Source organism: Pseudomonas sp. NFX224 (assembly GCF_048565165.1).
Lineage (GTDB): Bacteria > Pseudomonadota > Gammaproteobacteria > Pseudomonadales > Pseudomonadaceae > Aquipseudomonas.
On sequence record NZ_CP183416.1, the window covers coordinates 3,999,014 to 4,053,952 of the forward strand.

Here is a 54,939-nt window from a genome sequence, read left to right on the forward strand (position 1 = left end):
GAACGCCAGTTCAAATAGATCCTTGAGGCCGAGCTGGTTGTGGTTCGCCGCTACCAGGCGCGCCAGGTATTCCTTGGCCTCTTCGTTCTTGTTGTCCTGCTCGGCACTTTGGCTCAGGTCGAACACCGACAGGGTTTCGCCTTCTTCGTATTGACCGGCGCTGTGGATGATCTGGTCGATGTGCTTGAGCGCTTCCTTATTCGGCGCGAGCACGATGCGGAAGCTTTGCAGGTTGGAGACCTGACGCTTGTTGATCTCGCGGTTGAACAGCGCCAACTGGTGTTCGAGGCTGTCATAGTCGCTACGGATGTTGCGCAGGGTCCGGGCAATGTCGGTCACGGCTGCACGACGAGCCTTGCCCAGTGTCAGTGCTTCATCGGTACGGTGCGCGTAGGCGTTGATCAGCAGCGACAGGCGGCGCTCCATGTCGTCTTCGCTGTCGAACTTGGCCACACCCTTGAGGCGGACCTGCGCATACAGCGCCTCGATCTGGCCATCGGCGCGCAGCAAGCCCTGCCAGCTGTCCTGATAGTCGTTGAGCAGCGGCAGCAGGTTGTCCATCGAGTCGTCGATCGGGTCCATGAACGGCGTGCCGAATGGCAAGTCTGCCGGCAACAACTGCCGACGGCGCAAGGCATCGTCGAGGGTGCGTTGCTTGGCTTCCATGTCGCCGATCTGGCGGCCGACCAGTTGCAGCTTGGCCGACAGTTGTTGGACGCGTTCGGTGAAGGCATCGCTGGAGCGCTTAAGCTCATCCTGCGCGGCTTCCATCTGCGCCAGTTGTTCCAGTTTGTCGCCTTCTTCGGCGCTCAAGGTTTGCGCACGACGGAAGTCTTCCAGGGCTTTCTGTGCGTCCAGCACTTGCTGGTACAGCGCTTCGGTCTGGGTCTTGCTCGCGGCGCGGTCGGCGGCCACGGCTTGCTGGGTTTTCAGCTGCTTGAGTTCTTTGTCCAGACGCTCTTTCTGGTCGCGCAACGCGGCGCGGTCAGCCAGGGCTTGCAGAGCTGGCGGTTCGATGTGCGAGATGTCGATCGACAGGCCCGGCACTTCGAAACGTTCGCCTTTGAAACCATCGAGAATCAGCTCAACGGATTTCACCCAGTCGCCGTTTTCGTCGAGGGTGATGCCATGTTCGCCCAATGGCAGGCTGAACAGTGCGCTGTTGAACAGACGCATCAGGCGCTCGACGTCTTGCTGCGAGAACTCTTCGCGCAGACGGGCGTAACTGTTGTTGTCGGCATTGTCGAGTTGCTGCTTGACCGACTTCAGGCGTTTTTCCAGATCGCGCAGGCGTTCTTCCAGATCCTCGGCGCTGAACTGACGGGACTGTGCCAGCGCACCGGCCAATTCGTCGTGCGCATCCTTGGCGGCGAGCAGTTGCTGTTCCAGCACCTTGACGTCATCGACCAGGGCAAAGCGATGCTTGAGCACCGACAGTTCGCCGAGCCAGCGCTGGATGCCGGTGATTTCCCGCTCCAGACGCATCAGTTCCTGAGTGCCGCCGCGCTGATCGTTTTGCAGGGCGTCTTGTTCGTTGCGGTAGTGCTCGGCCTGAATAGTCAGCTCTTCCTTGCGCGCACTGGCGTAGTCCGACCACGTGCCCAGCAGCGAGTCGAGCAGCGGCGAAACCCGGTGCAGCTTGCCGCGCAGGATGTCGCGTTGTTTCACGCCGTTGGCCAAGGCTTCGACCAACGGGCCGGCGGCGACCAGCGAGTTGTAGTCCTGCTCCATGCGTCGTACATCACGGAACGCTTCTTCGCACGCGGCGATGTAATCAACGCTACCGGAACGCAAGCTGTGTTCGAACGCATCGAGGAACAATTGCTTGAGTTTGGCCGCCGTGATTTCGCGCATGTGCAGCAGGTTGATGAACAGCGCACGGAAGGTCTTCAGGCTCTGTTCACTGGTGGAGCGCAGCGGGATCAGCGTCAGGTCCAGCGGAATCGAGGTGTGACCACCGACCAGCAAGCGGCGCAGTTCGTCCGGCTTGAGTTCGTAGGCTTTCAGGCCTTCGCGCTCAAGGTTGGTGAACAGCTCTTTCTGGCGCAGGCAGGTGTCGTTCTTCTGGTAATGGGCCAGGTCCAGTTTGCCGGCATAGGCAAAGAACTGGTGACCGAAACCGCCGCCCGGGCCGCGCCCGACCACGCCGATCACATGCGGACCGTGGGGCAGGTTCACCTCCACCAATATGTAGCTGGTGTCCGAGGCGAAGTAGAAGCGCCGGGATTGTTCCAGGCTGTACTTGCCGAAACTCATGTCCGACATGCGTGCCAGGATCGGGAACTGCAAAGCGTTGATCGAGGCGGATTTACCGAGGTTGTTCGCGCCGTAGACCGACAGCGGTTCTTCCAGCGGGAACAGGCCAAGGCTGTAGCCGGCGGTGTTCAGAAGGGCAAAGCGGCGGATGCCGTAACGTTCCTTGCTCATGCGTCGAGCTCCTGTTCTTCGGCGATGGCGCGAGCCAGGGCGTCTTCTTCGCTTTCACCGTCGAATTCACTAAGGTCGAGCGGGTCGTCGGTCTGCAGCAGTTTTTCGTCGCTGTCTTCGTCGATCAGCACCGGCACTGGCAGCGGCAATACGCTGTGCAGGCTGGCGGCCAGATCACGGTCCTGCTGAACCGACAGGCAGACGTCGAGGAATCGGTGCATTGGCGGCAGGAAACGGTAGACGCCGTTTTCTTCACTGGCGAAACCGAGTTGGGTCATGCGGCGCATGATCTTTTCTTCGAGTTCATCCTGGGTCTGCACTTCGGCCTGGATGAACAGGTCGCGGTATTTCTCCAGCAACGACGGCAATTCATCCCGGCCAAGGCTGCCACCGTCGAGCACGGCGATCGGATCGCGCCCCTGATCGGCCAGGTGCTCGACGAGGATGAAGGTGAACAGGGCCAGACGCTGGGCAGTCTTGTTCACCGCTGCAGCCGCGAGGTCCGGCACGAAGTAGTAGAAGCCACGGGTGTCGCAGACCAGCTCAAAGCCCAGGGCCTTGAACAGCGTGCGGTACTGGTCCTGAAAGTTCGACAACTGAGCGTACAGCTCCGGATCGCGGCGGCTGACGTGGTAACCCTTGAACAGCTCGCGAAAGATCGGCGCCAGCTGGGACAGTTCGGATAGATCAAGATGCATGTGGGGTGCTCGCAGAATCCTCGACGGCGTCGCCGGCCGAGAGCAGGGCGAAGGAGCGCAGGCTGACCTGATGCTCGTGTGTGAAGTAGTCGCGACGTTCCAGGCGTTCGCGCTTGAAGCGCTTTTCCCGGGACAGGCGCGAGAACCAGTACAGCAATTCGTCAGTAGCGCCGTCCGGTTCCTGCTCCAGCAGCCAGGTCATCAGGTCCGGCATCGGCAGGGCATCTTCGCAACGTTCGAGCATTTCCCGAACCGTGCGAGGCGCGCGCGGGGCATCGCCACCCTTGTGGGTCTTGTGAGCCTTGGGGAATCGCGCCGGTTTCGGCTCGAAACGTGCCAGCGCATAAACGTAGGCTTCGACCTGACTGGCGCTGCCGAGGAACGTGCTTTGCGGGCGCGTGAACATCGGCATGGCCGCTTGCGGCACGGCGTCGATGCCCTTGCGGCGAATCATCGACAGGGCCAGCGCGGCGCCACGGGTCACGGCGTTGTGCCGGCGCGCTTCTTCACGCAGCGGCAGCAGCAGTTCGCGGGCGTGGCGCAGGGTCAACTGGGCGCTGGTCTGCATTTCGAGGATGCGCGCGTGGGTGCGCAGCAGCATGTCGTCATCGACCAGATGGCCAAGTCGCTGCTGCTCGCTGAGCATCTTCAGCAGGACGGTTTCGACCTTGCGCACGCCTTGTTCGAAGGCGCCGTCGGCGTTCACCAGATCAATCATCGGCTCGACGTATTCATCCCAGGTCGCCAGTACTTCAGCGTAGCGCTGACGCAGCGGAATCTGCCGGTCGCTGGTTTTCGCCCGTTCGGCGACGGCCACCAGCGCCTGTTCGTCGTTATCGAGTTTTTTCAGCACGTCCCGCACGCGCATGTCGAGCAGGCGCAGCTGGCGGGCGAGGTCATTGCCGTCGCGGATATCGAAGGCGTCCTGGATATAGCCGGCCAAGCGCTCAAGGTGGCGCAAGTAGGCTTCGATTTCCAGGCACAGGCCCAGACGGTGTTCACGGCGCAGATAGGCGAGGAAGTCGTGAATCTGCGCATTGAGCTCGAAACGGTTCGGGCTTTTCGCCACGGGAACCAGAATGTCGAGGCGAATCCACACGTCCAGCAGGCTGGTGATGTCCTGCGGCGTACTGTCGAGTTGCTGGGCGGCCAACTGTGAACGCAATTCGTTGAGGCTCAGGGTGCCTTGGTCGAAGTGCTCGCACAGTGGCTCCAGAAGTGCCCAGTGTTCAGCGAGGGCGCGCAAGACGCGCTTGGGTTCGATCATCGGAATGGCCGGCTGGTTGGCGATTAAAAGCCGCGATTGTACTGCATTGGACGCAATGCGATTCACTCTCGGGACGGACTGTTGGTTTTCTATCGATCAACTGCGGGCGATCTTGAGCGAAGGGCGGTAGAATCAGCGCACTATTAGTTATCCACAAGTGGCCGACCTTTGCTTATCGAGTCCCGTCGTCGCGCTTATTTGAACGCCATGCAGGTGGTCAACTGGCTGCCGCGCACCGAACTGCCCTTTGCTGCGCCGTCGCGGCCCGAGTTGCTGGAGATGCCCGAGCCGGTTGTCGTCGCGCCGGTCGCACCTGTTGCAGTGGCTGAAACGCCTGTGGCACCGGTAGTCAAACCCGCCGAGCGGTTGAAAATCGAAGTGCCACGGCCATCTTCGACCAGCACTCGCACCGTAGCGAAAGCGGTCGAGGAGGCCGAAGAGGCACCGATCGTCGCCAAAGCTGCGCCGATACCGCCGCCGCGTTTCGCCCTGCAATTGCTGCGCGCCGGGCGTTGCCTGCTGCTGGTGGAGTTACCCACAGGCGACACCTTCCAGACCCGTGATCCCGCTTATCTGTTGCTCAAGGACATGCTGCGCGCCGCCGGTCTGCCGGACAGCCCGCAGATTATCGGCGAGCCGGTGCGCTGGCCGCTGCTGGTGCGCGGCAACATGGACCAAGGGCCGGAAGCGGCCAGGGATTTCGTCCAGGGTTTTCTTTCGGCGAGGCTCGAAGACGCGCCGTGCGTCTGCCTCTGGCTGATTGGCTTGCCGGCGGTGCGTTTTGCCGGTGAGGCGGATGCCGAGTCCTACAACCGTGAACTGCAGGTCGAAGGCCTGGGTTCGGTCTGGGCCTTGCCGGGCCTGGAATTATTAATGGAAGAGCCACAGCGTAAGGCTGATGTCTGGCAAGCCATGCGTCGGCTGATGGCGCGCTGGAAAGAATCAAATGAGTGACGCTGTATCGTTCCGCTCGATGACCGAGGCGGACCTGGAAACTGTTCTCAAAATTGAGTACGCCGCCTACAGCCATCCGTGGACCCGCGGGATTTTTCTCGATGGGCTGGGCAAGTACCAGATCTGGCTGATGTTTGAAGGGCAGCAGCAGGTCGGCCATGGTGTGGTGCAGATCATCCTCGATGAAGCGCATTTGCTGAACATCACCGTCAAACCGGAAAACCAGGGCCGTGGCCTGGGGCTGACCTTGCTTGAGCATCTGATGTCGATTGCCTACAAGGCCGACGCCCGGGAGTGTTTCCTCGAAGTGCGCGATAGCAACACCGCAGCGTTTAAGTTGTATGAACGCTATGGGTTTAACGAAATTGGCCGGCGCCGGGATTACTACCCGGCGGTCGGTGGGCGCGAAGACGCGGTGGTGATGGCCTGTACTTTGGTGGATTGAAGCATCATTCATTGTGGCGAGGGAGCTTGCTCCCGCTGGGTCGCGAAGCGGCCCCCGAGAGCATTGGGGGAAGTGTTTTGCGACTGCTTCGCAGCCGAACGGGAGCAAGCTCCCTCGCCACAGGATCAATGTTTTTTGTCGAGAGGATCGCGCCGCGCCAACTCCGCCTCATCCAGACCATTGCCACCGCCAATGTCCTCTTCATCGACAATGCTCAAGTCCCAATCCGCGTGATTGTCGGCGCCGAAGTCATGCGCATCCAGGGCGCCGTCCTCACGGATCAGGGTTTCAGGACTCATGTCGTCATCGGTGGATTCGTGGTCACCGGTCGACGCACCCGTCATGCCGGCTTCGCGCACACGGTGGCGAGGCATCAGTTGCTCGCGCTCCTTGTCCGGCAGTTCGTCACCGATTTTGGCGCTGGGTTCTTCTTCATCGAAATCCAGCTCACGCATCGAGCCCATGCGGTCTTCGTTGTCATCGACGGGTTCCGGTTGTACCGCATCGTAAGGACGTCGTGAATCATTCATGGCAATTCCTCATACTGTAGGCCTTACTACGGTGGACCCATGGGACTACCGAGAATTCCACCGGCATGGAGCGCCATGAACCAGGCATCAGGAGAGCAACTGCATTTCGCGCGTGACCCCGACGGGCGGTTGTCTGTCAAAGCTGCGCATCATTCTTGAGGCTTCAAAGCATGAACGAATTACAAGATCTGATTGATAACAACGAGCGTTGGGCCGCTGCGATCAAGGAGGAAGATCCTGATTTCTTCGCCAAACTGGCTCGCCAGCAGACCCCCGAGTTCCTGTGGATCGGCTGTTCCGATGCGCGAGTGCCGGCCAACGAGATCGTCGGCATGTTGCCGGGCGATCTGTTCGTCCACCGTAACGTGGCCAACGTGGTGCTGCACACCGACCTTAACTGCCTGTCGGTGATTCAGTACGCCGTTGACGTACTCAAGGTCAAACACATCCTGGTCACCGGCCACTATGGCTGCGGCGGCGTGCGCGCCTCGATGCAGGATCGCCAGTTCGGCTTGATCGACGGCTGGCTGCGTTCGATTCGCGATCTTTATTACGAAAAGCGTGAAGAGCTGGCCAAGTTGCCGACCGAAGAAGAGCAGGTCGACCGCCTCTGCGAGCTCAACGTGATCCAGCAAGTGGCCAATGTCGGCCACACCAGCATCGTGCAAAACGCCTGGCATCGTGGGCAGAGCCTGTCGATCCATGGCTGCATCTACGGGATCAAGGACGGTCGCTGGAAAAGCCTGAATGCCACGATCAGTGGTTTCGAACAGTTGCCACCGCAGTACCGCCTGCGTCCCTTCGAGCCGCTGTAAAACCCTTCAGCTGAGGAGTTGCCGACGCCACTGTTGCAAAAACAGCTGGCCGTCGGCGTTCGGCGCCTCATCGTAGCCGGTGATCCAGACCCGACAGTTATGCGCGCCGCAGCGACAGGCAAACTGGCGCAGCAGTTTGTCCTCGGTGGCGGCGTAGTCCATCGTCAGCCTGTCGCCTTTGTGAATGTCCTTCAACGCCCATAACCACAGCTCACTCATGTCCAGATAGACATTCGGGTCGCAAGCGTGTTGCAGCAGCCCACAGAAACGCGGGTCGTAGACATGCACGCCGGGCGCCAGTTGCCGGGTGTGCCGGCAGCGATACGGCAGCAAATGTCCCGATATACGGCAGATTCGACTGATGCGAGGGAATTCGCGCAGCGCGACGGCGGCCACCGGTTTGCCTGCATCCTGCAGGATCTCGAAGTCGGTCAGGGAAGGAAATCCGAGCCGAAGGGGCAGCTCGGCAAAGGGATAAACGCCCGCGGATGGCGGCGCGAGGGACTTATGCAGTGCATTGGCTTTCATAACGATCCTTGTTTGCTCGGTGCTGCGACTTCCGTCCGCCGACGATCCTGTCAGCGCTGCAGCACGTGGGGTCAGCCCAAGCCTCTCGCAGATACAACGGGCGGTCTACTGTCATAACTGACAGAGTGGACCGCCGTTCATCGTTTTACAGTGCCGGAGCGGGTTTTGCAGCGGCGGGTGCTGGCGCCTTGAGTTGTTTGAGCTGGGTCTGGATCACCGCTGTCGAGCATTTGCCCGCGGCTTGTTGGGGCGTCAGGTTACGGATCGAGGTGTAGAACAGCTCGCAGGTTTTGTCTTTCTGCGCGACTTGCCAGGTTTGCGTGCAGGTTTTCAGCTCGACATCCGGATTAGTGTCCGTTTCGCGGCCCATCGCAGCCTGCCAGCACGATGCACTCAAATCCTGGCCCATGACTTTCAGGCCCGCCGCATCGGCCTTGGCCTGGGCATCACTGCCGGTATAGTTCGTCGGGTCGGCGGCATACCAGATGTAACTCGGGTGATTGGCGCCCAGCACGGGGACTTTCACGCCTTCGTTCGGGCTGATGTAGACCAGGCTCAACACATTCACTGTCGGCCCGTATTGCTCTTTGACCCAGTTACGCACCGGGGTGCCGAAAGCGACCATCGGCAGGGCTTCGCCGCTGGCGCTCAGGCTGACCTGCTTGACCATCGTGGTCTGGTAGTCCTTGAAGTAGCCATAGACGCCTTCGAGGTCCTTGCCGGCGTTGGACGGTGCGGCAATCGGGGCAATATCGATAATCGTCTGATAGCCCGGCGTCTGTTCGGCAGGGACGCCGTTGACCGTCAGCAATGTGGCCCAGCGATCCGTGGTGGCAGACTTCAGGTAATCCTGAGCCTGGGTCAACGAATAGTCAGGCGGGAAGTGCAGCAGTTCGACGCTTCTGCGATTCTCCAGCGCCATGCCCAGCGGCAGGAACAGATACCAGCTGTAGGCCCACTTGCCGTCGGCATTGAGTTTGCTCGCGCCGTTGTAGGCCAGGTCACCGGCGTCGAGCAGTGCGGCCAAAGGTTTTTCATAGGTCTTGGGTACGCCAATGATTTCGGCGAAGAGTTGGTTGTTATCGGTTTTGACCAGCACCTTCGCATCGCTGTAGCCATCGCGTTGCACGCTCTGAGTCAGGTAATGCTCGACGGTTTGCTCAAGCGTCCAGTTGCGAAAGCAGATGACGTTGCAGTTGTTGGGATAGGCGAAGAGGCGGGTAACGCGTTCGATATTGCCCAGCTTCAGATTGATATCCGCGTGGGCAGTGGTACTCAGAGCGAGGGCGGCGAGGGTGAGTCCTGCGAGTTTTAGCATGCTCAGATCCTTTTCAGCGTGTATGTCACCCCATACTGAAACAGACCGGCCAGAACAAAAAGAGGGGCCGAAAGAAATATCGGCCCCTTTTGTTGTTACGGCATGACCGGCGGCGTATAGGCCAGCGTCGTCCCCAGCGCCCACAGCAACACCAGCACCAGCGGCGTGTGCACCAGCAGTTGCACGAACGAGAAGCCGATCAAGTCCCGCGCCTTCAACCCCAGCACACCCAGCAGCGGCAGCATGTAGAACGGGTTGATCAGGTTGGGCAGGGCTTCAGCGGCGTTGTAGATCTGCACGGCCCAGCCCAGGTGGTAGTTCAGGTCGTTGGCCACTTGCATCACATACGGCGCTTCGATGATCCACTTGCCGCCGCCGGACGGGATGAAGAACCCGAGAATCGCCGAGTAAACGCCCATCAGCAGCGCATAGGTGTCATGGGACGCAATGCTGACGAAGAACGTCGAGATGTGGTGAGCCAGGGTTTGCGCGTCGGCGCCTTTGACGGTGGTCATCAACGCAGCGATCGAGCCGTAAAGCGGGAACTGGATCAGCACGCCGGTGGTGGTCGGCACCGCACGGGACACGGCATCGAGGAAGCTGCGCGGGCGCCAGTGCAGCAGGGCGCCGAGCATGATGAACAGGAAGTTGTAGGTGTTCAGGCCAGAAATCGCACTGATCGCCGGTTTGGTCGAAAACTCATGGAACAACCACCCAGCCGCCAGCAATACCAGCAGGATGGTCAGTAGGGGGCTGTGTTCCAGCCATTCGCCGGGACGGGTGCGTGGTGACAGCGGTGGCAGGTTAAAGGCCGGATCGACGCCGCAGGCCTTGGCATCACGCGCCGAGTTCGGCCCTGGTGCGGTGGCGTAGGCAATGATCAGCGAAATGATGATCAGCGCCAACAACATCACGCCGGACTGCCATAGAAAGATGGTCTGGGTGAAAGGAATCACCCCGGTGATCGACAGAATCGACGGCGGGAGGCTGGCCGGGTTGGCCTGCAATTGGGCCGCGGACGACGACAGGCCCAGGGCCCATACCGCGCCAAGCCCGAGGTACGCCGCAGCGCCAGCGGCGCGGTAATCCATTTTCAGATCGGTCCGACGGGCGAGGGCGCGCACCAGCAAACCGCCGAAAACCAGCGACAAGCCCCAGTTCAGCAGCGACGCGACCATGGAAATCAGCGCCACCCAGGCCACGGCGGAGCGGCCGTTTTTCGGGATCTTCGCCAGACGATCAATCAACTTCACCGCTGGAGGTGAGCTGGCGACTACATAACCACCGATCACCACGAACGCCATCTGCATGGTGAAAGGGATCAAGCTCCAGAAACCATCACCGAAGGCCATGGCGGCGTCAGTGGGTTTGGCGCCCATGGCCATGGTCGCCACGGCCACGATAATCACCGCAAGGGCGGCGAACACCCAGGAGTCGGGAAACCAGCGTTCGGCAAAGCTTGAGCAGCGCAGGGCAAAGCGGGCGGAGCGGCTATCTTCGATATCAGCGGCCACGGGAGTACCTCGGATTTTTATGTTTGTTGTGGTCTTCGGGGCGGCGGGGGCCCGTCTGGACAGACGCCAACATTAATTCAATCACCGGTTTTTTGCGGGGCTGTTTTGTGGCTATGGGACTTTGGTCTAACGGGTTGTCCGCCGACGCGTTTGCGTAGACCATGGGCGCCTTGGTTTTTGCCTGTGCCAGAGTTCTTTTCATGACTGCCAATACCGATTCGCGCCCGACGCCATTCAGCCGCTCGGACTACAAAACCCTGGGGCTCGCCGCCCTCGGCGGAGCGCTGGAAATCTACGATTTCATCATCTTCGTGTTTTTCGCGCTGACCTTGAGCCAACTGTTCTTCCCGCCGGAAATGCCCGAGTGGCTGCGCTTGCTGCAAAGCTTCGGCATCTTCGTCACCGGTTACCTGGCGCGGCCACTGGGCGGCATCCTGATGGCGCATTTCGCCGACCGATTGGGGCGTAAACGAGTGTTCAGCCTGAGCATCCTGATGATGGCGCTGCCGTGCCTGCTGATCGGACTCATGCCGACCTACGCGCAGATCGGCTATTTCGCACCGCTATTACTGTTGCTTCTGCGAGTTCTGCAAGGCGCGGCGGTCGGCGGTGAAGTGCCGAGTGCCTGGGTATTCGTGGCCGAGCACGCGCCGGCCGGCCATCGCGGTTATGCCTTGGGTTTTTTGCAAGCGGGACTGACCTTCGGCTATCTGCTGGGCGCCTTGACGGCGACGTTCCTGGCGCAGGCCTTCACCCCGGCGGAAATCCTTGATTACGCCTGGCGTTATCCGTTCTTGCTGGGTGGTGTATTCGGTGTGATCGGCGTCTGGCTGCGTCGCTGGCTCAGCGAAACCCCGGTGTTCATGGCCATGCAGGCCCAGCGCGAGGAAGCCGTCGAACTGCCGTTGCGCGCGGTCCTGCGTGAACATCGACTGGCGATGCTGCCAGCAATGATCCTCACCTGTGTGCTGACGTCGGCAGTGGTGGTGTTCGTGGTCATCACCCCGACCATGATGCAGAAAACCTTCGGCATGACCGCCAGCCACACGTTCGCCCTCAGCGCATTGGGCATCGTATTTCTGAACATTGGCTGCGTGCTTGCCGGGCTGCTGGTCGACCGCATCGGTGCCTGGCGTACTGTCATGCTCTATAGCCTGCTGCTGCCGCTGGGCATTGGCGTGCTCTATGCCTGTTTGATCAGCGGCGGTCACTGGATCGGTCTGGCCTATGCGGTGGCCGGGCTTACCTGCGGCGTTGTGGGTGCGGTGCCGTCGGTGATGGTCAGCCTGTTCCCGGCGCGGATTCGCGTTTCCGGTATTTCCTTTACCTACAACATTGCCTACGCCGCCTGGGCGAGTATCACACCGTTGCTGTTGATCGGTCTGATGCCGTGGAGCCCGTGGATCTGCGTGATTTTTTGTGCGGTGATGGGCGCGGTGGGCGTGGGCAGCGCGGCGTACTTCGGCGCGCGGATGCCGAGAGTGGTCAGTTGTTCGGCCGCTGGTGCCCTGTCAGTGAAAGGGGCGCCTGGCACGGTGTAACTATTTTTGTAGGACAAAGCTGAAACGCTCTTCAGAAAAGAACCAAAAGGCCGATGGATAGGCTGCATATCGCTTTCTATCCCAGTCCATCGGTGCGTCCCCATGTTCAATAAACGCTTGAAGCAGGAGCTGTCGGCTCTTCGCGAAGAACTCTCCAGCCTTCAGCAAGTGAAGGAAAGTCTGGAAAGCGAGATGCTGGTGCTGACCCTTGATGCGAATGGACGGGTTGAATCGGTCAACCAGAACTTCCTCGGCGAGATGCACTACAAGAGCAATGAGCTGGTCGGCCGGAGCATCGACGAGATTGTCCCGGCTCACGTGAAAAACGATGAATTCCAGCGACGTTTCAATACGGCGCTGACCCGCGGCGAGCACTTCGCCGGCACCGTGCGTTTGTTGCGCGGAACCGGTCAGGAAGCGTGGTTGCGCTCCATCGTTCAACCGGTGCGTTCGGCCGACGGGCGGATCAGGCATTTCTCGATCTACTCCAGCGACCTGACCCGCACTATCGAGGCCTCCCGCGAACATGAAAACCTGATCGGCGCGTTGGTGCGTTCGACGGCGGTGATCGAGTTCGACCTCAATGGCAATGTGCTGACAGCCAATGATCGTTTTCTTTCCGGCATGGGTTACAGCCTGGCGCAGATCAAAGGCAAGCATCACCGCACGTTCTGCCTGCCGGAAGACTACAACAGCGCCGAATACCAGAACTTCTGGCGCCGCCTGAATGCGGGGGAGTATGTGGCCGATCGTTTCAGGCGCATCGACAGTCATGGTCGTACAGTTTGGCTGGAGGCGTCCTACAACCCGGTGGTCGATGCCAACAACAAGCTCTACAAAGTGGTGAAGTTCGCCACGGTGATTACCGATCAGGTCAATCAGGAACAAGCCGTCGCCGAAGCGGCCAACATCGCTTACAGCACGTCCCAGCAAACCGACCAAAGTGCCCAGCGTGGCAATGCCGTGGTGACCCAGGCCGTGGATGTGATGCGCGACCTCGCCAAGCACATGCAAACCGCCGGCGACGGTATCGAAGCGCTGAACGAGCAGTCGCTGGTGATTGGCACCATCGTCAAGACCATCAGCGGCATTGCCGAACAAACCAACCTGCTGGCGCTCAACGCCGCCATCGAAGCGGCCCGTGCCGGTGAACAGGGGCGAGGGTTTGCGGTGGTAGCGGACGAGGTTCGGCAACTGGCCTCGCGCACCAGCCAGGCTACCGATGAGATCGTGCTCGTAGTGCGTCAGAACCAGGACATGGCCCGCAACGCCGTGGCTCTGATGACCGACGGCAAGATTCAGGCGGAGCAGGGGCTGGCGCTGGCGGCGGAAGCAGGGACGGTGATCGTCGAGATCCAGGACGGTGCGCAGAAAGTGGTGAACGCAGTGGGGCAGTTTGCCAATCAGTTGTCGTCATAAGATTTGCGCGTTGTGACGTAAAACGAAAAGATCGCTTCGGCGATCTTTTCATTTCAGTGACTTTTATCTCGCTACAATCGACTCCTTTTCCCCCCAAGGAGCAAACATCCATGAGCGCTTCCCATCGCCGCCCGGTCCCTTTGCCCAAGGCTTATCGTTTGCTCAATCACGGGCCGACCGTGCTGGTCAGCGCCGCCCATGACGGCGAGCGCAACATCATGGCGGCGGCCTGGGCCATGCCCCTGGATTTCGAACCGCCGAAAATCGCCGTGGTCCTCGACAAGTCCACCTGGACCCGCCAATTGCTCGAAGCCTCGGGCACTTTCGTACTGAACGTGCCGTGCGCCGCGCAGGCCGATATCGTGCAGACCGTCGGTTCAACATCCGGCCTGGAACTGACCCGGGAACAGGGTCGTGACAAATTCCAGGTCTATGGCTTGCCAACCTTCGCGGCCGAGATGATCGACGCTCCAATGCTCGAAGGCTGCGTCGCCTGGCTGGAGTGCCGACTGATGCCGGAGCCGGGCAATCATCAACAATACGACCTGTTCCTCGCCGAAGTGATTGCCGCCCAGGCTGACGAACGCGTGTTCAGTGACGGGCGCTGGCACTTCGAAGGGCAAGAGGCATTGCGCACCTTGCACCATGTGGCTGGCGGGCATTTCTTGAAGATTGGTGATCCGGTAGACGGCAAGACCCTGGCGTTGTAAACACGCGGTGGTTACACCCAGACGTCATTCTGGGCGGTACGTTCGCCACCTTCGCTTCCGGTGTTGAATACGCCCTTGGGTTCGATCAGCAGGAGCCTCACCTCCTGCTCGGCGAATGGTTTGTGCTCGACCCCTTTGGGCACCACATACATTTCGCCGGTATTTACCAGCACGTGCCCGTCGCGAAAATCTATGCGCAACCGGCCTTCGAGGACGATGAAGGTTTCGTCGGTGTCGAGGTGGTCGTGCCAGATGAAATCCCCCAGCAACTTCACAACCTTGAACTGGTAGTCGTTCATTTCGGCGATGACCCTGGGTGACCAGTGCTCATCGATCCGGGTGATTTTTTCAGCGAAATTCAGGCTTTTGTAAGCGTTCATGGCGTGGCTCCTGTGGTTGCTTTTGAGTCCACGATAGCCAGCCTGTCGGTGCAGTTCTTGTACGATTGTGCATCGCTCAAGGGCGCTGTATTTTCATCCACCGTGCCGGCGACAGGCCGTAGGTCTTGCTGAAATGTCGGGTCATGTGGCTCTGGTCGGTGAAGCCCGCGATCAGCGCCGCACTGACCAGCGACTGTCCCTGAATGAGCAGTGAGCGGACCATGTCGAGACGGCGCATGGTCAGATATCGGTAAGGACTGGTGCCGAACAGCAGGCGAAAGTCCCGTGACAGGCTCCAGCGATCCCGTCCGCTGTGCTGCTCCAGTTCTTCCAGGGTCACGGTCCGATCCTGTGCGCTGTGCATGAATTCGCGCGCACGCTCTGCTGCCACGTAGTCGAAGCTGGAGCGCTTGACCGTCATGCCTCCAGCCCTGTTCAGGGCCTGTGCCAGATCGAACAGGGCGTCCTGCTCTTCCAGCGGTTCAAGGGGGCAATCGAGACTGCGTAGCAGAGTGGCCGTGGCGGCAAACAAGCGAGGGTCGCTGGATAGCCCGTTCTGGATGAATGGAAGGGGTTGGCCGCCAAGCATCTGCTGGATCAGCGCAGGTTCGATGTACATCATCCGGTACTTGAAACCGGCCTCGGTGCCAGCCTCGCCGTCGTGGACTTCGTCCGGATGCAGCACTATCGTCCCGCCGGGTAAGCTGTGACGCCAGCCACCGCGATACTGAAAACTCTGCACGCCTGCCAGCGTGTGACCGATGGCGTAAGTGTCGTGGCGGTGCAGGTCGTAGCCATGGCCCGCAAAAAACGCTTCGAAACGCTGCAGGCCACCCACATCCGGTGCGCGGTGGAACCAGTCATTGTGAGGCAGATGCCTGACCATGATTATCGTTGCCTTGAACTCGATACCGATTACGTTAACCCAGTGACCGATCCACTGTCTTCTCGGTTCGAGCAAGTAGAAAACCCACGGCAAATGCTGCACTGTGTTGCCCATCTTCCACATCGACTCAGGGTGACGGGGGCGTACAACCGCTCGCGCAAATGGCTGGACCGCTTTGCAGGGCGTTGCTACCTGCTGCTCGGTGCGCATCTGGTGGCCAATCGTTGAGGTGATTTGAATGAGCAAACTGCGTGTAGGGATTATTTTTGGTGGGCGTTCGGCCGAGCATGAAGTGTCGCTGCAATCGGCGAAAAACATCGTCGATGCGCTGGACCGTTCTCGTTTCGAACCGGTGCTGATCGGTATCGATAAACAAGGCCACTGGCACCTCAACGACCCGTCGAACTTCCTGCTGAACCAGGAAAATCCGGCGCTGATTGCACTCAATCAATCCAACCGCGAATTGGCGGTCGTGCCGGGCAAGGCCAGTCAGCAACTGGTGGAAACGTCTAGCCAGGAATTGCTGGGCCACGTCGATGTGATCTTCCCGATCGTCCACGGCACCCTCGGTGAAGACGGTTGCTTGCAAGGCCTGCTGCGCATGGCGGATTTGCCGTTCGTCGGCTCCGATGTGCTCGGTTCAGCTGTGTGCATGGACAAGGACATCAGCAAGCGTCTGCTGCGTGATGCCGGGCTGGCGGTCACACCGTTCGTGACCCTGACGCGCAATACCGCGGCGCGTACCGGGTTTGGCGACGTGGTGGGCAAACTTGGCTTGCCGCTGTTCGTCAAACCGGCGAATCAGGGCTCTTCCGTGGGCGTGAGCAAAGTGACCGATGAAGCCGGGTATGTGGCAGCGGTGGAGCTGGCCTTGGGCTTTGATGAGAAAGTGCTGATCGAGTCGGCGGTCAGCGGTCGCGAGATCGAATGTGCGGTGCTTGGCAACGACGATGCTATCGCCAGCGGTTGCGGCGAGATCGTGGTGCGCAGCGGGTTTTATTCCTACGACAGCAAGTACATCGATGACACGGCCGCGCAAGTGGTGGTCCCGGCCGATATCAGCGTCGAGGCCCGCGAGCGTATCCGGGCCATGGCAGTCGAGGCTTTTCATGTGCTGGGGTGTTCCGGGCTGGCGCGGGTCGACGTGTTCCTGACAGACAATGGTGAAGTGCTGATCAACGAAATCAACTCACTGCCCGGGTTCACCCGCATCAGCATGTACCCGAAACTGTGGCAGGCCGCAGGCATGACCTACAGTGAACTGGTCACGCGGCTGATCGAGCTGGCCGTGGAAAAACATCAGGCTCGACGGACGCTGAAAATCAGTCGTTGAGCGCGCTCAAGGCATCGCCCATCATTTTGGGTGTACCGGCCTGATTTCGATTCGACCGCAAAAAAGGGCTTACCTTCCGGTAGGCCCTTTTCGTATCTGCATGAACTTCAATCCCCCAGCGCTTCCCCCTCCCGCCGAGGATCGGCCCCGCCCGCCAGCGACGCATTCCCTTGCGCATCCTTGACCCGAATGATCGCCTGGGTGCCGCTGGTCATGTCGATCTCGCTCACACTGTGGCCTTTGTCCTTCAGCGCCTGGATCAGTGCCGGGCTGAACTGTCCGCGCTCCAGTTCGGTCGGGCCGTTGCGGCTGCCGAAGTTGGGCAGGTTGATGGCCGCTTGCGGATCGAGGTTCCAGTCGAGCAGGCCAATGGTGGATTTGGCCACGTATTCGATGATTTGCGAGCCGCCGGGAGAGCCGATGCTGGCGATGAATTCGCCGCTCTGGCGGTCGAAGATCAGCGTTGGGGCCATGGACGAGCGTGGGCGTTTGCCCGGTTCGACGCGGTTGGCGACTTTCTGCCCGTTCTCTTCGGGGATGAATGAGAAGTCGGTCATCTCGTTGTTGAGCAGGAAGCCCTGCACCATCACATGCGAGCCGAAGGCGGATTCGATGGTGGTGGTCATGGACACCGCGCCACCCTGGTCATCGACGGCTACGACTTGCGAGGTGGAAATGCGCAGCGGCGAGCGGTCCGGTGCGTAGGCAACCTGGATGCCCGGAGGCGTGCCCGGTTGGGCTGTGCCCATGCTGCGCTCACCGATCAAGGCGGCGCGGCTGGCCAGGTAAGTCGGGTCTACCAGGCCTTTGACCGGCACCGGCACAAAGTCGGTATCGGCCACGTATTGTGCGCGGTCGGCATAGGCCAGGCGCTCGGCTTCCGATATCAGGTGCACAGCCTCGGAAGTGGGTTCGATGCCGGCGGGGGCCTCGGTTTTGACCGGTTTCATCGGTGCCAGGGCCAAGCGCTTGTCGCGCGTCTCCAGGGCCTGCAGGGTGCCGAGGATCTGCGCCACGGCAATCCCGCCCGATGACGGCGGCGGCATACCGCACACCTTCCAGCGTTTGTAATCGGTACACAGGGGTGCGCGTTCCTTGGCGCTGTAGTGGGCGAGATCATTTAGCGACAGGCTCCCGGGGTTGGTGTGGGCCTGAACCTTGGCCACGATTTCCTGCGCGACAGGGCCTTTGTACAACGCGTCCGGTCCTTCCTTGGCAAGGCGTTGGAACAACGCGGCCAGCGCCGGATTCTTCAGCAGTGTGCCGCTGGCTTTCGGGCTGCCATAGGCATTCAGGAAGTAAGCCATCATCTCCGGCGAGCGAGACATGGACCTGTCCGAGGCGATCAACCCGTGCAGGCGTGGCGATATGATGAACCCCCGTTCGGCGAGTTTGATCGCCGGCTCGAACAGTTGCGCCCACGGCAGGCGTCCGTGTTTTTGATGAGCAAGCTCAAGGGCGCGCAACACGCCCGGTGTGCCCACCGAGCGACCACCAATCTGCGCTTGGGTGAATGGCATGGGTTGCCCGTCGGCTTCCAGGAAAAGCCTCTCGGTGGCGCCGGCCGGTGCCGTTTCGCGGCCGTCGTAGGTCCGCACTTTTTTACCGTCCCACAGCACGATCAATGCGCCACCGCCGATGCCCGACGATTGCGGTTCGACCAGCGTCAACACGGCTTGCATCGCAATCGCCGCATCGATGGCCGAACCGCCGCGACGCAGCATCTCGCGCCCGGCTTCGGCTGCCAGCGGGTTAGCGGCAGCCGCCATATGTTTCGTGGCATGTCGGGTCTGCAGGTCGGTGCGATAACCGGAAGCGCTTTCCGGTGCTGATGGCAACGTCGGGACCGAAGCGTTGTTGCAGGCGCCGAGGGTTAACGCAGCAACGATCAGCGCGATGCCTGACGCACGATGGCGGCTCAAGTGGAAGGCTGAGAACACGCGGGGCACTCCATCCGTGAGGTAAAGGTATCGAGGACTTTATCGGCCACCATGGAGTGACGCAAACCGGGTCCCACGACAAAGACGCTTTGGTCCTTCATCAACGGGCGGAATTTCTGTAGGGTCGTTGCCAACAGGCAAGCTAAAAGATCAACAAGAGGCAGACATGCAGACCGAGTTTCCGACCCAGCCCGGCTACCGCTCCCAGCGTGAACAATTCCTTGCGGCGGCGAAGGCGGCCGGGGCGACACTGACCGAGTATCCGCACCCGCTCAAAGGGCCGTTCGGCGAGTCCTTGGGCACTGATGTCGCGGTGCTTGGCGATCCGGGCGCCAAACGCCTGCTGATCGCGCTGAGCGGCACCCATGGCGTCGAGGGCTTCTATGGTTCGGGTTGTCAGAGCAAGTGGTTGCAGGAGTTGGGCAAGCGCACGCTGCCGACCGATGTTGCCGTGGTGATGATCCATGCCATCAACCCTTGGGGCATGGCGTGGTTGCGGCGGGTCAACGAAGACAATATCGACCTGAACCGCAATCATCTGAACTTCCAGCGTTCGTTGCCGGATAACCAGGCCTACAACGCGCTGCATGCCATCTATGCCTGTACGCAGTTGCGAGGTCCCGAGCGTGATCGCGCCGATGCCTTGCTCGATGAGCAGATTCAACAGCACGGCTGGCCGGCGGTCATGTCGATTGTCGAAGGCGGGCAACATGCTCACCCTGATGGACTGTTTTACGGCGGGCTGGCGCCGAGCTGGTCGAACCGCGCGCTGCACCAGATCATGCAAAAGCACGTGGCCCATGCCGACACCGCCATGTGCTTCGATTTGCACACCGGTGCCGGCGAGTATGGGCATCCGATGTTGCTGACCATCACCGAGTCCACCTATCCGGCGTTACCGGATGCGCAGGCGATCTATGGTCCCTGGTTGTACAGCTTGCAGACAGGCGCCGATACCGTGAGCGAAACCGGCGTAGCGGCGACGGCCACCGGCTACACCTCGCAGGCGTTGCTCGATGCCTTGCCGCTGGTGCGGTTGATGCCGTTTGTCATTGAGTGCGGGACATATCCGGGGCCGGATGTTCATCGGCATTTGCGCGATGACCATTGGCTGCATCTGCATGGCAATCCAGGTGATGCGAGAGGGCGCGAGATCAAGCTGAATCTGCTGGAGCAGTTCTATCCCGCCGACAGTGACTGGCAGGCGATGGTCTGGCTGCGGACCTGGCAGATCTGGGAGAGGGCGTTGTCGGCGTTGCCGACAGTTCGAATCTGATCGACGAGCGTCTGCGGTTCAGGGATTCCTGTAACCGCAGCGCACTTTTCTCGAGGCATAAAAAAACGGCCTACCTTTCGGTAAGCCGTTTTTAGTACTTGGTGGCTACACAGGGACTTGAACCCCGGACCCCAGCATTATGAATGCTATGCTCTAACCAACTGAGCTATGTAGCCAAGTGGCGCGCATTATTCACCGGTAATGCAGATGCGTCAAGCGTAAATCTAAAATATTTCTCTACACTTTCAACCGCTTATCCTCCAGAGCCGAAAAACCGGTCCGGAGGAGGGCATCAATTGAGCTGAAATCTGCCGGTATTGGCACTCAAGGCCTTGCTGCCCTGGCTCAAGGTGTCTGCCGCGAGGTTCACTGCCCGTGCACCTTCGAGCAAGCGAACCGCCGCCTGATCGACTTGCTGGATGTTGCCGCTGACTTCGTCGGCGGTGCTCGCCTGTTCGTCGACGGCCGTGGCGATCTGCGCCAGGGTATCGGTGACGCCCTGCACGGCACTGGCAATTTCTCCCAGGCGTTCACCGAGACCGGTGACGGCTTGCGCGTCGGATTGTGCCTGGCCGCACGCTGCTTCCATCAGGCTGACCGCTTCGTTCACCGTACTGCGCAGGCTGTCGACCGTGCCGGCGATCTGCGCGGTCGAGGACTGAGTGCGTTGCGACAGGCTGCGCACTTCGTCGGCCACCACCGCAAACCCGCGACCCTGTTCACCGGCACGGGCCGCCTCGATGGCGGCGTTGAGCGCCAGCAGGTTGGTCTGCTCGGCGACACCGCGAATGGTGTCGACCACCAGTTGGATCTGCTGTCCTTGTTCGCTGACGCGACCGAGGGCCGCGGCCGTGTCGTTCAAACGCTGGTTGAGCTGCTGGATGCTGGCTGTCGTGCGTTGGCTGTCACGGCTGCTGTCGGCAGCAATGCGCTGGGTGTGCTGAGCGCTGCCGGAGGCTCGTTCGCAGCTCTGGGCCACGCCCTGTGAGGTAGCCGCCAATTGCGTCGCCGCTGCAGCGATCTGACTGATCTGCAACTGCTGGGCTTCGACTTCGCCGAGGGCGTCGCTGGAGTGATGATTGAGGGTTTGCACCGCATTGCTCAGTTGCAGGGATTCGTGATCCACGCCGAGCAAACTGGTGCGTAGCTGTACCACGGCCACATTCAGGGCGGTGCTGATGGCTGCCAGCTCGTCCCGGCCTTGAACCGGCACTTGCAGGCTCAGGTTACCATCGCGCAGGGCTTCGGCCAGCAGGGTGATGCCGCTGGCGCTGCGGCGGATCGACGCCTGCAAACAGATGAACAGGTACAGCGCGGCCAGCAGCAGGCAACCGAACACGGTGGCCACCACGATGAACTGACGGATCGCGGAGTCATGGTAGTGATCCAGCCGCTGATCCAGTGACTCCAGCGATTGCTGGCGCAACGCGGCGAGGTTGGCGAGCAGGCCATCCAGGCTGCGCTCGAAGTCTTCTGGCTTGAGGTTGATGCTGCCGCCGAACACGCCGTCATCCAGGACCTTGAGGCCTGAATCGAGCTGCTTGAGGCTGTCATGGTATTGCCCGACCCAGGTTTGCAGGGCGCCTGGCAACCGCGCTTCGAGCAAGCCCGCGGTTTTCACCAACTGCTCCCTGGCATCGCCAATGCGGCTACGCAGATCACGCAATTGCAGGCGACTTTGCAAAGTGAACTGCCCGGACACGACCGAGGCCTGCCCGACCGCTGCGAGGCGGCCGACGCGCTCGATCAGGTCCGGAGCGTGCTGGGTGGAGATCTGGGTCAGCAAGTACGTTTCCAGCCAGGGCGCCAGTGTCAGGCGATTGTCCATGGCGATCTGTTCGCGCAACGCTTGCAGGGCAGTCAGGGCGTTGGTGAAGCGGTCGTAGCCATCCGGCCACCAACCGACGCTGCCCAGGCTTTTCGAGTCGAGGCCGTTGAGAGCGGTTTGCAGGGCTTGATAGCGGGCCAGGGTTTCATCCTTGGCTTCGTCTTTTTGCAGCGCTGTGCCGAGGTCTGAAGCGGCCTGGGCTACCGCGGGCTGGACGGCATCGAAGGCCGCCATGGCGGCGAGGGTAGCGGGTGTCGGTTGGCGATTGGTTTCGGTTGCACGCCAACGTGCGGCGCGATCGCGTTGGGCCGACAGAAGGTTATCCAGCGCATCGAGGGCAAGCAATTGACGAACCCCAGCTCGTTCGCCGGAGATCAGGTTCAATTTGTCGCGATAGTCCTGGCCGATCATCCACAAGCTACCGGCCAGCGGCAGAATGAATAGCAGAAACAACAGCTGGAATTTGCGGGCAAAGCCAAAACGCCCCAGCAGTCCGATCCCCGGTGATAAAAAAGCCTGCATGCCCCATGACTCCTATAGACACCACGCACCAATGGCGTGCATCGAGCTTCTCTCGAACCCGATTCGTGCCCTTTAAAAGGCCTCGAAAGTTCACCCTCGTCAGCTCTGTAGGCCGACTCTGTAGCGAAACTTCCCATTCTCGGTCCCCTTTGTAAGGGGGCCGCGTTGAAGCGGATAAGCAAGGCAAGATTCAGACCATGGCTTTGCGCTATCACGGTTTTGACGATGAAAATAGAGGTCGTTAGCAGGCTAAGGGGATGGCGTTCGCGCACCTAAAAATGGCACATTGGCGCACTTGTCGCTTGCACCCCTCTGTTGTATGGAAAACCCCATGGCTATCAGCAACACCCAGACCGGCTCAGTGCCGGCGTCGGCTACGCCTCAAAGCAGCCCATTGGTCATGCGCATCATCGGCGCGGTGGCGCTGGCGCATTTGATCAACGACCTGATTCAATCGGTGCTGCCGTCGATCTACCCGATGCTTAAGGCCAACTATGGCCTGACGTTTACTCAGGTCGGATTGATCACCCTGACGTTTCAGCTGACGGCTTCGCTGTTGCAGCCGTGGGTCGGTTATCACACCGACCGCCATCCCAAACCGTGGCTATTGCCGGCGGGCACTGTCTGCACGTTGGTCGGGATTGTGATGATGTCGGTGGTCGGCAGTTTCCCGATGATCCTGCTGGCGGCGGGGCTGATCGGCATCGGCTCCTCGACCTTTCACCCGGAAGCGTCTCGCGTGGCGCGCCTGGCCTCGGGTGGGCGCTTCGGGCTGGCGCAATCGACCTTTCAGGTCGGCGGCAACGCGGGCTCGGCCTTCGGCCCGTTGCTGGCGGCGGCGATCATCATTCCCTACGGCCAGGGAAATGTGGCGTGGTTCGGTTTGTTCGCGGTGTTTGCGTTGTTCGTGCTGTACCGGATCAGCCGCTGGTACGCCAATCACCTGAACCTGTTCAAGCTCAAGCAAGGCCAGGCCGCGACTCACGGTTTGTCCAAGGGGCGGGTGATCAGTGCGTTGGTGGTGCTCGGGTTGCTGGTGTTTTCCAAGTACTTTTACATGTCCAGCCTGACCAGTTACTTCACCTTCTACCTGATCGAGAAGTTCGACCTCTCGGTGGCCAGCTCGCAGTTGCATCTTTTCCTGTTTCTCGGCGCGGTGGCGGCGGGCACGTTCTTCGGCGGGCCGATCGGCGACAAGATTGGGCGTAAGGCGGTGATCTGGTTCTCTATCCTCGGTGTGGCACCGTTCACGCTGTTGTTGCCCCATGTTGATCTGTTCTGGACCAGCGTCCTCAGCGTGGTCATCGGCTTCATCCTGGCCTCGGCGTTTTCGGCAATCGTGGTGTACGCCCAGGAACTGGTGCCGGGCAATGTCGGAATGATCGCCGGGGTATTCTTCGGGTTGATGTTCGGCTTTGGTGGGATTGGCGCGGCGTTGCTGGGGCATCTGGCGGATATTCACGGGATTGAGTACGTGTACTTTCTGTGTTCGTTTTTGCCGTTGCTGGGTGTGCTGGCGATCTTCTTACCCCGTACGAAGAAGGCCTGATCCACCACAACTCCCACAGAGGGGTGGTGGTGTCACAGATAAAACATCAGGCACAAAAAAGCCGCGTATCAAACGCGGCTTTTTCTTGGGCGTGTGGCTTACACGTTGAAGCGGAAGTGCATCACGTCGCCGTCTTTGACGATGTATTCCTTGCCTTCCAGACGCCATTTACCGGCTTCCTTGGCACCGGCTTCACCCTTGTACTGGATGAAGTCGTTGTAGGCGATCACTTCGGCGCGGATGAAGCCTTTTTCGAAGTCGGTGTGGATCACGCCAGCGGCTTGTGGTGCGGTGGCACCGACGCGGACGGTCCAGGCGCGGACTTCTTCGACGCCGGCGGTGAAGTAGGTCTGCAGGTGCAGCATTTCGTAGCCGGCGCGGATCACGCGGTTCAGGCCAGGTTCTTCGAGGCCCAGGGCTTCGAGGAACATGTCTTTCTCTTCACCGTCATCCAGTTCGGCGATTTCCGCTTCGATCTTGTTACACACCGGAACAACGACAGCACCTTCTTCTTCGGCGATGGCCTTGACCACGTCCAGGTGCGGGTTGTTCTCGAAGCCGTCTTCAGCGACGTTGGCGATGTACATCACCGGCTTGGTGGTCAGCAGGTGGAAGCCCTTGATCACCGCCTTTTCGTCAGTGCTCATGTTCTTCATCAGGCTGCGTGCAGGCTTGCCTTCGGTGAAGTGGGCGATCAACTGCTCCAGCAGGCCTTTCTGGACCACTGCGTCCTTGTCACCGCCCTTGGCATTACGCGCGACTTTCTGCAGTTGCTTCTCGCAGCTGTCGAGGTCGGCGAAGATCAGTTCCAGGTCGATGATTTCGATGTCGCGTTTCGGGTCGACGCTGTTGGAGACGTGAATCACGTTCTCGTCTTCGAAGCAGCGGACCACGTGGGCGATGGCATCGGTTTCACGGATATTGGCCAGGAATTTGTTGCCCAGGCCTTCACCTTTCGACGCGCCGGCAACCAGGCCCGCGATGTCGACGAATTCCATGGTGGTCGGCAGGATGCGCTTTGGATTGACGATGGCTGCCAAGGCATCCAGACGCGGATCCGGCATCGGCACGATACCGCTGTTGGGTTCGATGGTGCAGAAGGGGAAGTTCTCGGCCGCGATACCGGATTTGGTCAGGGCGTTGAACAGGGTGGACTTGCCGACGTTAGGCAGGCCGACGATGCCGCAATTGAATCCCATGGTGTTTCCCCTCGGATAAGAGTCAGGCCTTCTGGCTGTGCAGGTTTTTCATCGCGCGGTTCCATTCCCCGGCGAGGATATCCGGCAGCACGCCGAGGGCAAAGTCGATGCTGGCATCGAGTTTTTCCTGTTCGGCGCGTGGCGCACGACCCAGGACGAAATTTGAAACCATACTGGCAACGCCCGGATGGCCAATGCCAAGCCGCAGGCGGTAGAACGTATTCTGATTGCCCAGTTGCGCAATGATGTCGCGCAACCCGTTGTGACCGCCATGGCCGCCGCCCTGCTTGAGCTTGGCAACGCCCGGAGGCAGATCGAGTTCGTCGTGCGCCACGAGGATTTCTTCAGGCTTGATGCGGAAGAAACCTGCAAGGGCCGCTACGGCCTGGCCGCTGCGGTTCATGTACGTGGTGGGAATCAGCAGACGAACATCCTGACCCTGATGCGAATAGCGCCCGGTCAGGCCGAAATATTTGCGATCGGCCACAAGGTTGACGCCTTGTGCGTTCGCGATGCGCTCAACAAAAAGGGCCCCTGCGTTATGCCGGGTCTGTTCGTATTCAGCGCCTGGATTTCCCAGGCCAACGATCAGTTTGATGGCAGTCACGATAGGGGCCCTTCCTTGGAGTGGTGGATAACATCGCCGCAATCAGGGAGAGCGGCGAAAGTGGACGAAAATTGCTCATTTACCATAGATGTAAACTCCGCGTTCTCGCCCGCTTTCTCGCTACGCTCTAGTCCGCGATGTTTCCGGTCACTCCGGCGAACAGAGTGAAATTACTCTGCTGCGCCTTCTTCGGTAGCTTCTGGAGCAACACGTGGAGCGTGGACGTTGGCAACAGCCTTGTCATCGCCGTGTGCCAGAGCAACGAACTCAACGCCTTTAGGGGCTTTGAGGTCCGACAGGTGAATGATCGAACCGATTGCGGCGTTAGCCAGATCGACTTCGATGAACTCAGGCAGGTCTTTCGGCAGGCAGGAAACTTCGATTTCCGAAGTAACGTGCGAGATTTCGCCGCCTTTCTTGGTCGGTGCTTCTTCGTTGATGAAGTGCACTGGAACGATAGCGGTCAGTTTCTGGCCAGCTACTACGCGTACGAAGTCAGCGTGCATCACGTGGCCTTTGGCCGGGTGACGCTGCAGGGCTTTGATCACGACGTTCTGCTTGGTGCCACCAACGTTCAGCTCGATGATGTGGCTGTAAGCCGCTTCGTTTTCGAGCAGTTTGGCAACTTCTTTGGCCAGCATGCTGATGGATTCAGGGGCTTTGTCGCCACCGTAAACTACAGCTGGTACCAGGCTTGCGAGACGACGCAGGCGGCGGCTCGCACCTTTCCCCAGGTCGGAACGCACTTCAGCATTCAGAGTAAAATCGTTCATGTTGTATCTCCAAAATAACCACATTCGCCCCAGCGTTTGCGACCAGCGCTAAAGGCGATATGGGCAAAAAAGCCCCGCCCCGACAGGAATGCCGGGGCGGGGCGCTTTTCGTCAACGAGACATTTCGAGAAGGGCAGGGCCCTTAGCGGAACATCGCGCTGATCGATTCTTCATTGCTGATGCGGCGGACCGCCTCGGCAACTACCGGTGCGATATCCAGTTGACGGATACGCGCACAGGCTTGTGCTGCAGCGGACAGAGGAATGGTGTTAGTGACCACCAACTCGTCCAGCACGGAATTTTCAATGTTTTCGATCGCCCGACCCGACAGCACAGGGTGCGTACAGTAGGCGAAAACCTTGGCAGCGCCATGCTCTTTCAAGGCCTTGGCCGCGTGGCACAGGGTGCCGGCGGTATCGACCATGTCATCGACCAGAATACAGGTACGCCCTTCGACATCACCGATGATATGCATCACTTCAGAGTGATTGGCTTTCTCACGGCGTTTGTCGATGATCCCGAGATCCACGCCCAGGGATTTGGCAACGGCACGTGCACGCACGACGCCACCAATGTCCGGGGACACGATCATCAGGTTTTCGAAGCGCTGATCTTCAATGTCATCCACCAGAACCGGGGAGCCGTAGATGTTATCTACCGGAATATCGAAGAAACCCTGGATTTGGTCAGCATGCAGATCAACCGTGAGAACACGGTCGATGCCGACTACGGTAAGCATGTCAGCAACGACTTTCGCGCTGATAGCCACACGTGCGGAACGCGGACGGCGATCCTGACGGGCATAACCAAAGTAAGGAATAACAGCAGTAATACGAGTAGCCGAGGAGCGGCGGAAGGCATCAGCCATCACTACCAGTTCCATCAGGTTATCGTTGGTCGGAGCGCAAGTCGGCTGAATAATGAAAACGTCTTTACCGCGAACGTTTTCATTGATCTCGGCTGTAATTTCGCCGTCGGAGAATTTACCGACAGAGATGTCACCGAGAGGGATATGCAGCTGACGTACGACACGCCGAGCCAGATCGGGGTTAGCGTTCCCCGTAAAGACCATCATCTTGGACACGCGCAGTACCTAGAGGCTGAGGGTAACCTGGATGAGTATAGAAAATGGCAGGGGCGGCTGGATTCGAACCAACGCATGGCAGGATCAAAACCTGCTGCCTTACCGCTTGGCGACGCCCCTGTATCTGTTGCAACGATTACCCAGTAATCGGTTCCTTTAGAGCAGACTTTGCAGCTTGCGATGCAACATCGAAATGTTGCTTCCTTTTGCTACAAACCCTGTAAGGGTCTCTGTAAGAAGGGCCGAGACTTTATCAGCTTCAGCTTTGCTTGGGAAGCCCCCAAACACACAACTTCCAGTTCCGGTGAGTTTTGCTTCGGTAAATTTACCTAGCAAATTCAAAGCGTTACGTACCTCTGGATAACGCCTTGTTACCACCGGCAAGCAGTCATTACGACTGTTTCCCTTGGGAACGGGGCGCACTTTAATGGGCGGCGTGTTACGTGTCAACAACGGATCGGAAAAAATTTCTGCCGTACTTACAGAGACTTGCGGCACGAGCACGAGATACCACGGTTCCTCGGGGTCAACGGGTGTCAGTTTCTCCCCGACACCCTCGGCGAAAGCCGCATGACCGCGCACGAAAACCGGGACATCGGCGCCCAGCGTCAGGCCCAGCGCGGCCAGCCGGTCCTCGTCCCAGCCCAGTTGCCAGAGATGATTGAGGCCGAGCAGGGTTGTCGCAGCGTTAGAACTGCCGCCACCGATTCCACCGCCCATGGGCAGAATCTTGTCGATCCAGATATCAATGCCGAGCACGCAACCGGCTTGTTCCTGAAGTTTTTTGGCCGCCTTGACGATCAGATTGCTGTCGTGAGGAACGCCTTCGAATTCGGTGTGCAGGCGAATGACGCCGTCATCGCGCACGGTGAAAGTGATTTCGTCGCCGTAGTCGAGAAACTGAAACATCGTCTGCAACTCGTGGTAGCCGTCTTCACGGCGACCCAGAATGTGCAGCATCAAATTGAGTTTGGCCGGCGAGGGCAGGGTCAGGCGATTGGCTGGCATTTCACTGCCCCAATTTGCGCGGTTGCCAGGCTTTAATCACCAGCGTGACATCCAGGTCGGTGCCATGCAGCTTGATTCGCTCGGGCAACCAGTAGCCGTTTTGTTCGGTATAGGCGCTGTATTCCACCTGCCAGCCGTCTTGTTCAAGGCTGGCCAAACGGCTGTCGCCATCGAGCGTCAGGCGGCTTTTGCTGTCCGGAGCGGGAAGCCCGCGGACCCACCACGCCAGATTGGCAACCGGCAGCTTCCAGCCCATTTGTTCTTCAAGCAGGGCATCCGGAGAGGCGGCTTCGTAGCGCCCCTGATTGGCGACTTCCAGCGAAACCTTGCCCGGACGCCCGGTCAGGCGTGCCGCGCCGCGACCCAATGGACCGGACAGACGGATGTCGTAGTAATCCTGACGCTGCAACCAGAACAGCGTGCCGCTGCCCGAGTCTTTTGGCGCGCGAATGCCGATCTTGCCGTCGATCTGCCAGCCGTCGAGGTTGGTCAATTGTTGTTTGTGCTCGCGCCATTGGGCGGGGTTGCCGTGACCCTCGACCGATTCGCGGGCGCCGAAGCCCGCGCAACCGGCGAGCAGGGCGATGAAGCTGAAAACGATGATGTGGCGCAAAAACATAATCTTAAAGAGTCTCTGATCCGGTCAGGCGCTTGATGGTGCTGCGCAGGATTGGGCTGTCGGGTTGTTCCTTGAGGAACTTGCTCCAGATTTGCCTGGCTTCGCGTTGCTTGCCGTTAGCCCACAGGACTTCGCCCAGATGCGCGGCAACTTCCTGGTCGGGGAAGCGCTCTAGCGCCTTACGCAGCAGGCGTTCGGCTTCGTCGAGGTTGCCCATGCGAAAATTCACCCAGCCGAGGCTGTCGAGAACCGCCGGGTCTTCCGGGTTGATCTGGTGCGCCTGTTCGATCAGGGCCTTGGCTTCGACGTAGCGTGTCGTGCGATCGGACAGGGTATAGCCGAGAGCGTTCAGCGCCATGGCATTGTCCGGATCGCGCTTGATGATCAGACGCAGGTCTTTCTCCATCTGCGCCAGGTCATTGCGTTTTTCCGCCTGCATCGCGCGGGTATAAAGCAGGTTCAGGTCGTCCGGGTACTTTTGCAGTGCTTGTTGCAGAACGGCGAAGGCTTTGTCGGGCTGGTTGTTGGCGGACAGGGTTTCGGCTTCGATCAGGTACAGCTGGATCGCGTAGTCGGGTTGCTCGTCGCGCTCGGCTGCCAGTTTGCTTTGGGCTTGGGCGGTCTTGCCGTTGTTCATCAGAATGTCGGCCTGACGCAATTGTGCCGGCAGGTAGTCGTTGCCCGGGCCAACCTGGCCGTACTCGATCAGTGCGCCTTGCGGATCGTTGCGCTCTTCGGCGATGCGCCCCAGGTTCAAGTGCGCGGAGTCGACGTGGCTTTCCCGGGCGATCAAGTCCTCCAGGTAACCCTTGGCCTCGGTCCAGGCCTTGGCTTCCAGGCAAACGAGCGCCAGCGAGTAACGCAGTTCGTCGTCATCCGGGTATTGCTGCACCAGGCTCGAGAACTCGGCTTTGGCGTCATCCATACGGTCCTGTTCGACGAGCATGCGCGCGTAAGTCAGGCGCAAGCGTTTGTCGTCCGGGTACTTTTTGATGCTTTTTTGCAGCAGCGGCAAGGCTTCATCGCCGCGATCAAGGGATTGCAGCAGGCGAGCGCGCAGGAGGATCGGGGCAATTTCGCCGTCGTCCGGCGGATTGTCCTCCAGCAGCGCCAATGCTCCCTTGGAGTCACCATCCTGTTGCATCAGCAGGGCCTTGCCGAAAATCAGCTGGCCGTTGTTCGGGTGGCGCTGCAACAGCCGGTCGAAACTCTTCATCAAACCGTTGCGTGTGTCCTGGTCGGTGTCGGCGGCGGAGAGGGCGAGGAAGTCGAAATGGGTGTCGCCCTTGCCTTGCAGGACTTTTTCCATATAGACCATGGAGTCGTCGTAGCGACCGGCGCGTGCCAGCTGCACGGCGGCGGCCCGTTGCGCCTCAAGGTCGTCCGGGGCGTTTTTCGCCCAGATCAGCGCGGTATCCAGGGCGGCCTGATCGGCGCCCAGGTATTCAGCGATACGGAATGCCCGCTCGGAAATGCCCGGATCCTGCGTGTTGATGGCCTGGGTCACGTAGTTGTCCAGGGCAATGTCGAAGCGATTGCGCTGGCCAGCCAGTTCCGCGCTCAGCAGGCTGAAGACGGTGTCTTCACTGAATGAGCTGTAAACCTTGGGCTTTTCAGGTGCCGGAGTGCTGTCTTCAACCGCGGACGTACCGTCCGGCGACACGGGTGCCATGGCCTGGCAGCCGCTGAGGAAGACAAAAGCGAGGAGCAACGCGGAAGATCTATTCATATAGGAAGAGGACGACTAACCTGCGGTCGGATCATCATGACACAAGCTTTGGGCCAAACATAACCGGCCCGGCAATTTACCCGTACGCCAGGTAAACGAGAAGCGATCGCAGTCTGCAGTGCTTCCTAAAGGGGCGATAGATATCGAGTAGTTGTTCTCGATCTGACGAAGTAGGACAATTGCCGGCTTCACGTCACCACCAGCGACTTTGAATGGCCTTCCTTGCACTCGGTATTAACCACAAGACTGCTTCAGTAGACGTCCGCGAGCGCGTGGCCTTTACTCCTGAGCAGCTGGTTGAGGCCTTGCAGCAGCTCTGCCGACTCACCGACAGCCGCGAAGCTGCGATCCTCTCCACCTGCAATCGCAGTGAACTCTATATAGAACAGGATCACCTGTCGGCGGATATCGTGCTGCGCTGGCTGGCCGAATATCATCATTTGAGCCTCGAAGAGCTGCGCGAAAGCGCTTATGTGCACGAAGATGATGCGGCAGTTCGTCACATGATGCGCGTCGCCTCCGGGCTCGACTCGCTGGTGTTGGGCGAGCCGCAGATTCTCGGCCAGATGAAATCCGCCTACGCTGTGGCGCGCGAAGCCGGCACCATTGGGCCATTGCTCGGGCGCTTGTTCCAGGCCACGTTCAATGCCGCCAAGCAAGTGCGCACTGATACCGCCATCGGTGAAAACCCGGTGTCCGTAGCCTTTGCCGCGGTCAGTCTGGCGAAACAGATTTTCAGCGACCTGCAACGCAGCCAGGCTTTGTTGATCGGCGCCGGAGAGACCATCACCCTGGTCGCCCGCCATCTGCACGACCTGGGCGTCAAGCGCATCGTGGTCGCCAACCGCACGCTGGAACGCGCCAGCATTCTGGCCGAGCAATTTGGCGCCCATGCGGTGTTGCTGTCGGACATTCCGGCGGAACTGGTACGCAGCGACATCGTCATCAGTTCCACTGCCAGCCAATTGCCGATCCTTGGCAAAGGTGCGGTGGAAAGTGCGCTGAAGCTGCGCAAGCACAAGCCGATTTTCATGGTCGATATCGCCGTTCCGCGGGATATCGAACCTGAAGTCGGCGAGCTGGACGACGTTTACCTGTACAGCGTCGACGATCTCCACGAAGTGGTCGCCGAGAACCTCAAGAGCCGTCAAGGCGCAGCGCAAGCCGCTGAAGAAATGGTCTCGGTCGGTGCCGACGACTTCATGGTCCGCCTGCGCGAATTGGCGGCGGTCGACGTGCTCAAGGCCTATCGTCAACAGAGCGAACGCCTGCGTGACGAAGAATTGCAAAAAGCCCAGCGCCTGCTGGCCAACGGCAGCAGTGCCGAAGAGGTGCTGGTGCAATTGGCGCGTGGCCTGACCAACAAACTGTTGCACGCACCGAGCGTGCAATTGAAAAAGCTCTCTGCCGAAGGTCGCCTCGATGCGCTGGCGATGGCCCAGGAACTCTTTGCCCTCAACGAGGGCTCATCGGAAAGCTTTTCGGATAAGAAACCGCAATGAAAGCGTCACTGCTCAATAAGCTGGACATCCTCCAGGACCGTTTCGAGGAATTGACCGCCCTGCTTGGCGATGGCGAGGTCATTTCCGATCAGAACAAATTCCGCACCTATTCCAAGGAATACGCGGAAGTCGAGCCGATCGTCGAAACCTATAAACAGCTGCTCAAAGTGCAAGGCGACCTCGAAGGCGCCCAGGCACTGCTCAAGGACAGCGACCCGGACATGCGCGAGATGGCCGTGGAAGAAGTCCGCGAAGCCAAGGAACGCCTGGTCGAACTGGAAGCCAGCCTGCAACGGATGCTGCTGCCCAAGGACCCGAACGACGGACGCAACGTGTTCCTCGAAATCCGCGCAGGCACCGGTGGTGACGAAGCGGCGATTTTCTCCGGCGACCTGTTCCGCATGTATTCGCGGTACGCCGAGCGTCGCGGCTGGCGCGTGGAAATCCTTTCGGAAAACGAGGGCGAGCACGGCGGTTATAAAGAAGTCATCGCCCGGGTCGAGGGTGACAACGTCTACGGCAAGCTGAAATTCGAATCCGGTGCGCATCGCGTGCAACGGGTTCCGGCTACAGAGTCCCAGGGGCGCATCCATACTTCGGCCTGCACCGTGGCGGTATTGCCCGAGCCGGACGAGCAGGAAGCGATCGAAATCAACCCGGCGGATTTGCGCATCGACACTTACCGCTCTTCCGGTGCCGGTGGTCAGCACGTCAACAAAACCGACTCGGCGATTCGCATCACGCACTTGCCGTCCGGCATCGTCGTCGAGTGTCAGGAAGAGCGTTCGCAGCACAAAAACCGCGCCCGGGCGATGTCCTGGCTGTCGGCCAAGCTCAACGATCAGCAAACCAGCGCTGCGGCCAACGCCATTGCGAGCGAGCGTAAATTGCTGGTGGGTTCCGGTGACCGCTCCGAACGTATCCGCACCTACAACTTTGCCCAGGGCCGGGTCACCGACCATCGGGTCAACCTGACGCTGTATTCGCTCGACGAAATCCTCGCCGGTGGCGTCGATGCGGTGATCGAGCCGTTGTTGGCCGAGTACCAGGCCGATCAGCTCGCGGCGATAGGTGAGTAAATGACGATCATCGCCAGTTTGTTGCGCGCCGCCGATTTGCCCGACTCGCCCACGGCGCGTCTGGATGCCGAATTGTTGCTGGCGGCGGCGTTGGGCAAGTCCCGCAGCTTTTTGCACACCTGGCCGGAGCGCATCGTGCCAAGCGAAGCGGCGCTGACTTTCGCCGAGTATTTGCAGCGCCGCCGCGGTGGTGAGCCGGTGGCCTACATTCTGGGTCAGCAGGGCTTCTGGAAGCTCGATCTGGAAGTGGCGCCGCACACGCTGATTCCGCGCCCGGACACCGAGTTGCTGGTGGAAGCAGCGCTTGAACTGCTGCCTGCCACGCCCGCAACAGTACTTGATCTGGGTACCGGCAGCGGCGCCATCGCCCTGGCCCTGGCCAGCGAACGTCCGGCGTGGACAGTCACTGCCGTGGATCGCGTGCTGGAAGCCGTTGCCCTTGCCGAGCGCAATCGCCAGCGTCTGCATCTGAACAACGCCACGGTGCTGAGCAGCCATTGGTTCAGCGCATTGGAAGGTCAGCGTTTTCAACTGATCATCAGCAATCCGCCGTACATCGCCGCTACCGATCCACACTTGGTGGAAGGTGACGTGCGCTTCGAACCGGCCAGCGCTTTAGTGGCTGGCGTCGACGGGCTCGACGATCTGCGGTTGATCGTCGCCCAGGCGCCGGATCACCTTGAGGCCGGTGGCTGGCTGATGCTTGAGCACGGTTACGATCAGGCCGAGGCGGTGCGCGATCTGCTGCTGTCCCGCGGTTTTGAAGAAGTCCACAGCCGCACCGATCTGGGCGGTCATCAACGTATCAGTCTGGGACGCCTGCCATGCTGAATGACCAGGAATTGCTGCGCTACAGCCGGCAGATTCTGTTGCAGCACATCGACATCGACGGTCAGTTGCGACTGAAGGAAAGCCGTGTGCTGATCGTCGGTCTCGGCGGCCTTGGTGCGCCGGTGGCGCTGTATCTGGCGGCGGCGGGCGTTGGCGAGTTGCATCTGGCGGACTTTGACACGGTCGATCTGACCAATCTGCAACGCCAGATCATCCACGACACCGACAGCGTCGGCATGACCAAGGTCGATTCGGCGATCAAGCGCCTTAGCGCCATCAATCCCGAGATTCAACTGGTCGCCCATCGCGCGGCGCTGGATGAAGACTCATTGGCTGCTGCCGTGGCGGGGGTGGATCTGGTTCTGGACTGCTCCGACAATTTCTCTACTCGCGAGGCGGTTAACGCCGCTTGCGTGACGGCGGGCAAGCCGCTGGTCAGCGGTGCGGCGATTCGCCTTGAAGGGCAATTGTCGGTGTTCGACCCGCGCCGTGCCGAGAGCCCGTGCTACCACTGTTTATATGGGCACGGCAGCGAAGCCGAATTGACCTGCAGCGAGGCCGGTGTTGTCGGTCCGTTGGTAGGATTGGTCGGCAGTTTGCAAGCACTCGAAGCGCTGAAGCTGCTGGCCGGTTTCGGCGAGCCGCTGGTGGGGCGCCTGTTGCTGATCGATGCGTTGGGCTCGCGATTCCGTGAGCTGAGGGTCAAGCGTGATCCGAAATGCAGTGTTTGTGGGCCCAAGCATGCGTGAAGCGCCGATTGGCGTGTTTGACTCCGGCGTCGGTGGGCTTTCGGTGCTGGCCGAGATCCAGCGTTTGTTGCCCAACGAATCGCTTCTGTACGTTGCCGATTGCGGGAACATTCCCTACGGCGAGAAAACCCCGGAATTCATCCAGCAGCGTTGCAGCGTGATGGCTGATTTTTTTCATCGCCAGGGCGCCAAGGCCTTGGTGTTGGCCTGCAACACGGCAACGGTTGCAGGCGTTGCCGACTTGCGCCGCGATTACCCTGAATGGCCCATCGTCGGCATGGAGCCCGCGGTCAAACCGGCCGCCGCCGCAACTCGCAGTGGCGTGGTCGGTGTGCTGGCCACCACCGGCACCTTGCAAAGCGCCAAGTTCGCGGCGCTGCTCGACCGTTTCGCCACGGATGTGCGAGTCATTACCCAGCCCTGCCCCGGGTTGGTCGAGCTGATCGAGAACGGCGATCTGCACAGTCCTGCGTTGCGTCAGTTGCTCGAAAGTTACGTCGGGCCGCTGCTCGGCGCAGGCGCTGACACCATCATCCTGGGGTGCACCCATTACCCTTTCCTCAAGCCGCTGCTCAAGCAGATGATCCCCGATGACATCAGCCTGATCGACACCGGCGCCGCAGTCGCGCGTCAACTTCAGCGCCTTCTGGCCGAGCGCGAATTGCTCGCCGATGGGCCTGCTCGTCCTGCGCAGTTCTGGAGCAGTGCCGATCCGGTTCATTTCGCAAATATATTGCCGATACTGTGGAATAACGCTGGGGTTGTGCGAAGCTTTGAAGGGTAGGCAACTACTGCTGGGGCTTTGAAAAATTGGGGTGAACTTCTGATAAATCGCCGACTTCTATAGCTGTGAGTGTCGAGCAACAAAAATACCAAACGAAATCGTTCGGAAAAGGAAGTTTCTAATGAAGCGACTATTCTGTTTGGCCGCGATTGCGGCTGCGTTGATGGGGCACAGTTTCACTGCACAGGCGGCAGGCGTTGAGTTCGCGGTCGGTCAGACCGGCGAATCGACCATGACTTATCGTCTGGGCATGCAATTCGATTGGGACAAAAGTTGGTGGCAGAGCGACGTCGGTCGATTGACCGGTTATTGGAGCGGTGCTTACACCTATTGGGAGGGTGACAAAACTTCCGGCAACAACAGCCTGTCGTTCTCACCTGTGTTTGTTTACGAGTTTGCTGGCGAGAACGTTAAACCGTACGTCGAACTGGGCGTTGGCGTGGCGGTGTTCTCCGACACTGAAATCGAAAACAACGATCTCGGTAGTTCGTTTCAGTTCGAAGACCGTTTTGGTGTTGGCCTGCGCTTTGCGGGCGGACATGAAGTCGGGGTTCGTGCAACTCACTATTCCAATGCCGGGCTCAGCAGCCCAAACAATGGGGTAGAGAGCTACGCGTTGCATTACACGATGCCGTTGTAAGCACCACCGCTCCAACAAGTTGCCAAAATTCCTGTGGGAGCGAACCTGCTCGCTTCCACAGGAAACAAGCTGGTTTCAGCTTTAGCGATACGCCGTCGAAATCCCCTGGCGCTCATCAATGCATTCAGGCGCGCCCATTTCGAACTCCCGGCAAATCAGCGGGCGTTTTTCGTAGATGGTGCACATCATCGTGTCGCGATCCAGCGCGGCGCACCAGCCGTCATCCAGGCGCAGCATGACTTCCCCGCCCCAATCGTCGGTATCAATGTACCGCTCGGGCACGCCAGTGTCGGTGATCAGCATGACTTCGAGTTGGCAGCAGCAGGCTGCGCAAGTCGAGCAGGTGACTGCCGGCTCAGCGATTTGCGTGTGGGGAATGGTTTTCATGGCGCGCAGTGTAAGGCAGTCGATCAGTGCTGTGTGAAAGCACTGACGGACGCTCAGTCGCTGGCGTCCCGGCCGAGTTGAAACAAACCGGCATTGGCCAGGCGTTCAAGCATCGAAGCGGCCGAGCAAAGGTACGGTAATCGCCGAAGGTGAAAGCAGATTGCGACGCTGGGCGAAGAGGCTGTTGAGGTTGTTGCCGTTGTATTCAAGACCGCAGGCTGCGTTTGAGCAGGTAGACGCTGATCAGCCCCGAGAGGCTGCTGCCGATGATGGCAATGTTCACGGCTGGTCCATGATCGGTGGGTTGCTGCGCACCATACGTTTGCCAATTGCCAGTTTCATCCGGCCGGGTAATTTCGACATTGGCCATAGGGCGGCCGTGAACATCCCCGGGAAGGCGATCTCCAGCGGCCGATTCTTGAGTTTGGCGAAGATGTGTCGCGCGGCCTTGTCCGCTGCCCAACTCAGGGGCATGGGGAAGTCGTTTTTCGCCGTCTGCGGCGTGTCGACGAATCCGGGGCTGACCACGGTAACTTCAATGCCTTCCGGCGCCAGGTCGATGCGCAGGGACTCGAACAGATAACGCATCCCTGCCTTGGAAGCGCCATACGCCTCTGCCCGCGGCAGCGGCAGGTAGGTGACCGAACTCGCCACACCTACCAGGTGCGGGGCGATTCCTGCTCGCAACAGCGGCAAAGCGGCTTCGATGCAATAGCTACTGGCGAGCAGGTTGGTGCGCACGACATGCTCAATGATCGAGGCATCGAACTGCTTGGCATCCACGTACTCGCACGTACCCGCATTGAGTATCACCGTGTCCAGAGAGCCCCAGTCCTCAGCTATCTGCTCACCGATTTCACGCACGGTCTGGCTGTTGGTCAGGTCGCCTGCCATCACCAGCACTTGCCCCGGATAGCGCTGAGCCAAGACTTTCAGCGGGGCCAGCGACCGAGAGCTGACGGCCAGATGGGCACCGGTTTTCAGGATTTCCTCGGCCAGCGCAGCACCTATGCCGCTGCTGGCGCCGGTCAGCCAGTAACGTCGTGGAGGTGTAAGACTCATCCCATTCTCCTTTTCAGCCACGCAATCGCACGACCCATTTCGGGTAAATGTACATAAAGCAGTGCCCCGGCATCGAAGTGATCCCGATGGCAATAAACTTTGTCGCAGGAGCTATTCATGCGGGCTTCCGGCATGCTGCCGCGCTGGCAGGTTCTTGAATGCCGCCAAGGCGCGTGCGCGGGACGTATTGAGGTCGACTATCGGAGACGGATAATCCGCCACGCCGAACAAACCGGTGAGATGGGCCGGGTTGTGCACTTCTTTTTTGCTCAGCCCGGACAGTTCCGGCAGCCAGTGTTTGATGAACAGGCCTTCGGCGTCGAACTTTTCCGATTGGCTGAGCGGGTTGAAAATCCGGAAGTAAGGGGCGGAGTCGGTGCCGGTGGACGAACTCCATTGCCAGCCGCCATTGTTTGCGGCTAGGTCGCCATCGATCAGGTGCCGCATGAAAAAGCGTTCGCCTTCACGCCAGTCAATCAACAGATTCTTGGTCAGGAACATCGCCACGACCATGCGCAGGCGGTTGTGCATCCAACCGGTTTCCAGCAATTGGCGCATGGCGGCGTCGATGATCGGCAACCCGGTGCGGGCCTGCTGCCATGCTGCAAGCTCTTCGGGGGCGTGGCGCCAGGCCAGGGCTTCGGTTTCCGGACGGAAAGCGCGATGACGGGAGACCCTTGGGTAGCCGACCAGAATGTGTTTATAGAACTCGCGCCACAGCAGTTCATTGATCCAGGTGACGGCACCAACCTTGCCGCTTTCGAATTCGCCCTGATTGCTTTGCAGGGCAGCGTGCAGGCATTGGCGCGGCGAAATCACCCCGGCAGCGAGATAGGCCGAGAGCTGGCTGGTGCCGGGTTTCGCCGGGAAGTCGCGTTCACTCTGGTAGTAGTCGATCTGAGCGTCGGCGAAGGTATCGAGCCGGCGCCGGGCTTCGGTTTCACCGGCGGGCCAAAGCGCTTGAAGGTTGGCGCCAGGCGTTTCGAAACCCTTGATGCTGGCCGGTATCTCATCGTTGGGGATACCCAGCGGTGCTTGAGTCATGGGGGTGCTGACCAGGCGTGGCAGAGCGTGATGCAGTCGCTCGTAGCAAACCTTGCGGAACTGACTGAAGACCTGAAAATAAGTGCCGGTTTTGGTCAGGACACTGCCAGGTTTGAACAGTAATTGATCAAGGTGGCTGTGAAACTCAATGCCTTGGGCGCTCAGTACTTCGGCAACCGTGGCGTCGCGGCGGGTTTCATGGATGCCATATTCTTCGTTGACGTGCACGCCATGGATGTTCAGTTGCCGGCAAAGATCCAGCAATACCTTCGGCGCGTCATCCCAGCGTGGGGCCTTGCGGATCAGCAATGGAATGTTCAGTCGGTCCAGCGCCTGGCTCAGTTCTTTGAGATTGCGCAACCAAAAGTCCACTTTGCACGGCGCATCGTCGTGTTCCAGCCATTGCTCCGGGCTCAGCAGATACACCGCCACGCTCGGGCCAACCGCAGCGGCGGCCGAGAGGGCAGTGTTGTCGTGTAGGCGCAAATCGCTGCGCAGCCAGATCAATTGCATGTTGACGTCCGTACCAGTCATTGAAAAAAGAGCCATTAAATGAGCCGACGCTGAACGAGTACCTGGTGTGCCAACAACGGATCTTCGGCCAGGTACAAATCAGCAATTTCTGAAGTTTTTACGGACAGCTCGGCGTGGTGGATGCACACCGTTGGTCCGGCAATCATTTTTGGGCAACTGACGTTGCTCAAAAGTTTCGGCAACTGCGAAAGGTTTATGGCTTTGCTGGAATACAGCAGTACGCCGCGTGGTTGCAGATAGTCGACCGCCAGCGCCAGTTCTCCCGCAGGCAGTGGCCAGTCGAACACTTCCACCGGGCAATCAGCGCTGCTGACCAACCAGGCCGTGAGCCACAGGTGGGGTTCCAATGGCAGGTCCGAGTGGTTGATCAACAGCAATGGCGCGGTGTGTAACTGTCGATTGTTATGGTAGATGCGTGCACCGAATTTGCTGCGCAGCCAGGAATAGAAAAACCCCCGTTCCATCTGCGCGCCGAACTGACCTTGCCAGCGTTGCTCCAGCTCCGTCAGCAATGGCATCAGTAGTTGCTCGCACAAGGTCCGCGGCGGATAGAGCGCCATGGCCTGGTTGACGGTGTCGTCCAGCGCACGCTCGGTGAGTTTGGTGACCGCCAGCAGCAACGTCTGGCGTAGCCGCTGCCAGTCGTTTTCCACTGGCTGGTTAAAGGCTTGTGGAGTATCCAGCAATTGCTTGACCTGGCTGACGGCCACGCCACGGTTGAGCCAGGTAAGGATCGTCAGGATGCGTTGCACGTGCTCGGCGGAAAATAGCCGATGTCCCTTGGGCGTACGTTGCGGCACGATCAGGCCATAGCGCCGTTCCCACGCACGCAGGGTGATGGCGTTGACGCCGGTCTGACGGGCCACTTCACGGATCGGCAACCAGCCGTCATCGAGGGCCTTTTTGAAGTCGGCGCCCAAGTCCTCGCGGGCACTGCTGTCGAGTCGTTCTTTCATTAGATTGCGTTTCGCAGGCTGAGGTTTTCCGGGTGCGGTTGCAGGTAAACCTGTTGCGCGATGTACGGATCCGGATGTTGGCGAAAGTGATGCTTGAGCAGCGTCAGCGGCACCACCAGCGGCACGATGCCGTGGCGGTACTGGCCGATGACGTGTTGCACTTCCTGTTTGTCTTCAGCGCTGATTGCTTGTTTGAGATAACCGCTGAGGTGCTGCAGGACATTGGTGTGGGTGCGGCGCGTGGCGCACTTTTTCAGGGCGGCCATCAGCTCACTGAAATAACATGGGCCAAGTTCCTGCGGATCGGTGCCCCCCATGTTGCCCAGCAGTGCGCCCAGGGTTTTGTATTGCACCGGGTTGTGGGCCATCAACAGGTACTTGTAGCGCGAATGGAAATCCGTGAGGCCGCGACGGCTCAAGCCTTGATGCAGCAATTGCTGCCAGGCGCCGTAGGCAAATACACGGGTGAGGAAGTTTTCCCGGAGCACCGGGTCGTTGAGCCGGCCGTCTTCTTCCACCGGCAAATCAGGATGCAGGGCGCAGAAGGCGTGGGCATAGATGCCTTGGCCACCACTGTCGAGCGCTGCGCCGTTGGCATGGTAGACCTTGACCCGCTCCAGACCACAGGACGGAGATTTCTGCATAAAGATGTAGCCGCAGATATCGTCAAGCTCAGCCGCCATTTGCCGACCGTAAGCGGCCAGTGGCCGGGTGACGTTGAGCTGGTGATCAACCGTGCTGACGGCGTCGGGGTGATCCGGATCACCCACCAGCCGGATCGGCTGGCGCGGAACCCCCAGGCCGATGGCGACTTCCGGACAGACCGGCACGAAATCGAAGTAATCGGTCAGGATGCGGCTGCACAGTCGCGAAGCCTTGTGCCCGCCGTTATAGCGCACCTCGGCGCCCATCAGGCAGGCGCTGATAGCGATTTTCGGTTTGGTGGCGAGCAGCGACATTGAAGACACCTCGAATCAAAATCTGTACAGAGCATCAGCGCTGTACAACATAACTTGATCTTAGATACGAAGCTATACAAGTCAAATTTTATGTATAGGTTTTTGCCGGGCTGCTGTCCGGGTAGACAGCAGCAATTCTCTTGAACTGATGCCGGTCACTGCAAGTGCTCATGCAGGCGGCGAGCGGCTTCCTGGCCGCTGAGCCAGGCGCCTTCGACACGTCCGGACAGGCACCAGTCGCCACACGCGTAAAGGCCCAGGTCGGCATCGGCCAGCGTGCCCCATTCATGGCTGCTGGCAGGGCGGGCATAGAGCCAGCGATGGGCGAGACTGAAGGTCGGCGCGGGCATGGAGTCGTGCAGCATTTCGGCGAACGCACCGTGCAACTGTTCGATCACCGCTTCTTTTGGCAGGTCGATGTGCTGGCGGCTCCAGGCACTGGTGGCGTGCAGCACCCAGGTGTCGAGGGTGTTGTCGCGTCCGGGTTTGCTGCGGTTGCGCGCCAGCCAGTCCAGCGGGCTGTCTTGCACGAAGCAACCTTCCATGGGCGTATCCAGTGGGGTTTCGAACGCCAGCGCGATGGCCCAGGTGGGGTCCATTTTCACCCCGGCGGCGGCCCCGGCGAGCTTCGGTGCGGAGGCCAGCAGCGCGGTCGCTTGCGGAGCCGGCGTGGCGATCACGACGTGACTGAACGGCCCGTGGGTGAAGCCTTCGGCATCTTGCAGATGCCAGTGTTCTTCACCGCGATAGACCTCGGTGATCCGGCAGGCGAAATGCACTTCGAGGTCGCCGAGCAGGGCGCGGGTGATGGCGCTCATGCGCGGTGTACCGACCCAGCGGGTCTGTTCGTCCGGCGACAGGCTGAGTTGGCCACCATGGAAGGTGTACAACTGCGGCGTCCATTCGGCCACCCAGCCGTTGGCTTGCCAGCGCTGGACTTCGGTGACGAAGCGACGGTCGCGGGCGGTGAAATATTGCGCGCCCATGTCCAGCGCACCTGCATCGCTGCGCTTGCTCGACATACGTCCGCCACTGCCGCGGCTTTTGTCAAAAAGTTGCACGACATGCCCTAGGTCAGTCAGGGCTTGTGCGGCTGAGAGCCCGGCGATGCCGGTGCCGATGATTGCGATAGGTACAGTCATAAGGGCCTCGTTTACCTTTCTGTACAGACTACGCCGGGGTTTAAACCTGTACAATATTGTTTTTTGGTATAACTTTTAGCGTTCTCGTTCCGACAGCTTGACCTATTGTTAAACACAGAGCCTGCCCGATATCAAAGATCCCTTGCTTATAAAAATAGACTAGTGATCAGGGTAAAACGCCACGCGAGGAAGAAGTCATGCACATATTGCTGACCGGCGGTACTGGTTTGATAGGACGTCAGCTCTGCCGACACTGGTTGAGTCAGGGCCATCGCCTCACAGTCTGGAGCCGCACCCCGGCAAAAGTCGCCAAAGTCTGCGGAGCTCAGGTGCGAGGCATTGCCCGGTTAGAGGACATCGGACAGGAGACGGTCGATGCCATTATCAACCTGGCCGGCGCACCCATTGCCGATCGCCTGTGGACGCACAAGCGCAAAGCCTTGTTGTGGAGCAGCCGCATCACCCTGACTGAAACTTTGCTCGCCTGGCTCGACAGTCGTGAGCAAAAACCGCAGGTTTTGATTTCGGGATCGGCGGTCGGTTGGTACGGCGATGGTGGCGAACGTGAGCTGACCGAGGACTCGCCCCCGGTGATCGACGATTTCGCCAGCCAGTTGTGCATCGCCTGGGAAGAAACCGCACAGCGCGCCGAAGCCTTGGGCATTCGCGTGATCCTCATCCGCACCGGGTTGGTGTTGTCTGCCGAGGGCGGCTTTTTGTCGCGCCTGCTGTTGCCGTTCAAACTGGGGCTGGGCGGGCCGATTGGCAATGGTCGGCAGTGGATGCCGTGGATCCATATCAACGATCAAATCGCCCTGATTGATTTTCTTCTGCATCGCAATGAAGCCGTCGGTCCATATAATGCCTGCGCACCGAAGCCGGTGCGCAACCGCGAGTTTGCCAAAACCCTGGGCAGCGTATTGCACCGTCCGGCGTTCATGCCGATGCCGGCCTTTGCGTTGAAGGTCGGTCTGGGCGAGTTGTCGTTGTTGCTGCTGGGTGGCCAACGGGCCATGCCAGTGCGCTTGCTGGAAGCGGGATTCACATTCCAGTTCACTGATTTGCGCGCGGCATTGGACAATCTTTCCAGCCGCCTCTGAAATAGGACGTTGCATGACCGATCACGCGTTGCTTCTGGTCAACCTGGGCTCTCCTGCCTCCACCTCGGTGGCGGATGTGCGCAGCTACCTCAATCAGTTTCTGATGGACCCGTACGTGATCGACCTGCCATGGCCGGTGCGGCGTCTGTTGGTGTCGTTGATCCTGGTCAACCGTCCCAAGCAGTCGGCCCATGCCTATGCTTCGATCTGGTGGGAGGAGGGCTCGCCGCTGGTGGTGCTGAGTCGTCGCCTGCAACAGGCCATGACCGCACAATGGAAGCACGGGCCTGTAGAGCTGGCGATGCGTTACGGCGAGCCTTCCATTGAGTCGACGCTGCTGCGTCTGGCGGCGGCGGGGCACAAACGCATCACGCTGGCGCCGCTTTATCCACAGTTCGCCGACAGCACCACCACCACGGTGATCGAGGAAGCCAGGCGTGTCGTGCGCGAGAAAAAACTCGATTTGCAACTGTCGGTGCTCCAGCCGTTCTACGATCAGCCGGAATACCTCGACGCCTTAGTGGCCACGGCCAAGCCCTATCTGCAACAGGATTACGATCATCTGCTGCTGAGCTTCCACGGTTTGCCTGAGCGGCACCTGACCAAACTCAACCCGGGCCACAGCTTCGAGGGCGGTGGCGATTGTTGCGCCGGTGCGCCGCCGGAAGTGGTCGCGACCTGTTATCGCGGCCAGTGCCTGCGTACTGCAAAGGAATTTGCCAAGCGCATGGGCCTGCCGGATGGCAAATGGTCGGTGTCGTTCCAGTCGCGTCTGGGGCGCGCCAAATGGATTGAACCCTACACCGAGGCACGCCTGGATGAACTGGCCAAAAACGGCGTGAAGAAGGTCTTGGTGATGTGCCCGGCGTTCGTCGCTGATTGCATCGAGACGCTGGAGGAAATTGGTGATCGCGGGCTGGAACAGTTCCGCGAAGCGGGAGGCGAGGAGTTGGTGCTGGTGCCGTGTCTCAACGATGACCCGCGCTGGGCGCATGCGTTGAGTGCGTTGTGCGAGCGCGCGCCGCTGGTGCTGTAGGAAAGCGAACGGTGGCGAGGGAGCAAGCTCCCTCGCCACAGGCGTATCGCGTGAAGCGCTAGATCAGCGGCTCATCCGCTTTCTTGTGCTTCCAGCTGTCATTGCCCGGCAGGATCAGGTTCAGCGCAATCGCCACCACCGCGCACAGCGCGATGCCTTTGAGGCCGAAATCATCTGGACCGGTGCCGGTGCCAACCAGCACACCACCAATCCCGAACACCAGGGTCACCGAGACAATCACCAGATTGCGCGCTTCGCCCAGATCAATCTTGTGGCGGATCAGCGTGTTCATGCCAACCGCGGCAATCGAGCCGAACAACAGGCACAGAATCCCGCCCATCACCGGCACCGGAATGCTTTGCAGCAGCGCGCCGAACTTGCCAACGAACGCCAGGCTGATGGCGAAAATCGCCGCCCAGGTCATGATTTTCGGGTTGTAGTTCTTGGTCAGCATCACCGCGCCGGTCACTTCGGCGTAGGTGGTGTTGGGCGGGCCGCCGAACATGCCGGCTGCCGTGGTGGCAATGCCGTCACCGAGCAGGGTGCGGTGCAGGCCGGGCTTCTTCAGGTAATCGCGTCCGGTCACGCTACCCACGGCAATCACACCGCCGATGTGTTCGATGGCCGGCGCCAGAGCTACCGGTACGATGAACAGAATCGCCTGCCAGTTGAATTCCGGCGCGGTGAAGTGCGGGATGGCGAACCACGGTGCAGCGGCAATCTTCGCCGTGTCGACCACGCCGAAGTAGAACGCCATGCCAAAGCCCACCAGCACGCCGGAGATGATCGGTACCAGGCGGAAAATGCCTTTGCCGAACACTGCGACGATCAGGGTGGTCAGCAGCGCGGGCATCGAGATCATCATCGCCGTCTGGTAATGAATCAGCTCGCTACCGTCGCCAGCCTTGCCCATCGCCATATTGGCGGCAATCGGCGCCATGGCCAGGCCGATGGAGATGATGACCGGGCCGATCACCACCGGTGGCAACAGGCGATCGATGAAACCGGTGCCTTTGATCTTCACGGCCAAGCCGAGGAAGGTGTAGACGAAGCCGGCCGCCATCACGCCGCCCATGGTCGCGGCGAGGCCGAACTGGCCCTTGGCGAGAATGATCGGCGTGATGAAGGCAAAACTCGATGCCAGGAACACCGGCACCTGACGCCCGGTGACGATCTGGAACAGAATCGTTCCCAGACCTGCGGTAAACAGCGCCACGTTCGGGTCGAGGCCGGTAATCAGCGGCATCAACACCAGGGCGCCGAAGGCCACGAACAGCATCTGCGCGCCGGACAGCACCGTGCGCCAGAGCGGATCGTTGAACTCTTGCTGCATGCTCACGCGTCCTTCTGCTTGGTGCCGAAGATCTTGTCGCCAGCATCGCCCAGGCCCGGGATGATATAACCGTGTTCGTTCAGTTTTTGATCAATGGATGCGGTGTAGATGGTCACGTCCGGGTGAGCTTTCTCGACGGCGGCGATGCCTTCCGGGGCGGCGACCAGTACCATGGCGCGGATGTCACGACAGCCGGCCTTTTTCAGCAGGTCGATGGTGGCAACCATGGAGCTGCCGGTGGCAAGCATCGGGTCGATGATCATCGCCAGGCGTTCGTCGATTTCCGGGACCAGTTTTTCCAGATAAGTGTGGGCCTGCAGGGTTTCTTCGTTGCGAGCAACGCCCACGGCGCTGACCTTGGCGCCCGGGATCAGGCTGAGCACGCCCTCAAGCATGCCGATACCGGCACGCAGGATCGGCACCACGGTAATCTTCTTGCCGGCGATTTTCTCGACCGACACAGTGCCGCACCAGCCTTCGATATCGTAGGATTCCAGCGGCAGGTCTTTGGTGGCTTCATAGGTCAGCAGGGCACCGACTTCCTGAGCGAGCTCACGGAAATTCTTGGTGCTGATGTCTGCGCGGCGCATCAGGCCAAGTTTGTGACGGATCAGCGGGTGGCGGATCTCGAGGATGGGCATGGGAAAGGCTCCGGCGGCGGGCAAAAAAACCGGCCTAGATTAATCTATCCGAGGGTGTTGTCCTATAGACATTAGAGTACGTTAGTCCACAAACGCTTGATCTGGCCGTTCGGGATGCGTACCTTTGCCCGCTTTTCCGAATCCGTCCCCCCCTTGGAGAGCGCCATGTCCGCTGATCTCGAGCATATCCGTCAAATCATGCGAGAGGCTGACTGCCTGTACACCGAAGCTGAAGTCGAGGCGGCCATCGCCCGCGTCGGTGCACACATCAACGATGAACTGGCGGACAGCAATCCGGTGGTGTTCTGCGTGATGAACGGCGGGCTGATTTTCGCCGGCAAACTGCTCACCCATTTGCAGTTCCCGCTGGAAGCGTCCTACCTGCACGCCACCCGTTATCGCAACGAAACCAGCGGCGGCGAACTGTTCTGGAAAGCCAAGCCGGAAGTGTCGTTCATCGACCGTGACGTGCTGATCATCGACGACATCCTCGACGAAGGTCATACCCTGGGCGCGATCATCGACTTCTGCAAACACGCCGGTGCCCGCAAAGTGCACACCGCTGTGCTGATCGACAAGGACCACGACCGTAAGGCTCGCCCGGACCTGAAGGCCGATTTCGTTGGTCTGCCATGTATCGACCGTTACATCTTCGGTTATGGCATGGACTACAAGGGCTACTGGCGCAACGCCAACGGGATTTTTGCCGTTAAAGGAATGTAAGAAGATGACCACGCCCAGCTTTCTTGATCAGACCCTGTTCGCCGAGTTGGCCGAGAAAGCGGCGACTAATCCTCGTGGGCGTCAGCATCACAACTTTCATCAGATGGAAGAGGCTTGCCATCGCATGGCCGTGGGGTTGCAGCCTTCAACCTATATCCCGCCTCACCGTCACCTGGGTGAAAACAAGGCCGAAACCTTGTTGGTCCTCAAGGGGCGGCTGGGCGTGTTGATCTTTGATGAGACCGGTACGGTGCTGAGCAAGACTGTGCTTGAGGCTGGCGGCGACTGTGTTGGCGTGGACCTGCCAACCGGTGTGTTCCACGGCTTGGTGGTGCTGGAAGCTGACAGCCTGATGTTCGAATGCAAGGCCGGCCCTTACCGTCCGGTCGGCGAGGGTGAGTTGGCCCATTGGGCGCCGCGTGAAGGCGAGCCTGGTGTTGCCGAGTATCAGGCCTGGATGCACGCGCAGTTCGATTGATAATATTTGTAGCCGCTGGCGAAGGCTGCGTCCGGCTGCGCAGCCGTCGTAGGCCGTAAGCGCTGAGCCCGCGGTGCTGCTGAAATAGCCCATTGTCTGTTTCACGACTGCTTCGCAGCCGGACGCAGCCGTCGGCAGCTGCTACAGTGCTCGGCCCCGATTCCGGAGCCTGTCATGAGTCTTTTGATCCGCAGCTGTGCTGCCCTGTTGCTGACCCTCAGCCTGCCCCTGGCTGCCGCGCCGGCGCCGATGCACGGGCAGTTCCTGCCGCCGGATGACCTGACCCTGCGTGACGCCGAGCCTGAGCAGCAACAACTGTTGCAAGTCACCGAATATTCAGTGGTGGTCGGCAGTCAGCGCCAGTCCAACCAGCAGCCCATTCCTGTCACCTCGCCGTTGCTGGTCCGCCTCAAGGGTAAGTCCTTGAACAAAGGCGCGACGATCAATCAGGTGCTGGTCAATTTCGATGGCGAAAGCAAAAGCCTGAAAAAACCGGTCTACGACGACAAATCCAAAACCCTCACCCTCTATTACCCGTTGGCGCAATACCGGGTCGTGATCGACTTGTTGCGCAATGACACGGTGTATTGCCAGTTTCTCAGCTACGCCAACGGCCACATTTGGGCCGACTTGCACACTGGCGCTGTTCGTCCGCGTTGAGCCCGGCGCCCGCGCAGGGGTAAACTGCCCGCCCGTGAAATGTCTGCGAGCTGGAGTCGGCAATGCGTAAAGATAAGAAACAAGTGATTGGTGACGAGATCGGCGATGAGCAGATCAAGTTGTTCCTCGATTTCGAGCCGGTCGACGCGACTTCTCCGTCCCTGCACAAACTGATCAAGGCCTACCGCGGTCTGCGCATCGACGACTTCGAGCGTTTCCTGACGTTCTTCGTCGAGGCCGGTTTTGACGTGAACGGCAAGGACGAGCACGGCAATGACTTCGTTGCCCTGATCCAGGATCAACGCAATGCGCCGGAATACATCGAGCTGATCGAAAAGGCTCGCGGCTAAGATCAAAAGATCGTAGCGAGGCTGCAATTTTTCTGATGGCACAAAAAAACGCCCCGCCCTCAATGAGGACGGGGCGTTTTTTATGCGGCCGAATCAAGCGTAGCTTTCGGTCTCGCTGCTGGCTTCAACCAGTTCCAGGGCAACGTTGTTCTGCGAGTTTATCTTGCGATACAGCGCAGCGTCGGTTTCCAGGACTTTCTCGCGAGCCGGGAAGATTTCCGCCAGTTTGGCAGCCCACTCGCCTTTGGCCTGGCCCGGGAAGCACTTCTCGATCAGTTCCAGCATGATCGAAACGGTCACCGAAGCACCTGGCGAAGCGCCGAGCAGGGCGGCCAGGGAGCCGTCCTTGGCCGCAACCAGTTCGGTACCGAACTGCAGAATGCCGCCTTTCTTCGGGTCTTTCTTGATGATCTGCACCCGTTGGCCGGCCACTTCCAGGCGCCAGTCTTCGGCTTTCGCCTCCGGGTAGAAGCGGCGCAGGGATTCCAGGCGCTGCTCCATCGATTGCATCACTTCGCTGACCAGGTACTTGGTCAGATCCATGTTGTTTTTCGCCACGGCCAGCATCGGGCCGATGTTGCCGGCGCGAACCGACATCGGCAGGTCCATGAAGGAGCCGTGCTTGAGGAACTTGGTGGTGAAGCCGGCGTAGGGTCCGAACAGCAGGGACTTCTTGCCCTCGACCACACGGGTGTCCAGGTGCGGCACGGACATCGGTGGCGAACCTACGGCAGCCTGGCTGTACACCTTGGCCTGGTGATGCTTGACCACTTCCGGGTTGTCGCAACGCAGCCACTGGCCGCTGATCGGGAAACCGCCGAAGCCTTTGCTCTCTTCGATGCCCGAAGCTTGCAGCAACGGCAATGCCGCGCCGCCAGCGCCGAGGAAGACGAATTTGGCGTCGACTTCGCGGGTGCTGCCGCTGTTGACGTCCTTGATGCTGACGGTCCAGCCGCCGTTGTTACGCTTCAGGCCGGTCACGCGCTTGCAGTACTTGACCTGGGCATCGGGTGCGCTGGTCAGGTGCTTGAGCAGTTGATTGGTCAGCGCGCCGAAGTTGACGTCGGTGCCATTGATCACGCGGGTGGCGGCGACAACTTCGTCGGCCGGACGGCCCGGCATCATCAGCGGCATCCACTCGGCCATGGTGGCCTTGTCTTCGGTGTATTCCATGTCCGAGAAGGCGTGGTGCTTGCTCAGTACCTTGAAGCGTTCCTTGAGGAAGGACACGCCGCTGTCGTTCTGCACGAAGCTCAGGTGTGGCACCGGGCTGATGAACGATTTGCACGAGCCGAACGTGCCTTTCTTGGTCAGGTACGACCAGAACTGCTTCGACACCTCGAACTGGGTGTTGATGTGCACGGCTTTCTTGATGTCGACGGTGCCATCGGCAGCCTGCGGCGTGTAGTTCAGCTCGCACAGGCCGGCGTGACCGGTACCGGCGTTGTTCCACGGGTTGGAACTCTCCGCAGCACCGGAATCCATCAGCTCGACGACTTCCAGCTTGATCGCGGGGTCGAGCTCTTTGAGCAGTACTGCAAGGGTGGCACTCATGATGCCCGCCCCAACCAGTACTACGTCGACTGCTTCGTTATGCGCCATTTAACGCGTCTCCAAAATCTGCAGCACCAAATTGACGGCATGGCTGCCAGGCGTTTCGGGGCGTGTCTGTGTTGCCCCTGGTAACCATGGCAGGATCGCCATGTCCGAATCTTCGCAATTTTTCGCAACTTCGACGGACGCTACCTGCCGGGTCTAATCAGAGCCCCATGAACTCATTTCAACGAGCGGCTGGCAATTCGACTTATGGTCGATACATCCGTTTGTGCAACCAAATCCGTAGCGGACAGGCTTCAGGCTCCGGTATTCGAGGCGTACCCGGTCCTGTGTCGTTGGGCTGTTCTAGACGCTAATGGTGCATGTTCAGACGCAAAACTATTCATTTGCTCGCCACACTCTTGTGAAGTTGTGAAAACCCGTTTTTTTCACGCTCTTTTGAAGACGTGAACCTCAAAAAAGGGCTGCCTCTGCCTGGCACCGTGCCCGAATGCTTTGCCGCCAGGGAATTCATGGCAGGCAAAACGGGCAAACAGCTCAGTGACCGAGCGTAATGACAGCTCTGCAGATTCGCGAAAAGTGGAGGTTTTGCTTGAGGAACAGCAAGTGCGCCAGCTTCACTCGATCTGTGTGGGCGGCTCTCTGTGGGCGGTGCGGGGTGTCAATGCCAGGGCATTGACGGTGCTGCGAGGCCCGATCAGGAGACGTCCTTATAATCGGGGGGAGATTGTATCTAAGAAACGCAGGGAATTGGTCGTGTTTTATGACTTTTGTTAGGCGTTCGGTCAGGTGGTCAGCAGTTGCTGCATCCGCGAGCGTCGCTGGCGCGCAATCACGCGGGCGCTGGCGGGCAGGGGTTTGTGCAGCCAGTTGAGGCGGATTTCCTCGATTTCGACCCAGCCATCACCCATGGGCTGCAGGCTGCACTGTTTGAATGCCTGGCAATGGCCGTTGCGGTCGAGCAGGGCGAAGCAGCGGTGCTGCGGGCGTGCTTCGAACAACGAAACGAGAAAACGCATGGCGAGATACCTTTTGGGTGATTGCCGACAACGTTCGCAGCAACTCGTGACGTGCAAGTGAATGCCAAGTGAAAAATGTGTGACAGGAACCGCGTTCCCGAGGGTTTGTCAGAGATTTCAGTAATCGTTGCATGACCCTAGTTAGCCGCAGTGGCCCACCGCTATACTGCCGCCCTGTTTGTGCCTGATTCTGGAGAGAAGAGCATGTTGCAACGCCTGTTGTTCGGTTTGATCACTGTGACCAGCTTGACGCTGGTTGGCTGCGCCCACAGCCCGCAACAACTGAACCCGGAACCCAAGCTGACGGCGCAACTGGCCCCGGTTGGCCACGGTCAGCCTGTCGTGGTACGTGTGGTGGACGGACGTCCGTCGCCAACCCTGGGCACCCGTGGCGGTCTGTACCCGGAAACCAGCGCGATTACCGTACAAGGCGCGCAGATCCTGCCGAAGTTGCAGGCTCAGGCCGAAGCCGCTGTGCGCCTGCTGGGTTTCACCCCGACCGCCAATGCGGCGAACGCACCGCAAATCACCGTGACGCTGGCCGAGCTGAAGTATCAGTCACCTAAAGAAGGCATGTACGTGACTGAGGCCACCATCGGCGCGACCTTCCGCTCCGATGTGCAGAACGCCAACCGCCGTTACAGCGGTCGTTACGGCGCGTCCCTGGACCAGCGCTTCGGCATGGCGCCGAACCAGGAAACCAACACCAAACTGGTCAGCGACGTGTTGAGTGATGCGTTGACTCGCCTGTTCAAGGACCCGACTGTAGGTCAGGTCCTGGGCGAATAACGCGAGCCCACTGCAGGAGCGAGCTTGCTCGCTCCTGCAGTGGGCGTTGGTGTCAGGCTGCTTGCGAGTAAAAATCCAGCACACTCACGCCCGTCAGTAAATCCGCCTCTGGTAAATCCGCGTGTTGATGACCGCCCAGTGCGCAATACACCAGCCAGTGACGGTCCTGGACATTGAAGGCGAGGCTGCCGACGAGGGTTTGTTGTTCGTCGTTGTGAGCGATGAGGTAGAGGCGATCCTGGTTTTCGGCGTGGAGCATGACGCAGTCCGTGTCGGTTTCGAGGCGCGCATGGTCGCCGATGCAGATGACGAAGCCGTGACGCAGGACAGCCATTGGTCATTTGCCGGGTAATTTGTCGCAAAGGGGAGTGCAGGCACCAAGGCTTTCGGTAGAATCCGCGCCGCGGTCGTCGGTCTGGCGCCTGCCACACCGGTTTTGTTTGAGGTTCGTGATGTCGCTGCATTTGATGACGCTGTTTACCGCCCATCCCGCCAAATTGATCAACCTGCTGGCCTTGCTCTTCGCCTTTCCGGGCGGCTGGCTGCTGCACGCGACCCGTCGCCGCGAGCAGCGCGCGATGGCCAGTTTGCAAGCGCAGCGCGAGAGTCGCTCCAGCGAAGAGCCGACGCTGGACTGGGCCACACTGCGCATGAACCGGTTTTTCTACAGCTTCGGCTTCGCCTGCATGGCGCTGGCGCTGCTGGTGTCGTGGATCAGCACGCAGGTTTAGATCCAATAAGAACGGCGCCCGAAGGCGCCGTTCTTGTCTCCAGCCAAAATCGCCTACAGCGGCAGCCCGGATTTCACTCGGTACTGATTACGCACCGGTGTCGCGTATTGCAGAACCAGGAACGGGCGATGTTCCTCGGGGCAGGCGTCCAGCCGTTGCTGCCATTGTTCCTGAGCCTTGGCCAATTCGTCGGCCGGGAATATCTCTGCGGCTTTTGGCACCGTCAACTGCGGATCGGCATCCTTCCAATGCGCGTAAGCCAGGTAGTGCACCGGGAACAAGCGGTAACCGCCCAGAATCTGCTTGTCCATCTCGACCGCCAATTGCTTGGTGTCTTCGAACAGCTCGGTGATTGGCGCGGCAAAGTTCACATGCACCCGGCCTTTGTAACCGGTGATGCCTTTGGCGATGCTCACGTCATCCTCGCCCGGTGCCTTGGTGTAGCTGCCGGTGGTGGCGCGGATGTAGAGTTCGCGGGCCTTGGCCTGATCGCACGGGTCGTATTCATAGCTGATCGACACAGGCGTGAGGTTCAGCGAGCGGATGACCTCGCCGAACGGCTCGTCCTTGCGGCTCATGTGGAACATCTTGAGGATCGCCGATTCGGTACGGTCGTCACCGTCCTTGGCGCGGCCTTCGGCCTGGGCGATCCAGATCGAGGCGCAATCGTTGCGGATCGAATGGTTGATGTACGCCGACAGCAGTTGATACGCCGCCATTTTCTCGCGACGCCCGGTGATCGAGCGGTGCACGATGAAGCTCTTGTTCAGGCGCATCAGGTCGCTGACGAAGGGCTTTTGCAGCAGATTGTCACCGATGGCGATGCGCGGGGTCGGCAGGCCGGCGTGGTATACGGCGTAGTTGACGAAGGCCGGGTCCATCACGATGTCGCGGTGGTTGGCGATGAACAGATAGGCACTGCCTGACTTGAACTGTTCCACGCCGGTGTAAGTGACACCGTCCGTGGCGCGTTCAATGGTGTGGTCGACGTAATGCTCGACTTTGTCCTGCAAAGTGGCCACCGACGTGATACCGGCGAACTCACGGCGCAGCCGATGAGCTATAAGGGGTTTTAGCGCCCAGCCTAATGCGCCGGCAAAACGCGGAAAGCGGAAGTGGGTGAGGATATCTAGAAACGCCTTGTCGCCGAGCAGTCGGTCCAGCACCGCTGGGACTTCGCTGTCGTCGTAAGGTCGGATGGCATCGAATTCGCCCATCATGCTCTCTTGTTAGAAACGGCTAGGGTAAGTAAAGGTTCTGATCGAAAACCGACGGGGTACGGTCTGAAAAAGTAGTCAGACAAAAATAGCCCTGCAAATAGACCGGCGATTATACGCACAAGTCACCTGGGAGACCGCGATGCTGGAAAGCGCAGTTTACGAATGTCCGTATTGTGGTGAGGAAGTCGAGACCACGCTGGACCTGTCCGGTGGGGATCAGACCTATATTGAGGACTGTCAGGTGTGCTGCAGGCCGATAACGTTTGTGTTGCAGGTTCACGAAGACGAATGGCACCTCGAAGTGTTCAGTGAAAACGAATGAGGGGCGCATATGCAGCGCATCTATGAACCGGAAAACCTGATGGAAGGCGAGTTGCTGCAAGGCATGCTCGCCAGCGAGGGCATCGAGGCGCATCTGGTAGGGCGTGATCTGGTGGGCGCCTCCGGTGAACTGCCGATCTTCGGTCTACTGGGGTTGGCAGTGGATAACGACAAGGCCGAATACGCCCGCGAGCTGATCAGTGCGTACAATGCCGCGCTGCCGCTGTCCGGCGATGAACCGGAGAGTTTTCCCGGCACGCTGGTCTGTTAGGCTGGCGTTCGTTTGATCAAGAGTTGTGCTGCCCCATGTGTGGACGTTATGCCCTGTTTCGCTGGAACCGCGACTTCGCGGCCTTGCCCGGTTTTCCCGCCGATCAGCAGGCGCAGTGGAACATTTCCCCCAATGATTCGGT

The 54,939-nt window shown here is 59.8% G+C and carries 55 protein-coding genes, 2 tRNA genes and 4 pseudogenes (2 of these 61 only partly in view); 28 read left to right on the forward strand and 33 right to left on the reverse strand.

The genetic code is table 11. The features are described 5' to 3' along the window. The 3 genes in view from mksF to mksB are tightly spaced (each overlapping or abutting the next) and all read right to left on the reverse strand, a layout consistent with a single transcriptional unit that may run on beyond the window. Positions 1–2,427: the 5' portion of an Mks condensin complex protein MksF gene (mksF, locus tag ACNYC6_RS18170; RefSeq protein WP_419708560.1), read on the reverse strand. Its footprint begins 414 nt before the window's first position; only the first 2,427 of its 2,841 coding nucleotides appear in the window; it begins with the start codon at positions 2,425–2,427; its stop codon lies beyond the left edge, outside the window. Next, a complete protein-coding gene (gene mksE / locus ACNYC6_RS18175) occupies positions 2,424–3,125 on the reverse strand; it encodes an Mks condensin complex protein MksE (RefSeq protein WP_419708561.1) in 702 nt (233 codons plus the stop codon). Before mksE ends, mksF begins: the two co-directional genes overlap by 4 nt. After that, positions 3,115–4,392, reverse strand: a complete 1,278-nt coding sequence (mksB, locus tag ACNYC6_RS18180; RefSeq protein WP_419708562.1) for an Mks condensin complex protein MksB — start codon at positions 4,390–4,392, stop codon at positions 3,115–3,117. The genes mksE and mksB overlap by 11 nt, the downstream gene beginning before the upstream one ends. 207 nt (positions 4,393–4,599) lie before the next feature. On the opposite strand from mksB, the gene ACNYC6_RS18185 reads away from it, so the two are divergent. Both ACNYC6_RS18185 and rimI read left to right on the forward strand, forming a co-directional pair. Beyond that, positions 4,600–5,346 carry an energy transducer TonB gene (locus tag ACNYC6_RS18185; RefSeq protein WP_419712977.1) on the forward strand — a complete coding sequence of 249 codons (747 nt, stop codon included), beginning with the start codon at positions 4,600–4,602 and terminating at the stop codon, positions 5,344–5,346. Beyond that, the gene (gene rimI, locus ACNYC6_RS18190; RefSeq protein WP_419708563.1) at positions 5,339–5,791 is read left to right on the forward strand and encodes a ribosomal protein S18-alanine N-acetyltransferase; all 453 of its coding nucleotides are present in this window, start codon (positions 5,339–5,341) and stop codon (positions 5,789–5,791) included. Before ACNYC6_RS18185 ends, rimI begins: the two co-directional genes overlap by 8 nt. A gap of 125 nt (positions 5,792–5,916) precedes the next feature. Here rimI and ACNYC6_RS18195 read toward each other — a convergent pair whose 3' ends face one another. Next, on the reverse strand, positions 5,917–6,321 hold the full coding sequence (locus ACNYC6_RS18195; protein WP_419708564.1) for a serine kinase/phosphatase: 405 nt from the start codon (positions 6,319–6,321) through the stop codon (positions 5,917–5,919). Positions 6,322–6,491: 170 nt separating this feature from the next. Between ACNYC6_RS18195 and can the strand changes: the two genes are divergently transcribed. Beyond that, complete coding sequence (can, locus tag ACNYC6_RS18200; protein ID WP_085723977.1) at positions 6,492–7,136, forward strand: carbonate dehydratase; 645 nt, start codon at positions 6,492–6,494, stop codon at positions 7,134–7,136. Positions 7,137–7,142: 6 nt separating this feature from the next. Here can and ACNYC6_RS18205 read toward each other — a convergent pair whose 3' ends face one another. From ACNYC6_RS18205 to ACNYC6_RS18215, 3 genes are all read right to left on the reverse strand, one after another. Further along, positions 7,143–7,664: an SET domain-containing protein-lysine N-methyltransferase gene (locus ACNYC6_RS18205; protein WP_419708565.1), complete on the reverse strand. Its 522-nt coding sequence runs from the start codon at positions 7,662–7,664 to the stop codon at positions 7,143–7,145. A gap of 145 nt (positions 7,665–7,809) precedes the next feature. Further along, the gene (locus ACNYC6_RS18210; RefSeq protein WP_419708566.1) at positions 7,810–8,982 is read right to left on the reverse strand and encodes a hypothetical protein; all 1,173 of its coding nucleotides are present in this window, start codon (positions 8,980–8,982) and stop codon (positions 7,810–7,812) included. 95 nt (positions 8,983–9,077) lie between these two features. Continuing rightward, positions 9,078–10,496 (reverse strand): short-chain fatty acid transporter, encoded by a 1,419-nt coding sequence (locus tag ACNYC6_RS18215; RefSeq protein ID WP_419708567.1) that lies wholly within the window; start codon positions 10,494–10,496, stop codon positions 9,078–9,080. 200 nt (positions 10,497–10,696) lie between these two features. On the opposite strand from ACNYC6_RS18215, the gene ACNYC6_RS18220 reads away from it, so the two are divergent. The 4 genes and pseudogenes from ACNYC6_RS18220 to ACNYC6_RS18235 all read left to right on the forward strand — a co-directional run bounded on the left by ACNYC6_RS18220 (position 10,697) and on the right by ACNYC6_RS18235 (position 14,166). Further along, on the forward strand, positions 10,697–12,037 hold the full coding sequence (locus ACNYC6_RS18220) for an MFS transporter (protein ID WP_419708568.1): 1,341 nt from the start codon (positions 10,697–10,699) through the stop codon (positions 12,035–12,037). 192 nt (positions 12,038–12,229) lie between these two features. After that, a pseudogene (locus ACNYC6_RS18225) lies at positions 12,230–12,868 on the forward strand (PAS domain-containing protein); the annotation flags it as partial. Between the two features lie 150 nt (positions 12,869–13,018). Continuing rightward, positions 13,019–13,456, forward strand: a pseudogene (locus tag ACNYC6_RS18230) (methyl-accepting chemotaxis protein); the annotation flags it as partial. Between the two features lie 110 nt (positions 13,457–13,566). After that, positions 13,567–14,166, forward strand: a complete 600-nt coding sequence (locus ACNYC6_RS18235) for a flavin reductase family protein (RefSeq protein ID WP_419708569.1) — start codon at positions 13,567–13,569, stop codon at positions 14,164–14,166. 11 nt (positions 14,167–14,177) lie between these two features. On the opposite strand, the gene ACNYC6_RS18240 is transcribed toward ACNYC6_RS18235, so the two are convergent. Together ACNYC6_RS18240 and ACNYC6_RS18245 are read right to left on the reverse strand one after the other, a co-directional pair. Further along, positions 14,178–14,546, reverse strand: coding sequence for a cupin domain-containing protein (locus ACNYC6_RS18240; RefSeq protein WP_419708570.1), 369 nt, complete (start codon positions 14,544–14,546; stop codon positions 14,178–14,180). A 76-nt stretch (positions 14,547–14,622) separates the two neighbouring features. After that, complete coding sequence (locus tag ACNYC6_RS18245) at positions 14,623–15,432, reverse strand: AraC family transcriptional regulator (RefSeq protein ID WP_419708571.1); 810 nt, start codon at positions 15,430–15,432, stop codon at positions 14,623–14,625. 144 nt (positions 15,433–15,576) lie between these two features. Between ACNYC6_RS18245 and ACNYC6_RS18250 the strand changes: the two are divergent. Both ACNYC6_RS18250 and ddlA read left to right on the forward strand, forming a co-directional pair. After that, positions 15,577–15,660 (forward strand): annotated as a pseudogene (locus ACNYC6_RS18250) (lysine transporter LysE); the annotation flags it as partial. Positions 15,661–15,670: 10 nt separating this feature from the next. Continuing rightward, on the forward strand, positions 15,671–16,765 hold the full coding sequence (ddlA, locus tag ACNYC6_RS18255; protein WP_419708572.1) for a D-alanine--D-alanine ligase: 1,095 nt from the start codon (positions 15,671–15,673) through the stop codon (positions 16,763–16,765). Between the two features lie 107 nt (positions 16,766–16,872). On the opposite strand, the gene ggt is transcribed toward ddlA, so the two are convergent. Next, positions 16,873–18,705 carry a gamma-glutamyltransferase gene (gene ggt, locus ACNYC6_RS18260; protein ID WP_419708573.1) on the reverse strand — a complete coding sequence of 611 codons (1,833 nt, stop codon included), beginning with the start codon at positions 18,703–18,705 and terminating at the stop codon, positions 16,873–16,875. A gap of 166 nt (positions 18,706–18,871) precedes the next feature. Between ggt and ACNYC6_RS18265 the strand changes: the two genes are divergently transcribed. Next, positions 18,872–19,981 carry a DUF2817 domain-containing protein gene (locus ACNYC6_RS18265; RefSeq protein ID WP_419708574.1) on the forward strand — a complete coding sequence of 370 codons (1,110 nt, stop codon included), beginning with the start codon at positions 18,872–18,874 and terminating at the stop codon, positions 19,979–19,981. Between the two features lie 99 nt (positions 19,982–20,080). Here ACNYC6_RS18265 and ACNYC6_RS18270 read toward each other — a convergent pair. Both ACNYC6_RS18270 and ACNYC6_RS18275 read right to left on the reverse strand, forming a co-directional pair. After that, a tRNA-Met gene (locus tag ACNYC6_RS18270) sits at positions 20,081–20,157 on the reverse strand. Between the two features lie 116 nt (positions 20,158–20,273). After that, the gene (locus ACNYC6_RS18275) at positions 20,274–22,331 is read right to left on the reverse strand and encodes a methyl-accepting chemotaxis protein (RefSeq protein WP_419708575.1); all 2,058 of its coding nucleotides are present in this window, start codon (positions 22,329–22,331) and stop codon (positions 20,274–20,276) included. Positions 22,332–22,662: 331 nt separating this feature from the next. On the opposite strand from ACNYC6_RS18275, the gene ACNYC6_RS18280 reads away from it, so the two are divergent. Continuing rightward, positions 22,663–23,880, forward strand: coding sequence for an MFS transporter (locus tag ACNYC6_RS18280; protein ID WP_419708576.1), 1,218 nt, complete (start codon positions 22,663–22,665; stop codon positions 23,878–23,880). Positions 23,881–23,978: 98 nt separating this feature from the next. Here ACNYC6_RS18280 and ychF read toward each other — a convergent pair whose 3' ends face one another. The 8 genes from ychF to ACNYC6_RS18320 form a co-directional block, all read right to left on the reverse strand. After that, positions 23,979–25,079, reverse strand: coding sequence for a redox-regulated ATPase YchF (ychF, locus tag ACNYC6_RS18285; protein WP_419708577.1), 1,101 nt, complete (start codon positions 25,077–25,079; stop codon positions 23,979–23,981). A gap of 22 nt (positions 25,080–25,101) precedes the next feature. Then, positions 25,102–25,686 carry an aminoacyl-tRNA hydrolase gene (gene pth, locus ACNYC6_RS18290; RefSeq protein ID WP_008037207.1) on the reverse strand — a complete coding sequence of 195 codons (585 nt, stop codon included), beginning with the start codon at positions 25,684–25,686 and terminating at the stop codon, positions 25,102–25,104. Positions 25,687–25,856: 170 nt separating this feature from the next. Beyond that, positions 25,857–26,459, reverse strand: coding sequence for a 50S ribosomal protein L25/general stress protein Ctc (locus ACNYC6_RS18295; RefSeq protein WP_419708578.1), 603 nt, complete (start codon positions 26,457–26,459; stop codon positions 25,857–25,859). Between the two features lie 142 nt (positions 26,460–26,601). After that, positions 26,602–27,543, reverse strand: a complete 942-nt coding sequence (locus ACNYC6_RS18300; RefSeq protein ID WP_003171603.1) for a ribose-phosphate pyrophosphokinase — start codon at positions 27,541–27,543, stop codon at positions 26,602–26,604. A 45-nt stretch (positions 27,544–27,588) separates the two neighbouring features. Continuing rightward, a tRNA-Gln gene (locus tag ACNYC6_RS18305) sits at positions 27,589–27,663 on the reverse strand. 36 nt (positions 27,664–27,699) lie between these two features. Further along, positions 27,700–28,551 (reverse strand): 4-(cytidine 5'-diphospho)-2-C-methyl-D-erythritol kinase, encoded by an 852-nt coding sequence (gene ispE, locus ACNYC6_RS18310; protein WP_419708579.1) that lies wholly within the window; start codon positions 28,549–28,551, stop codon positions 27,700–27,702. Position 28,552: 1 nt separating this feature from the next. Further along, a complete protein-coding gene (gene lolB, locus ACNYC6_RS18315) occupies positions 28,553–29,170 on the reverse strand; it encodes a lipoprotein insertase outer membrane protein LolB (protein ID WP_419708580.1) in 618 nt (205 codons plus the stop codon). Positions 29,171–29,174: 4 nt separating this feature from the next. Then, complete coding sequence (locus ACNYC6_RS18320; protein ID WP_419708581.1) at positions 29,175–30,899, reverse strand: tetratricopeptide repeat protein; 1,725 nt, start codon at positions 30,897–30,899, stop codon at positions 29,175–29,177. 212 nt (positions 30,900–31,111) lie between these two features. Between ACNYC6_RS18320 and hemA the strand changes: the two genes are divergently transcribed. From hemA to ACNYC6_RS18350, 6 genes are all read left to right on the forward strand, one after another. Further along, positions 31,112–32,401, forward strand: coding sequence for a glutamyl-tRNA reductase (gene hemA / locus ACNYC6_RS18325; protein WP_419708582.1), 1,290 nt, complete (start codon positions 31,112–31,114; stop codon positions 32,399–32,401). Further along, a complete protein-coding gene (gene prfA, locus ACNYC6_RS18330) occupies positions 32,398–33,480 on the forward strand; it encodes a peptide chain release factor 1 (RefSeq protein ID WP_047533169.1) in 1,083 nt (360 codons plus the stop codon). The genes hemA and prfA overlap by 4 nt, the downstream gene beginning before the upstream one ends. After that, the gene (prmC, locus tag ACNYC6_RS18335) at positions 33,481–34,311 is read left to right on the forward strand and encodes a peptide chain release factor N(5)-glutamine methyltransferase (protein ID WP_419708583.1); all 831 of its coding nucleotides are present in this window, start codon (positions 33,481–33,483) and stop codon (positions 34,309–34,311) included. It begins immediately after the preceding gene. Next, positions 34,305–35,060, forward strand: coding sequence for a molybdopterin-synthase adenylyltransferase MoeB (locus tag ACNYC6_RS18340; RefSeq protein WP_419708584.1), 756 nt, complete (start codon positions 34,305–34,307; stop codon positions 35,058–35,060). Before prmC ends, ACNYC6_RS18340 begins: the two co-directional genes overlap by 7 nt. Further along, on the forward strand, positions 35,053–35,844 hold the full coding sequence (gene murI, locus ACNYC6_RS18345) for a glutamate racemase (RefSeq protein ID WP_419708585.1): 792 nt from the start codon (positions 35,053–35,055) through the stop codon (positions 35,842–35,844). The genes ACNYC6_RS18340 and murI overlap by 8 nt, the downstream gene beginning before the upstream one ends. Before the next feature lie 121 nt (positions 35,845–35,965). Further along, positions 35,966–36,484, forward strand: coding sequence for an acyloxyacyl hydrolase (locus ACNYC6_RS18350; protein ID WP_419708586.1), 519 nt, complete (start codon positions 35,966–35,968; stop codon positions 36,482–36,484). A gap of 81 nt (positions 36,485–36,565) precedes the next feature. On the opposite strand, the gene ACNYC6_RS18355 is transcribed toward ACNYC6_RS18350, so the two are convergent. From ACNYC6_RS18355 to ACNYC6_RS18385, 7 genes and pseudogenes are all read right to left on the reverse strand, one after another. Then, the gene (locus ACNYC6_RS18355) at positions 36,566–36,871 is read right to left on the reverse strand and encodes a YkgJ family cysteine cluster protein (protein ID WP_338583007.1); all 306 of its coding nucleotides are present in this window, start codon (positions 36,869–36,871) and stop codon (positions 36,566–36,568) included. A 279-nt stretch (positions 36,872–37,150) separates the two neighbouring features. After that, entirely contained in the window at positions 37,151–37,933 is a 783-nt protein-coding gene (locus ACNYC6_RS18360; RefSeq protein WP_419708587.1) for an SDR family NAD(P)-dependent oxidoreductase, read from the reverse strand. Continuing rightward, positions 37,930–38,037: pseudogene (locus ACNYC6_RS18365) on the reverse strand (nuclear transport factor 2 family protein); the annotation flags it as partial. The pseudogene ACNYC6_RS18365 and the gene ACNYC6_RS18360, both read right to left, overlap by 4 nt. Before the next feature lie 7 nt (positions 38,038–38,044). Further along, positions 38,045–39,490 carry a deoxyribodipyrimidine photo-lyase gene (phrB, locus tag ACNYC6_RS18370; RefSeq protein ID WP_419708588.1) on the reverse strand — a complete coding sequence of 482 codons (1,446 nt, stop codon included), beginning with the start codon at positions 39,488–39,490 and terminating at the stop codon, positions 38,045–38,047. A 35-nt stretch (positions 39,491–39,525) separates the two neighbouring features. Further along, positions 39,526–40,467 (reverse strand): MerR family transcriptional regulator, encoded by a 942-nt coding sequence (locus ACNYC6_RS18375; protein WP_419708589.1) that lies wholly within the window; start codon positions 40,465–40,467, stop codon positions 39,526–39,528. Next, entirely contained in the window at positions 40,467–41,426 is a 960-nt protein-coding gene (locus ACNYC6_RS18380) for a YbgA family protein (RefSeq protein WP_419708590.1), read from the reverse strand. Before ACNYC6_RS18380 ends, ACNYC6_RS18375 begins: the two co-directional genes overlap by 1 nt. A 155-nt stretch (positions 41,427–41,581) precedes the next feature. Beyond that, positions 41,582–42,568: an NAD(P)/FAD-dependent oxidoreductase gene (locus ACNYC6_RS18385; RefSeq protein WP_419708591.1), complete on the reverse strand. Its 987-nt coding sequence runs from the start codon at positions 42,566–42,568 to the stop codon at positions 41,582–41,584. 197 nt (positions 42,569–42,765) lie between these two features. On the opposite strand from ACNYC6_RS18385, the gene ACNYC6_RS18390 reads away from it, so the two are divergent. After that, the gene (locus ACNYC6_RS18390) at positions 42,766–43,668 is read left to right on the forward strand and encodes a TIGR01777 family oxidoreductase (protein WP_419708592.1); all 903 of its coding nucleotides are present in this window, start codon (positions 42,766–42,768) and stop codon (positions 43,666–43,668) included. A gap of 13 nt (positions 43,669–43,681) precedes the next feature. Next, on the forward strand, positions 43,682–44,704 hold the full coding sequence (gene hemH / locus ACNYC6_RS18395) for a ferrochelatase (protein ID WP_419708593.1): 1,023 nt from the start codon (positions 43,682–43,684) through the stop codon (positions 44,702–44,704). Positions 44,705–44,762: 58 nt separating this feature from the next. Here hemH and ACNYC6_RS18400 read toward each other — a convergent pair whose 3' ends face one another. After that, complete coding sequence (locus ACNYC6_RS18400; RefSeq protein WP_419708594.1) at positions 44,763–46,037, reverse strand: uracil-xanthine permease family protein; 1,275 nt, start codon at positions 46,035–46,037, stop codon at positions 44,763–44,765. Positions 46,038–46,039: 2 nt separating this feature from the next. Then, on the reverse strand, positions 46,040–46,678 hold the full coding sequence (gene upp / locus ACNYC6_RS18405) for a uracil phosphoribosyltransferase (RefSeq protein WP_150704774.1): 639 nt from the start codon (positions 46,676–46,678) through the stop codon (positions 46,040–46,042). A gap of 165 nt (positions 46,679–46,843) precedes the next feature. Between upp and ACNYC6_RS18410 the strand changes: the two genes are divergently transcribed. The 4 genes from ACNYC6_RS18410 to ACNYC6_RS18425 all read left to right on the forward strand — a co-directional run bounded on the left by ACNYC6_RS18410 (position 46,844) and on the right by ACNYC6_RS18425 (position 48,889). Continuing rightward, positions 46,844–47,401: a hypoxanthine-guanine phosphoribosyltransferase gene (locus ACNYC6_RS18410; protein ID WP_008060214.1), complete on the forward strand. Its 558-nt coding sequence runs from the start codon at positions 46,844–46,846 to the stop codon at positions 47,399–47,401. Positions 47,402–47,405: 4 nt separating this feature from the next. After that, the gene (locus ACNYC6_RS18415) at positions 47,406–47,879 is read left to right on the forward strand and encodes a WbuC family cupin fold metalloprotein (protein WP_419708595.1); all 474 of its coding nucleotides are present in this window, start codon (positions 47,406–47,408) and stop codon (positions 47,877–47,879) included. A 174-nt stretch (positions 47,880–48,053) separates the two neighbouring features. Then, the gene (locus tag ACNYC6_RS18420; RefSeq protein ID WP_419708596.1) at positions 48,054–48,539 is read left to right on the forward strand and encodes a hypothetical protein; all 486 of its coding nucleotides are present in this window, start codon (positions 48,054–48,056) and stop codon (positions 48,537–48,539) included. Positions 48,540–48,601: 62 nt separating this feature from the next. Further along, positions 48,602–48,889 carry a PA4642 family protein gene (locus ACNYC6_RS18425; RefSeq protein ID WP_419708597.1) on the forward strand — a complete coding sequence of 96 codons (288 nt, stop codon included), beginning with the start codon at positions 48,602–48,604 and terminating at the stop codon, positions 48,887–48,889. Between the two features lie 93 nt (positions 48,890–48,982). On the opposite strand, the gene mqo is transcribed toward ACNYC6_RS18425, so the two are convergent. After that, positions 48,983–50,491 (reverse strand): malate dehydrogenase (quinone), encoded by a 1,509-nt coding sequence (gene mqo / locus ACNYC6_RS18430; protein ID WP_419708598.1) that lies wholly within the window; start codon positions 50,489–50,491, stop codon positions 48,983–48,985. Between the two features lie 740 nt (positions 50,492–51,231). Then, positions 51,232–51,465, reverse strand: a complete 234-nt coding sequence (locus ACNYC6_RS18435) for a hypothetical protein (RefSeq protein ID WP_419708599.1) — start codon at positions 51,463–51,465, stop codon at positions 51,232–51,234. Positions 51,466–51,669: 204 nt separating this feature from the next. Between ACNYC6_RS18435 and ACNYC6_RS18440 the strand changes: the two genes are divergently transcribed. Beyond that, positions 51,670–52,254: a YajG family lipoprotein gene (locus tag ACNYC6_RS18440; protein ID WP_056726255.1), complete on the forward strand. Its 585-nt coding sequence runs from the start codon at positions 51,670–51,672 to the stop codon at positions 52,252–52,254. A 52-nt stretch (positions 52,255–52,306) separates the two neighbouring features. On the opposite strand, the gene ACNYC6_RS18445 is transcribed toward ACNYC6_RS18440, so the two are convergent. Next, a complete protein-coding gene (locus ACNYC6_RS18445) occupies positions 52,307–52,513 on the reverse strand; it encodes a hypothetical protein (RefSeq protein WP_034149566.1) in 207 nt (68 codons plus the stop codon). Between the two features lie 193 nt (positions 52,514–52,706). On the opposite strand from ACNYC6_RS18445, the gene ACNYC6_RS18450 reads away from it, so the two are divergent. Then, complete coding sequence (locus tag ACNYC6_RS18450) at positions 52,707–52,985, forward strand: hypothetical protein (RefSeq protein WP_419708600.1); 279 nt, start codon at positions 52,707–52,709, stop codon at positions 52,983–52,985. A gap of 53 nt (positions 52,986–53,038) precedes the next feature. Here the strand turns inward: ACNYC6_RS18450 and ACNYC6_RS18455 are convergent, their stop codons facing one another. Continuing rightward, the gene (locus ACNYC6_RS18455; protein WP_419708601.1) at positions 53,039–54,205 is read right to left on the reverse strand and encodes a 1-acyl-sn-glycerol-3-phosphate acyltransferase; all 1,167 of its coding nucleotides are present in this window, start codon (positions 54,203–54,205) and stop codon (positions 53,039–53,041) included. Between the two features lie 139 nt (positions 54,206–54,344). Here ACNYC6_RS18455 and ACNYC6_RS18460 point away from each other — a divergent pair, with 139 nt between their 5' ends. The 3 genes in view from ACNYC6_RS18460 to ACNYC6_RS18470 are tightly spaced (at most 35 nt apart) and all read left to right on the forward strand, a layout consistent with a single transcriptional unit that may run on beyond the window. Further along, a complete protein-coding gene (locus ACNYC6_RS18460; RefSeq protein ID WP_008060224.1) occupies positions 54,345–54,527 on the forward strand; it encodes a CPXCG motif-containing cysteine-rich protein in 183 nt (60 codons plus the stop codon). Between the two features lie 9 nt (positions 54,528–54,536). Then, positions 54,537–54,797: a putative signal transducing protein gene (locus tag ACNYC6_RS18465; protein WP_419708602.1), complete on the forward strand. Its 261-nt coding sequence runs from the start codon at positions 54,537–54,539 to the stop codon at positions 54,795–54,797. A gap of 35 nt (positions 54,798–54,832) precedes the next feature. Continuing rightward, a protein-coding gene (locus tag ACNYC6_RS18470; RefSeq protein ID WP_419708603.1) for an SOS response-associated peptidase crosses the window boundary here: on the forward strand, positions 54,833–54,939 show its beginning. It continues 517 nt past the right edge of the window; only the first 107 of its 624 coding nucleotides appear in the window; its start codon is at positions 54,833–54,835; its stop codon lies off the right edge, out of view.

Bases quoted from the DNA above. Each gene is read 5' to 3' on its own strand.
- ACNYC6_RS18355 (WP_338583007.1), bottom strand. From the start codon at position 36,871: ATGAAAACCATTCCCCACACGCAAATCGCTGAGCCGGCAGTCACCTGC.
- ACNYC6_RS18240 (WP_419708570.1), bottom strand. From the start codon at position 14,546: ATGAACGCTTACAAAAGCCTGAATTTCGCTGAAAAAATCACCCGGATC.
- rimI (WP_419708563.1), top strand. From the start codon at position 5,339: ATGAGTGACGCTGTATCGTTCCGCTCGATGACCGAGGCGGACCTGGAA.
- mksE (WP_419708561.1), bottom strand. From the start codon at position 3,125: ATGCATCTTGATCTATCCGAACTGTCCCAGCTGGCGCCGATCTTTCGC.
- ACNYC6_RS18435 (WP_419708599.1), bottom strand. From the start codon at position 51,465: ATGCGTTTTCTCGTTTCGTTGTTCGAAGCACGCCCGCAGCACCGCTGC.
- ACNYC6_RS18210 (WP_419708566.1), bottom strand. From the start codon at position 8,982: ATGCTAAAACTCGCAGGACTCACCCTCGCCGCCCTCGCTCTGAGTACC.
- ACNYC6_RS18350 (WP_419708586.1), top strand. From the start codon at position 35,966: ATGAAGCGACTATTCTGTTTGGCCGCGATTGCGGCTGCGTTGATGGGG.
- ACNYC6_RS18295 (WP_419708578.1), bottom strand. From the start codon at position 26,459: ATGAACGATTTTACTCTGAATGCTGAAGTGCGTTCCGACCTGGGGAAA.
- ACNYC6_RS18280 (WP_419708576.1), top strand. From the start codon at position 22,663: ATGGCTATCAGCAACACCCAGACCGGCTCAGTGCCGGCGTCGGCTACG.
- ACNYC6_RS18245 (WP_419708571.1), bottom strand. From the start codon at position 15,432: ATGGTCAGGCATCTGCCTCACAATGACTGGTTCCACCGCGCACCGGAT.
- murI (WP_419708585.1), top strand. From the start codon at position 35,053: ATGCGTGAAGCGCCGATTGGCGTGTTTGACTCCGGCGTCGGTGGGCTT.
- ACNYC6_RS18460 (WP_008060224.1), top strand. From the start codon at position 54,345: ATGCTGGAAAGCGCAGTTTACGAATGTCCGTATTGTGGTGAGGAAGTC.
- ACNYC6_RS18340 (WP_419708584.1), top strand. From the start codon at position 34,305: ATGCTGAATGACCAGGAATTGCTGCGCTACAGCCGGCAGATTCTGTTG.
- lolB (WP_419708580.1), bottom strand. From the start codon at position 29,170: ATGTTTTTGCGCCACATCATCGTTTTCAGCTTCATCGCCCTGCTCGCC.
- ACNYC6_RS18400 (WP_419708594.1), bottom strand. From the start codon at position 46,037: ATGCAGCAAGAGTTCAACGATCCGCTCTGGCGCACGGTGCTGTCCGGC.
- ychF (WP_419708577.1), bottom strand. From the start codon at position 25,079: ATGGGATTCAATTGCGGCATCGTCGGCCTGCCTAACGTCGGCAAGTCC.
- ACNYC6_RS18440 (WP_056726255.1), top strand. From the start codon at position 51,670: ATGTTGCAACGCCTGTTGTTCGGTTTGATCACTGTGACCAGCTTGACG.
- ACNYC6_RS18465 (WP_419708602.1), top strand. From the start codon at position 54,537: ATGCAGCGCATCTATGAACCGGAAAACCTGATGGAAGGCGAGTTGCTG.
- ACNYC6_RS18265 (WP_419708574.1), top strand. From the start codon at position 18,872: ATGCAGACCGAGTTTCCGACCCAGCCCGGCTACCGCTCCCAGCGTGAA.
- ACNYC6_RS18220 (WP_419708568.1), top strand. From the start codon at position 10,697: ATGACTGCCAATACCGATTCGCGCCCGACGCCATTCAGCCGCTCGGAC.
- ACNYC6_RS18360 (WP_419708587.1), bottom strand. From the start codon at position 37,933: ATGAGTCTTACACCTCCACGACGTTACTGGCTGACCGGCGCCAGCAGC.
- ACNYC6_RS18195 (WP_419708564.1), bottom strand. From the start codon at position 6,321: ATGAATGATTCACGACGTCCTTACGATGCGGTACAACCGGAACCCGTC.
- ACNYC6_RS18320 (WP_419708581.1), bottom strand. From the start codon at position 30,899: ATGAATAGATCTTCCGCGTTGCTCCTCGCTTTTGTCTTCCTCAGCGGC.
- hemA (WP_419708582.1), top strand. From the start codon at position 31,112: ATGGCCTTCCTTGCACTCGGTATTAACCACAAGACTGCTTCAGTAGAC.
- phrB (WP_419708588.1), bottom strand. From the start codon at position 39,490: ATGCAATTGATCTGGCTGCGCAGCGATTTGCGCCTACACGACAACACT.
- ACNYC6_RS18415 (WP_419708595.1), top strand. From the start codon at position 47,406: ATGACCACGCCCAGCTTTCTTGATCAGACCCTGTTCGCCGAGTTGGCC.
- ACNYC6_RS18420 (WP_419708596.1), top strand. From the start codon at position 48,054: ATGAGTCTTTTGATCCGCAGCTGTGCTGCCCTGTTGCTGACCCTCAGC.
- can (WP_085723977.1), top strand. From the start codon at position 6,492: ATGAACGAATTACAAGATCTGATTGATAACAACGAGCGTTGGGCCGCT.
- ACNYC6_RS18385 (WP_419708591.1), bottom strand. From the start codon at position 42,568: ATGACTGTACCTATCGCAATCATCGGCACCGGCATCGCCGGGCTCTCA.
- ACNYC6_RS18205 (WP_419708565.1), bottom strand. From the start codon at position 7,664: ATGAAAGCCAATGCACTGCATAAGTCCCTCGCGCCGCCATCCGCGGGC.
- ACNYC6_RS18410 (WP_008060214.1), top strand. From the start codon at position 46,844: ATGTCCGCTGATCTCGAGCATATCCGTCAAATCATGCGAGAGGCTGAC.
- ACNYC6_RS18425 (WP_419708597.1), top strand. From the start codon at position 48,602: ATGCGTAAAGATAAGAAACAAGTGATTGGTGACGAGATCGGCGATGAG.
- ACNYC6_RS18185 (WP_419712977.1), top strand. From the start codon at position 4,600: ATGCAGGTGGTCAACTGGCTGCCGCGCACCGAACTGCCCTTTGCTGCG.
- ACNYC6_RS18390 (WP_419708592.1), top strand. From the start codon at position 42,766: ATGCACATATTGCTGACCGGCGGTACTGGTTTGATAGGACGTCAGCTC.
- mqo (WP_419708598.1), bottom strand. From the start codon at position 50,491: ATGGCGCATAACGAAGCAGTCGACGTAGTACTGGTTGGGGCGGGCATC.
- upp (WP_150704774.1), bottom strand. From the start codon at position 46,678: ATGCCCATCCTCGAGATCCGCCACCCGCTGATCCGTCACAAACTTGGC.
- ACNYC6_RS18445 (WP_034149566.1), bottom strand. From the start codon at position 52,513: ATGCTCCACGCCGAAAACCAGGATCGCCTCTACCTCATCGCTCACAAC.
- prmC (WP_419708583.1), top strand. From the start codon at position 33,481: ATGACGATCATCGCCAGTTTGTTGCGCGCCGCCGATTTGCCCGACTCG.
- ACNYC6_RS18380 (WP_419708590.1), bottom strand. From the start codon at position 41,426: ATGTCGCTGCTCGCCACCAAACCGAAAATCGCTATCAGCGCCTGCCTG.
- ACNYC6_RS18275 (WP_419708575.1), bottom strand. From the start codon at position 22,331: ATGCAGGCTTTTTTATCACCGGGGATCGGACTGCTGGGGCGTTTTGGC.
- ACNYC6_RS18450 (WP_419708600.1), top strand. From the start codon at position 52,707: ATGTCGCTGCATTTGATGACGCTGTTTACCGCCCATCCCGCCAAATTG.
- ACNYC6_RS18235 (WP_419708569.1), top strand. From the start codon at position 13,567: ATGAGCGCTTCCCATCGCCGCCCGGTCCCTTTGCCCAAGGCTTATCGT.
- ACNYC6_RS18455 (WP_419708601.1), bottom strand. From the start codon at position 54,205: ATGATGGGCGAATTCGATGCCATCCGACCTTACGACGACAGCGAAGTC.
- mksB (WP_419708562.1), bottom strand. From the start codon at position 4,392: ATGATCGAACCCAAGCGCGTCTTGCGCGCCCTCGCTGAACACTGGGCA.
- ddlA (WP_419708572.1), top strand. From the start codon at position 15,671: ATGAGCAAACTGCGTGTAGGGATTATTTTTGGTGGGCGTTCGGCCGAG.
- hemH (WP_419708593.1), top strand. From the start codon at position 43,682: ATGACCGATCACGCGTTGCTTCTGGTCAACCTGGGCTCTCCTGCCTCC.
- ACNYC6_RS18375 (WP_419708589.1), bottom strand. From the start codon at position 40,467: ATGAAAGAACGACTCGACAGCAGTGCCCGCGAGGACTTGGGCGCCGAC.
- ispE (WP_419708579.1), bottom strand. From the start codon at position 28,551: ATGCCAGCCAATCGCCTGACCCTGCCCTCGCCGGCCAAACTCAATTTG.
- prfA (WP_047533169.1), top strand. From the start codon at position 32,398: ATGAAAGCGTCACTGCTCAATAAGCTGGACATCCTCCAGGACCGTTTC.